The organism is Pedobacter psychrophilus (assembly GCF_001652725.1).
Classification (GTDB): domain Bacteria; phylum Bacteroidota; class Bacteroidia; order Sphingobacteriales; family Sphingobacteriaceae; genus Pseudopedobacter; species Pseudopedobacter psychrophilus.
In genome coordinates, this window is record NZ_LWHJ01000032.1 from 115343 (window position 1) to 156157 (window position 40815).

The 40815-nt window shown below is 32.7% G+C and carries 32 protein-coding genes, 2 tRNA genes and 1 pseudogene (1 of these 35 running past the window's edge); 20 read left to right on the forward strand and 15 right to left on the reverse strand.

What is annotated here, in order from left to right; translation table 11 throughout:
- A protein-coding gene (locus A5893_RS17140) for a M20/M25/M40 family metallo-hydrolase (protein ID WP_068823822.1) crosses the window boundary here: on the forward strand, window positions 1–716 show its 3' portion. The gene continues 634 nt to the left of window position 1, outside the view; 716 of the gene's 1350 nt are visible here — the last part of the coding sequence; its start codon lies off the left edge, out of view; its stop codon occupies window positions 714–716.
- A 15-nt stretch (window positions 717–731) separates the two neighbouring features.
- Window positions 732–1535, forward strand: a complete 804-nt coding sequence (gene truA, locus A5893_RS17145; protein WP_068823823.1) for a tRNA pseudouridine(38-40) synthase TruA — start codon at window positions 732–734, stop codon at window positions 1533–1535.
- 121 nt (window positions 1536–1656) lie between these two features.
- On the opposite strand, the gene A5893_RS17150 is transcribed toward truA, so the two are convergent.
- The 4 genes from A5893_RS17150 to A5893_RS17165 all read right to left on the reverse strand — a co-directional run bounded on the left by A5893_RS17150 (window position 1657) and on the right by A5893_RS17165 (window position 7167).
- Window positions 1657–4404 (reverse strand): outer membrane beta-barrel protein, encoded by a 2748-nt coding sequence (locus tag A5893_RS17150; RefSeq protein ID WP_082911481.1) that lies wholly within the window; start codon window positions 4402–4404, stop codon window positions 1657–1659.
- 81 nt (window positions 4405–4485) lie between these two features.
- A complete protein-coding gene (locus A5893_RS17155; protein WP_157687592.1) occupies window positions 4486–5328 on the reverse strand; it encodes a hypothetical protein in 843 nt (280 codons plus the stop codon).
- A 107-nt stretch (window positions 5329–5435) separates the two neighbouring features.
- Window positions 5436–6149: a LytR/AlgR family response regulator transcription factor gene (locus tag A5893_RS17160; protein WP_068823853.1), complete on the reverse strand. Its 714-nt coding sequence runs from the start codon at window positions 6147–6149 to the stop codon at window positions 5436–5438.
- On the reverse strand, window positions 6142–7167 hold the full coding sequence (locus tag A5893_RS17165) for a sensor histidine kinase (RefSeq protein WP_068823826.1): 1026 nt from the start codon (window positions 7165–7167) through the stop codon (window positions 6142–6144). Before A5893_RS17165 ends, A5893_RS17160 begins: the two co-directional genes overlap by 8 nt.
- Before the next feature lie 399 nt (window positions 7168–7566).
- Here A5893_RS17165 and A5893_RS17170 point away from each other — a divergent pair, with 399 nt between their 5' ends.
- Window positions 7567–7947 carry an Hpt domain-containing protein gene (locus A5893_RS17170; protein ID WP_068823827.1) on the forward strand — a complete coding sequence of 127 codons (381 nt, stop codon included), beginning with the start codon at window positions 7567–7569 and terminating at the stop codon, window positions 7945–7947.
- Between the two features lie 99 nt (window positions 7948–8046).
- Entirely contained in the window at window positions 8047–11598 is a 3552-nt protein-coding gene (locus A5893_RS17175) for a response regulator (RefSeq protein WP_068823828.1), read from the forward strand.
- Window positions 11599–11633: 35 nt separating this feature from the next.
- Here the strand turns inward: A5893_RS17175 and era are convergent, their stop codons facing one another.
- Window positions 11634–12512, reverse strand: a complete 879-nt coding sequence (era, locus tag A5893_RS17180) for a GTPase Era (RefSeq protein WP_068823854.1) — start codon at window positions 12510–12512, stop codon at window positions 11634–11636.
- A 152-nt stretch (window positions 12513–12664) separates the two neighbouring features.
- On the opposite strand from era, the gene A5893_RS17185 reads away from it, so the two are divergent.
- The 3 genes from A5893_RS17185 (at window position 12665) to A5893_RS17195 (ending at window position 14312) form a co-directional block, all read left to right on the forward strand.
- A tRNA-Met gene (locus A5893_RS17185) sits at window positions 12665–12737 on the forward strand.
- A 34-nt stretch (window positions 12738–12771) separates the two neighbouring features.
- Window positions 12772–12843 (forward strand) — tRNA-Glu (locus A5893_RS17190).
- Between the two features lie 251 nt (window positions 12844–13094).
- Window positions 13095–14312 (forward strand): site-specific integrase, encoded by a 1218-nt coding sequence (locus A5893_RS17195; RefSeq protein ID WP_068823829.1) that lies wholly within the window; start codon window positions 13095–13097, stop codon window positions 14310–14312.
- Between the two features lie 146 nt (window positions 14313–14458).
- On the opposite strand, the gene A5893_RS17200 is transcribed toward A5893_RS17195, so the two are convergent.
- From A5893_RS17200 to A5893_RS17535, 6 genes are all read right to left on the reverse strand, one after another.
- Window positions 14459–14950 carry a nucleotidyltransferase gene (locus A5893_RS17200; RefSeq protein ID WP_068823830.1) on the reverse strand — a complete coding sequence of 164 codons (492 nt, stop codon included), beginning with the start codon at window positions 14948–14950 and terminating at the stop codon, window positions 14459–14461.
- Entirely contained in the window at window positions 14947–15147 is a 201-nt protein-coding gene (locus A5893_RS17960) for a hypothetical protein (protein WP_198342351.1), read from the reverse strand. Before A5893_RS17960 ends, A5893_RS17200 begins: the two co-directional genes overlap by 4 nt.
- Window positions 15148–15297: 150 nt before the next feature.
- Complete coding sequence (locus A5893_RS17965; protein WP_068823831.1) at window positions 15298–15642, reverse strand: hypothetical protein; 345 nt, start codon at window positions 15640–15642, stop codon at window positions 15298–15300.
- Window positions 15623–16306, reverse strand: a complete 684-nt coding sequence (locus A5893_RS17215; protein WP_068823832.1) for a relaxase/mobilization nuclease domain-containing protein — start codon at window positions 16304–16306, stop codon at window positions 15623–15625. The genes A5893_RS17965 and A5893_RS17215 overlap by 20 nt, the downstream gene beginning before the upstream one ends.
- Entirely contained in the window at window positions 16303–16674 is a 372-nt protein-coding gene (locus tag A5893_RS17220; protein WP_068823833.1) for a plasmid mobilization protein, read from the reverse strand. Before A5893_RS17220 ends, A5893_RS17215 begins: the two co-directional genes overlap by 4 nt.
- Window positions 16675–17114: 440 nt before the next feature.
- Window positions 17115–17330 carry a helix-turn-helix domain-containing protein gene (locus A5893_RS17535; RefSeq protein ID WP_232456887.1) on the reverse strand — a complete coding sequence of 72 codons (216 nt, stop codon included), beginning with the start codon at window positions 17328–17330 and terminating at the stop codon, window positions 17115–17117.
- On the opposite strand from A5893_RS17535, the gene A5893_RS18140 reads away from it, so the two are divergent.
- Window positions 17239–17436 carry a hypothetical protein gene (locus tag A5893_RS18140; RefSeq protein WP_232456888.1) on the forward strand — a complete coding sequence of 66 codons (198 nt, stop codon included), beginning with the start codon at window positions 17239–17241 and terminating at the stop codon, window positions 17434–17436. The genes A5893_RS17535 and A5893_RS18140 overlap by 92 nt on opposite strands.
- A gap of 119 nt (window positions 17437–17555) precedes the next feature.
- Here A5893_RS18140 and A5893_RS17225 read toward each other — a convergent pair whose 3' ends face one another.
- The 4 genes from A5893_RS17225 to A5893_RS17235 all read right to left on the reverse strand — a co-directional run bounded on the left by A5893_RS17225 (window position 17556) and on the right by A5893_RS17235 (window position 19930).
- Window positions 17556–18080 (reverse strand): hypothetical protein, encoded by a 525-nt coding sequence (locus A5893_RS17225; protein WP_157687593.1) that lies wholly within the window; start codon window positions 18078–18080, stop codon window positions 17556–17558.
- Complete coding sequence (locus A5893_RS17760) at window positions 18067–18306, reverse strand: hypothetical protein (protein ID WP_157687594.1); 240 nt, start codon at window positions 18304–18306, stop codon at window positions 18067–18069. Before A5893_RS17760 ends, A5893_RS17225 begins: the two co-directional genes overlap by 14 nt.
- A gap of 105 nt (window positions 18307–18411) precedes the next feature.
- On the reverse strand, window positions 18412–19179 hold the full coding sequence (locus A5893_RS17230; RefSeq protein WP_068823835.1) for a rhamnogalacturonan acetylesterase: 768 nt from the start codon (window positions 19177–19179) through the stop codon (window positions 18412–18414).
- 4 nt (window positions 19180–19183) lie between these two features.
- Window positions 19184–19930, reverse strand: a complete 747-nt coding sequence (locus A5893_RS17235; RefSeq protein WP_068823836.1) for a rhamnogalacturonan acetylesterase — start codon at window positions 19928–19930, stop codon at window positions 19184–19186.
- A 282-nt stretch (window positions 19931–20212) separates the two neighbouring features.
- Here A5893_RS17235 and A5893_RS17240 point away from each other — a divergent pair, with 282 nt between their 5' ends.
- The 12 genes and pseudogenes from A5893_RS17240 to A5893_RS17295 all read left to right on the forward strand — a co-directional run.
- Window positions 20213–23461, forward strand: coding sequence for a SusC/RagA family TonB-linked outer membrane protein (locus A5893_RS17240; RefSeq protein WP_068823837.1), 3249 nt, complete (start codon window positions 20213–20215; stop codon window positions 23459–23461).
- Window positions 23462–23472: 11 nt separating this feature from the next.
- Window positions 23473–25233, forward strand: coding sequence for a RagB/SusD family nutrient uptake outer membrane protein (locus A5893_RS17245; RefSeq protein WP_068823838.1), 1761 nt, complete (start codon window positions 23473–23475; stop codon window positions 25231–25233).
- A gap of 97 nt (window positions 25234–25330) precedes the next feature.
- Window positions 25331–28594 (forward strand): T9SS type A sorting domain-containing protein, encoded by a 3264-nt coding sequence (locus A5893_RS17250; RefSeq protein ID WP_068823839.1) that lies wholly within the window; start codon window positions 25331–25333, stop codon window positions 28592–28594.
- A 2-nt stretch (window positions 28595–28596) separates the two neighbouring features.
- Entirely contained in the window at window positions 28597–29169 is a 573-nt protein-coding gene (locus A5893_RS17255; RefSeq protein WP_068823840.1) for a hypothetical protein, read from the forward strand.
- A gap of 11 nt (window positions 29170–29180) precedes the next feature.
- Window positions 29181–31079 carry a T9SS type A sorting domain-containing protein gene (locus A5893_RS17260; protein ID WP_068823841.1) on the forward strand — a complete coding sequence of 633 codons (1899 nt, stop codon included), beginning with the start codon at window positions 29181–29183 and terminating at the stop codon, window positions 31077–31079.
- A 378-nt stretch (window positions 31080–31457) separates the two neighbouring features.
- A complete protein-coding gene (locus A5893_RS17265; protein ID WP_068823842.1) occupies window positions 31458–32645 on the forward strand; it encodes a putative glycoside hydrolase in 1188 nt (395 codons plus the stop codon).
- A 3-nt stretch (window positions 32646–32648) separates the two neighbouring features.
- Window positions 32649–34724, forward strand: coding sequence for an alpha-amylase family protein (locus tag A5893_RS17270; RefSeq protein WP_068823843.1), 2076 nt, complete (start codon window positions 32649–32651; stop codon window positions 34722–34724).
- A gap of 262 nt (window positions 34725–34986) precedes the next feature.
- Window positions 34987–36309, forward strand: a complete 1323-nt coding sequence (locus A5893_RS17275) for a sugar MFS transporter (protein ID WP_068823844.1) — start codon at window positions 34987–34989, stop codon at window positions 36307–36309.
- Window positions 36310–36332: 23 nt separating this feature from the next.
- Entirely contained in the window at window positions 36333–37535 is a 1203-nt protein-coding gene (nagA, locus tag A5893_RS17280) for an N-acetylglucosamine-6-phosphate deacetylase (protein WP_068823845.1), read from the forward strand.
- Window positions 37536–37905: 370 nt separating this feature from the next.
- Window positions 37906–38922: a LacI family DNA-binding transcriptional regulator gene (locus tag A5893_RS17285; protein ID WP_068823846.1), complete on the forward strand. Its 1017-nt coding sequence runs from the start codon at window positions 37906–37908 to the stop codon at window positions 38920–38922.
- A 475-nt stretch (window positions 38923–39397) separates the two neighbouring features.
- Complete coding sequence (locus tag A5893_RS17290; RefSeq protein WP_068823847.1) at window positions 39398–40153, forward strand: glucosamine-6-phosphate deaminase; 756 nt, start codon at window positions 39398–39400, stop codon at window positions 40151–40153.
- A 230-nt stretch (window positions 40154–40383) separates the two neighbouring features.
- Window positions 40384–40815, forward strand: a pseudogene (locus A5893_RS17295) (tagaturonate reductase); the annotation flags it as partial.

The window sequence follows — 40815 nt, forward strand, 5'->3', positions numbered from 1 at the left end:
CTAATGACATTGTAGGTAATACTTATGGCGAACAAACTGATTTAAAAGATAACCGATCTGTAAGAGTTTTTAGCGAAGGTGTACCAGTAACTGAAACAAAACAAGAAGGTGGATTAAGGATTGCAGTTGGTGGCGAAAATGATAGCCCGGCGAGGGAATTTGCTAGGTATGTAAAAGAGGTTGCAGAAAGATACGTAGATCAATTAGAGGTTAAATTGATTTACAGAAGAGACCGCTATTTACGCGGTGGCGACCATACCGCTTTTTCTCAAGAAGGTTTTGCCGCAGTGAGGTTTACAGAAATGAATGAGAATTTTAATAGACAACATCAGGATGTAAGGGTAGAAAAAGGCGTTGATTATGGAGATATGCCAGATTTTGCAGATTATAATTATATCCAAAAAGTTTGTCGAATGAATTTATCTGTATTGGCAAATATTGCCAAAGCACCTGCTGCTCCGGTAAATGTGGGAATTGTAACTTCAGATTTAACAAATAATACTACGTTAAAATGGGAAGCTCCAAAAAGTGCTAAACCGGCTGGTTATTATATTTTAATGAGAGAAACAACATCACCTTATTGGGAGAAGAAAATTTATGTAACAGAAAACCAAGTTACTTTACCTTATTCTAAGGATAATTACTTTTTCGCGGTTCAATCTGTAGATGCAGAAGGACATGAGAGTTCAATTGTTTTTCCTAAACCGGTGAGATAGAATCAATTATTTTTAATGAGATATTTTTTCCACATCGCATACGTTGGTGCAAATTATAATGGTTGGCAAAAAAATGGAAAAACAAATAGCGTTCAAAAAGTTATTGAAGAATGCTTAAAGCAGATTTTAAAAATTGATGTTAATATAAATGGTTGTGGCAGAACTGATGCAAAAGTTAGCGCCAGTCAGTTTTTTTTCCATTTGGATGTTGATGTTATTTTAGATGAGGTTTTCTTTTTTAGATTGAACAAACTTTTACCATCTGATATTTCTGTATTTGATATTATTAAAATGGATGGTTTGCCTCATGCCCGGTTTGATGCCATACAAAGGAAATATGATTATTTTATCCATACCTATAAAGACCCTTTTTTAAATCCGTCCAGTTCGCTTTATTTAGGATTAAATGTTGATGTGGAAAAACTTAAATCCGCAACTGCTTTGTTGCTCAATTATAACGATTACCGCCCGTTTTGTACCGCTCCAGATAAAAACGAACACACTATTTGTCACATTTCTGAAGCCAAATGGTTGATGAGTAAAAGCGGAGACAGATTGAGGTTCCAGATTTCTGCCAACCGTTTTTTAGGTAAGATGATCAGGATAATTGTAGGACAATTATTGAAAGTTGGAGAACACAAATTAACAGTAGAAGAATTTGAAAGTTATTTAATCAATTTAGAAACACCCAAAATTTTATCTCCGGCGCATCCTCAAGGCTTATATCTATCAAAAGTTACTTATCCATATTTAGATTTAAAACCAAAAACATCTTTCTTTAACCTCAATTTTGAGGAAGATTATTGGAGAGAAATATGAGTTTTTTGCGTTAGGGATTACAGCGGTATACTTTTTTTCTTTTTCTGAAAAAGAGATTTAGCGGAAAGCCCGACATCATTTGCCCAATTAGGCAAATGATGTAACGCCCAAATATTATTTTTTAATCTCTTCTAAATTCTCTTCTTTCGCCACCAATATTATCTGGTACCGTTGTGTTGCCGCCAGCAAATTTTGATATATTGAAAGTAAAGCTTAGCATAAAATATCTTGATAATCTGTTGCTTTGAGATAAAATGGTTGAAGTACTTGTAGCCGTATAAGAAAGACTGGTGCTTTGGTCTAATAAATCAAATGCTTGTAATTTTAAGCTCCCCTTTTTACCCTTAAAAAATTGCTTTTCTAAATAAGTATTGATAATAAATGGGTTAGTGCTAATGCTATTAAAACCGCTATTAAATGTTTTATCTAAAGTAGTTCCCCAAATCCAACTCTTTAAGAAATATATTTTAGAATCTAAACTGGTTGAATAAGAATTAACTTCAGAATTGGCTCTAGTATTAATGGTATTATTGTTTCTATTATAAGTATAGGTTGCAGAAGGTTCAACATCAAACCATTCTGTAGGGTTAATTTGAATTCCTAATCTTTGGCTTATAATTAAGTTTTTACCTGTATTAGAGACATTATCTACAAATGATATGTTATTGTTATAAAAAGCAGATCCTCTTAATCTAACAACATATTTTTTATCTGAAAAAGGCTTAGAAAACGCGTAAAAACCATTTAAGGTATAATAACCATCGGCATTTACATAAGTGGTATTTTGTAATACGGTACGATCATTAGCTACAGGATAATTGGTAACGCTTGTTACAATTTTATCGTTAGTGAAATTATAAGATAAATTAGTGAATAATACATTGCCACTGGCAAAATCAAAATTGTTGTAACGAATGCTTGCGCTATTGGTAAATTCTGGCAATAAGTTGCTGTTACCGGTTACATAATATTGTGCGTTAGATTTATCGATAATTGGTTGTAGCTGATTATAGCTAGGCTGATTTGACCTTCCGTTATAATTGAAACTTAACTCCCTGGTTCTGGAAAATTTATAACTAAATCTTGCATTTGGAAAAATATTGGTAACTATCCTATCAGGATTATTTGTGCCCGTTAATGTTGCAGGTTGTACCGCAAAACCTAAACTGTAATTATATTTTTTTTCGTTTACACGATAATTTGCTCCAAATCGGTTAGTAATATAATCAGAAACATATTGATTACTTTGGTTTGTATCAAATATTGGATCTTGTCCAAATATGTTACTATTAAATACTCGTCTATCATTATCTGCCCTCGCAAAACCATAAGCATAGTTAAATTCTAAATTTTTAGTCTTGGTTAAAGGCTCTGTATATGACAAGCGCAATCTTACGTTATCATTTTTATTATCGCCATTGATGATTTGATTTTGATATTTTTCTAACTGAGTTGTTTGAGTATTGTATACATTATATAAATAATCCTGGTCTAGGTTAGTGCTAGTAGAATTGAAAGATCCCTCAAAAGATAAATTTCTCGCCTGTGCACCAAATCTATGGTTGTATAAAAATTCCACCCCGTAATTAGGATTAGAATTTTCAGAATTATTTAAAGAATTTCCGTAGGTGTTTGTATTAGGACTTTGGTTAGTAAAATTTGAAATGTAACCAGAATTATTTGTTCCAAATGAAAGATTTGGTGTTAATTTTAAATAATTTAAACTATCAATTTTGTATTCTAGGTTAAAGTTGAACCTGTGTGTATTATTTTTAGTTTCTGAATTATCTAAAGTATTGTTATTTAAAACCACACCACCACCTAGTAAAGTATTTAGATTGGTACTATTTGTATTGTTATCTCTATTCGCAAAGCTATAACTGCCATAAGCTGTAATTTTTGGTCCCCATACGTCCCGGTAGTTAAAACCTATTGAATTTACATTGGTTAAACCATCATTACCTCCGCCGCCGCCTCCAAAATTACCTCCGCCTCTTCTGCCACTGCCACCGCCACCTGTTGCTCCTTGTGTTAAGCTGAAAACATTTGCATTGGTATTATTAAAATTCCCTAAAACGGCTAATTGTTGATCATTATCAAAAGAAGCTGCAAAAACAGAACCTTGATAACGTTCTTTATCTCCGCCACCAACAACTCCCCTTGCTAAATATCCTTTGTTTTTATCTTTTCTGATGGTAAAGTTTAATATTTTATCAGGATCACCATCTTTAACACCGGTAATATTTGCCTGATCACCGTAATCATCTATAATTTGAACTTTTTCAATCACGTCTGCAGGTAATTGTTGAGTTGCAGTTTTTACATCACCACCAAAAAAATCTTTTCCGTTAATACGGATTTTTGTAATTGCTTTACCTTGTGCAGTTACATTGCCATCTCTATCTACTTCAATTCCAGGTAATTTTTTTAATAAATCTTCTGCTAAAGCATTCTCTTTAAGTTTATATGCTCCTGCTCGGTATTCTAAAGTATCTTCTTTTACGGTTACGTCTGGCGTTCCGTTTACTACAACCTCATTTAAAACCCTGCTATCATTCTTTAGAATAATTGGGTCTAAAACAATTCTTGTAGCTTTTGCATCATTTAAATATCTTCTTTTTATGGGTTGATATCCCAATGCAGTTATCGTTATTACAAACTCAGATGATTTTATGTTATTGAAAACGAAAATCCCATCTAAATTGGTTATTGCAGATGTAGTGTCTTTTACGGAAACTAATTTAACAGCTGCGCTAATAACAGGATTATCCAAAGAATCTTTAACAACTCCGCTAACTTCTAATTTTGTTTGTGCCTTTAATCCTTGTAAAGCCAAAAGGCAAATTAGAAGTAAGTATATTTTTTTCATTATTATTTTTTTAAATATTTTATGATTGATTATTGCAAAACTGAATATTTGTTTTAACATAATATTCAGTTAGCCAAAATGTTACTTAACTAATTTAGCTTTAACCCAGAAATCAGTTGGAGAAAATAAGGACATGTAATCAGAACCACCCTGAGCCCCAGTTCTAGCTCCACCACCAAAATTACCGCTACCACCACTGCTGCTTCTAACTCCATCTCCACCCATTCCTCCGCCAAAGCCACCGCCTCCGCCACCCATTTCGGGCATTTCAATTCCATTGAGTTTAATATTAATCGCAAATTCATTTGCATTAGCAGCATCTAAGCCAACTAATTTTAATGGAACGGCTAACTCATAAATCAATGCGTTCTTATCATTATAATTAATACCTGTTTTAATACCATAAGTATTATAGATAGAAATACTTTCTACTGTAATATCGCTAAAACCAGTAACCTTAATTTCTTTTAAACCAGTCAGAGTTTTTTGTCTAATTTCGGTTCTTTCTTTCGCTCTTTCTTCAGGTGTTTTTTGAGTAGTATTTTCGCTATTTCTATTACCGCGGTTTCTCATTTCAGCCATCATAGCTGTGCGGTCTACAATTGGAAAGGTAATAGCTGAAACGGCTTTTTTCTTCCCTGTTGCATTTACAGAAACGCTTACACCACCCGCCATAATTTTATTTCCTTCCATTTGCTTATTCGCTTTCAAAAAAACATAAAGATTGTTTTGATCATGAGTAAAGGCGTAATTAAGTTTAGTTGTTTTATCGTAATTGACTAAGGAATCTGAGAACTCTAAAAGTTTACCATCAATTTTTATGGTTGCATTAGAGGTTGGTATTTCAATAACATCTTGTGCCATTAGATTGGTAGTAAACAATAAAACAGATAGAAGTGAAATATAAAAGGATAAAATTTTCATTTTGTATTAATTTAGAATGTAATGATAGCGTGTTTATTGATTAATTAAGATTGTTTTATACCTAACCATCATATTTGTAGCTGAAAGGCTTTTATATAGAGATTAGATTATAGATTTTTATTATTGATATGTTGTATTAATGAATCTCTATAATGATCAGAAACAGAAATTTCTTTGTTGGGAAGTATAACATGATTTCGTTTAAAAGCAATCATGTGGTTTAGGGATACAATAAAAGATTTATGAATTCTTAAAAAATCATTTACAGGCAATTTCTCTTCTAGATATCGCATACTTAAGCGGGTAATAATTGGCTTATCATTTCCTAATAAATAAATTTTTATATAATCCTTTAAAGCTTCAATGTATTCTATATCTTCTATTTTTATCTTGATATTGGCATAATCTTCATTAACAAAAAGATAATCATTTTTGATGTTTTGAGAATTTTCATTCTGATAGGTTAAGTTATAAAGATCATATGCCTTATTTGCCGCTTTTAGAAACCTATCAAAAGGGACAGGTTTTAATAAATAATCTAGAACATCTAAATCAAAACCATCTAATGCATATTTTTCATAAGCTGTAACCAAAATTACCATTGGTGGTTTAGCCAATGTTTTTAATAATTGTAAACCGCTTATTCCCGGCATTTGTATGTCTAAAAATATCAGGTCGATTTTTTCATTTTTGATGATTTCTAATGCTCCAATACCGTTTTTGCACAAGCCTTTTAAATTTAAAAAAGGAACCTGATTTATATTGTCCTCCATTAACTCACGAGCCAGTTTCTCGTCGTCAATTACTAAGCAATTAATCATTTGCATCTAATTTAAGATTAACAATATATTTACCATCTTGGTTTGATATGGTTAACTTATAATTGTTTTCATAAAGTAAGTCTAATCTTCGCTTTACATTAATTAAACCAATCCCAGAACTATCGTCTTTACTTTCGCTGATGTCTGCAATATCATTCTCAACTAAAAAATTTAATGTTTTATCTACCGCTGTAAGTTTGATTTTGATAGTTGGGTTTTCTAAAGATCCCATGCCATGTTTAAAAGCATTTTCTACAAACGGAATCAATAACATAGGTTCTAAATCAAAATTCTCAATGTTGCCTTCTACCGTAAATATAATGATTACATCATCTCCAAATCTTAATTTTTGAAGATCTATATAACCGTTTAAATATTTTAATTCTTGAGATAAGTTAATTTTACCTTGATTTCCCTCATACAGCATATATCTCAATAAATTACTTAATTGTATCAATGCCGGCTCCATTTTATCACTTTTTTTACGAGCCAAAGAAACCAGGTTATTAAGCACATTAAACATAAAATGAGGACTTATCTGCGATCTTAAAAAGCTCAACTCAGTTTTAAGGTTTTCTGTTTCCTTATCCTTGTTTAACTTTCTGGATTTTAAATTATCGATAATAATCCGGTAGCTACAACTGGTAACTATAATAAAAATATAAGATATAAAATTGGCGAAAAACGGTCTTCCCCATTTCCTTTTAATTGGAAACAGTTGTTGATCTACATATTTTGATAAGAACCAAACTATTATTAATGATAATGCAATCACCAATAGATAAATTAGAACACCTTTCTTTTTTAGAATTGAAGGGAAAAAATAATATGCATTAGCATAGAATATAATCGCCAGTATGGTATTATTAATTAGCGACCTGTAAATATAATAATCAGAAAAATTACTTGATGGGCCATTATACCTAAACAAAAAAGAAGGAAGGATTAATAATACCCAAAATACAGTGTTAATTACTATCAACTGAAAGCTATACCCTTTATTATTTATGCTGTTCATTTATAAATTTATCTTTTTATGTAGGATAACACATTAGCAAATGAAAACATTATCATTTTTAAAACGATAAAATTTAGCTAAGCTTGGTATATAAATATACAAAAGAGGAATTGAGTGCTATAAGGTAAAAATAAAAATGCCCGTTCTCACGTTCTGAGATCGGGCATTTTACACAATAAAACTTAGAAAAGATTAATAAACCCAATTTTACAATTTAAGTTAAAATCTTCCTTTTGGCAATCAGCACAACTGCCATGAAATCTTGTACGGAAAACTTTTAATTAGGTTATATTTTCTTTAATAAATTATTAAAAATTTTATTACGATAGAATTTTTAATTTAATATTTAGGTAACCAAACATTTACTTTATCGTATGAGCATTAATAAATTGTGAAGATATGATTTCAACCAGCTTAGATAGTCTCAATAAAAAAAAGCATTTCAATACAGACCGTATGTTTCGATATCTAGGTCAGGATATAGAAACAGCCAAAGAAATACTAAATATGGTTTTAATAGAACTAGAAGTTTCTCTAAAAACATTTGAAGATTATATTTTTACAAATAATTTAAATGGAATAAAATCAACCGCACATAAATTAATTGGTACATCATCTTCTGTTGGCCTAATAGAATTAAGTAATATTGCCAGAAAGTTTGAAAGTGAACCAGAGTTTGATCCAATTTTAATAAATATTTATTTTTCGAAAATAAAAAAGGAAGTTAATTTTGTGGTTCAGTTAATCAATAATTTTTTAAGATATCCTTCGTTTTCATAATTAAAGTTTCTAAATATGTAATTTTTAGGTTTCCCATATTTAAGCAGCTATTATTGTTTTAAGCTTTAAATATCGGTTAATTCCTCATTATTTATTAAGATGCAGACAGGTCCAGAATCTTCTTTAGAAGAAAAAAGATTAGCAGCTTTAAAAAGCTATCAAATTTTAGATACCCTCCCAAAAGAAACATTTGATAGATTTACTAAACTCGCATCCATCATTTGTAACACCCCAATTTCTTTAGTTTCTTTAATTGATGAGGATAGGCAATGGTTTAAATCTAAAGTAGGTTTAGATGTAAATCAAACCCCAAGAGACATCGCTTTTTGCCATCATTCTATTTTAGGGCAAGATATTATGGAGGTGCAAGATGCCACTAAAGATTTTCGTTTTAAAAACAATCCCTTAGTTACTTCAGACCCTAATATTAAATTTTATGCAGGTTATCCTTTAAAAGATTCTAATGGTTATAATTTAGGGACAATTTGCGTTATTGATAGGGTTCCTCGGAAACTAGATGATCATCAAAAAGAAGCTTTAAAAATCTTGGGAGATGCGGTAGTAGATTTAATTGCCCAGCAAAGAAAAGTTCAAGAAACAGAAAATTTTAACGAACTTTTTAAAATATCTAAAGATATTATATGTGTTTTTGATTATGATGGCATTTTCCGAAATGTTAATCCTGCTTTTGGGAAGCTATTATCATATCAAGAAGATTATATTTTAAATCGTTCTATCTATGATTTTATTCATCCAGATGATTTATCAGCAACCAAAAATAAATTACAAAGTTTAGCTAAAGGAAATAAGACCGTTGTTTTTACTAACAGATTAAAAGGTAAAGACGATAGTTATAAAATATTACAATGGGCAGCAACGCCAGAACCTTCTAGTCAATTGTTTTTTGCAATTGCCCGCGATATTACCACAGAAAAAGAAAAAGAGATTTTAATAGAACGTTCTGAAGCTAGACTTAGGGCATTTTTTGAAAATTCATCCGGATTTATGTGCACCCATAACTTAGCCGGTAAAATTTTGACCATTAATTCTGCAGGAGCAAAAAGCCTGGGTTATGAGACTGAAGAATTAGTTGGCCATTTTTTACATGAAGTTGTTCCTGAATCAAGGAAGCAAGCTTTGCAAATGTATCTTGAAGGTATTGTAACGCAAGGTAAAATGCAAGGTTTAATGTACACTAAACATAAAAAAGGGAATGTATTAACATGGTTATTTAATAATGTTTTAGAAACGGATGCTAATGGCGATAAATATGTAATTGGCAACGCTGTTGATATTACAGAAAGACACCAGTTAGAAGCAGATTTAAAGCGAACAAAAGAGATGTTGGAGACAACAAATGAGGTAGCAAAAATTGGAGCGTGGGAAGCAGATATGGTCAGCCAAAATATTTATTGGTCTAACGTTACAAAAGAAATTCATGAGGTTGAGGAAGATTTTATTCCTTCCCTGGAGTCTGGAATTTCATTTTACACTAAAGAACATCAAGAAATTATATTAAATGCTTTTAATGAAGCTAAAGATTTGGGAATCCCTTTTGATCTAGAATTACAGATTAAAACTAAAAAAGGAAAGTATATTTGGATACGTTCTATTGGGAAAACAGAATTCATAAAAGGAAAATGTGTGCGAATTTATGGTACTTTCCAGGATATTAATGAAAATTATTTACATAGAAGCGATTTAAAAAAGGCCAAATTAATAGCCGATCAAGCAAATAGCGCTAAGTCAGAATTTTTAGCCAGTATGAGCCATGAAATACGGACACCGTTAAATGGCGTTATCGGTTTTACTGATTTGGTTTTAAAAACCACGCTTAATCAAACTCAGCAGCAATACCTTAATATTGTAAACCAATCTGCAAATTCTTTGCTGGTTATTATTAACGATATTTTAGATTTCTCTAAAATTGAAGCAGGCAAACTAGAGTTAGACATAGAAAAGTCTGATCTTTTTGAATTGAGTAGTCAAGCTTCAGATATCATTACTTACCAAGCTCAAAATAAAGGATTAGAAGTTCTCTTAAACATAGATCCAAAGCTGCCCAGGTTTGTTTTTATAGACAATATCCGTTTAAAGCAAGTTTTGGTAAACTTATTAGGCAATGCTGTCAAGTTTACTGAATCTGGAGAGATTGAACTTAAAATATATGCAGATAGTAATATAAATGATAGCGAGATAGACTTTCATTTTGAAGTAAGAGATACAGGTATCGGAATACAATCTGATAAACAAAATAAAATATTTGAGGCTTTCTCTCAAGAAGACGCCTCAACCACCAAAAAATATGGAGGTACAGGCTTAGGCCTCACTATTTCTAATAAGCTTTTGGGCTTAATGGGCAGTAAGCTTCAATTAAAAAGCAGAGTAGGGCAGGGAAGCACTTTTTATTTCAAGATTAGGCTTAAAGCCGAGGAAGGGAATTCACTTTCAACCAGCGATCTTTCGCATATCAAAAATGTTTTAGTTGTTGATGATAATGAAAATAACCGGATCATTCTAAGACAAATGTTATTATTAAAAAACATTAAAGTTACAGAAGCAAAAAACGGATTAGAAGCTTTGCAGTTATTAACCGAAGGGAAAGGTTATGATGTGATTTTAATGGATTATCATATGCCATTTATGGATGGTTTAGAAACCATAGAAAAAATCAGAAATAATTTTAACATCAATGCAGAAGAACAACCCATTATGTTACTGCATAGTTCTTCTGATGATGAAAAAATAATTAATATCTGTGAAAAAAATGGGGTAAGGATTAGGATGGTTAAACCGATAAAAATGCAGGATTTGTTTAACAAATTAACAAAGATCAACAAACCACATGAACCTGAAATTAAACAAGGTGAAACTTCTAATAATTTAAACAATCAATTATATAAAATTTTAGTTGCCGAGGATAATATAGTAAATAAGCTTTTAGCAAAAACAGTAATAGAAAGGATTTTACCTAATGCTATAGTATATGAGGTTAATAATGGCTTAGAAGCAGTTAATCAATATAAATTGATAAAGTTTGATTTGATTTTAATGGATTTGCAAATGCCGGAAATGAATGGCTATGAAGCAACTCAAAATATCCGTATCATAGAAGAAAAACAAACCCGAACACCTATTATCGCCTTAACAGCAGGGAACATTTTAGGAGAAAAAGAAAAATGCCTGGCAATTGGTATGGACGATTTTGTGGCAAAGCCCTTTGTAGAAAAAGATTTAAATGATTTATTCTCTAAATGGTTAATTAATAAAGAAGCTATACCATCTTCCCCAATTCAAAAAGAAATACCAGTTCGCTTTAATAGAGATAAGGTAAGAGATTTTATGGGTAATGATACAGACACCATAAAAATTGTTTTAAATCTTACCATTAAAGAAATACAAAGTGCAGATGACAACTTTAAAAAGCTAATTTCAGATCCCAATCCTAATTTAATGGCTATTAAAGCATTAGGTCATAAATTGTATGGTACTGCAGCTGGTACCGGATTAGAGATATTATCAGCAATGGCTAGACAAATAGAATGGTTAGAAAAGGCAGATAATAATGAGCTTAAAAAATTATATAAAGAAGTGAGTAAAGAGATTGAGCTTTGTAAAGATTTAATTCATAGCGAATTAGCTAGTTTTTAAGTAACTATCTTTTTACCCACTTAACCAACTTATAATTACTCGCTGTACCCAAAATTCTTTAAATAATTATCACGGTTTCTCCAATCAGGAATGACCTTTACAAACATCTCTAGAAAAACCTTTTTCTGTAAAAAAGTCTCCATGTCTTCGCGGGCGTAAGTACCAACTTTTTTCAACATAATACCACCAGCTCCAATAATTATATTCTTTTGAGAATCACGCTCTACAATAATTTCGGCGGAGATTTTAATAATTTTTTTATCTTCTTTAAAAGCAGTAACAATAATTTCTGTGCTATATGGAATTTCCTTTTTATAAAATTTAAAAATCTTCTCTCTAATCATTTCAGAAACAAAAAACCTTTGGCTTCTATCAGTCAGTTCGTCTTTTTCATAATAAGCAGGGTGCTCTGGCAAATTTTCTAATATGAAAGACATGATGGGTTGTAAGTTATAATCATGCAGAGCAGATACGCCAACTATACCTTCAGGATTTAATTTTTCTTTCCAATAGATTATCTTTTCTTCAATTAAATTATTTTGCGATTCGTCTATTTTATTAATTACCACTAAAACTTTTGCAGTAGTCTTTTTAAGCTTTTCCAATACATCCTCTTCATCTTGCTTTTCATTAATATCAGTAACAAAAATCAATATGTCTGCATCAACTAAAGAGCTATCCACAAAACTCATCATGTTTTCTTGTAATTTGTAGGCTGGTTTGATGATTCCAGGAGTATCAGAGAAAACAATTTGGTAATTTTCTTCATTCACGATACCCAAAATGCGGTGACGTGTAGTTTGAGCTTTTGGAGTAATGATGGCCATTTTTTCGCCAACTAACTGATTCATAAGGGTTGATTTCCCTGCGTTTGGCTTACCAATAATACTTACAAAACCTGCTTTATGTGCCATTAAATTTTTTTTAAATTTTATTTGGAGTACAAAGAAACGAATTATATCTTTGCAGTCCAATTCAGGGAAATCATTTATTTCTGAAAAGGCAACAAAAGATGAATTCAGCAAGTGTTTTCTTCTTAAAATTGAAAAACAATAACAAAATATAGTGCGGGGTGGAGCAGTTGGTAGCTCGTCGGGCTCATAACCCGAAGGTCATAGGTTCGAGTCCTGTCCCCGCTACCTAAAGGAGTTTGAAAGACAACTCTTTTTTTATGGCCCGTTCGTCTAGGGGTTAGGACGTTAGATTTTCATTCTAGAAACAGGGGTTCGATTCCCCTACGGGCTACTTAGAACAATATCAAAAATGCTTAAAAGCCTGCAAATCAAATGATTGCAGGCTTTTTTCGTTTAATGAATATGCCAAAATATTCAACTTTTACCACTATTCTGGTGAGTAATCAGTGAGTCATCGGCATTGAAAATAAGTACTCACCAGAAGCATAGCAACATACTGATTTACAGCATGTTCGTTCACTAAACATCTTGATTGGAAATGGCTACAAATGTATATTTGTTAACCTTTAAAATTGAGTTATTATGCTAACTAGTTTTCAAGTGCTTTTTTATCTTAAAAAGCCAAAATCTTATTTGTCTGGTCCAATGCCTATTTATTTAAGAATTAGTGTTGATGGCAAGAGGTCAGAAATTTCTATAGGACGTACCTGTTTACCTTCACACTGGAATTCTCATAGCGGAAGAAGTAAAGGCAATAAAGAGGACGTTAGACTATTGAATGCCTATTTGGATAGTTTGCACACCAAATTGAACATCGCCCATCAAGTGCTTGTTGAAAGCGGAAAAGATGTTACTGTTGAGTTTTTAAGATGTGCCATTTCTGGGAAAAGAGAAAAATCTAAAATGCTGTTGGAGATTTTTGAAGAACATAATAGAAAAGTGGAAGCACTTTTGGGAAATGGTTTTGAACCCAACACTTTAAAAGGGTACAAAACCACTGTCAAACATCTATGCTCATTTATTAAACTCAATTACAATAATGATGACCTTCCTATTAGCAAATTGGATCACGAATTTATTGTGGATTTTGAATTTTATTTAAGAAGTTCCTGTAGAATAAGTTTGGTTTCAGCGGCAAAATATATTAAGAATCTTAAAAAGATAGTTAACAGTTGTATTGCTCATGACTGGATACCTAAAAATCCATTTGCCAATTATAAATCCAAAGCAAAAGCCGGTGAGAGAGTTTATTTAAGTCAGAATGAACTTACCAATATTTATGAAAAACAGTTCACCATTGAAAGATTGGCTCAGGTCAAGGATATTTTTTTATTCTGCTGTTATACTGGCTTAGCTTATGCCGACATTAAAAAATTGAGGAGACAGGAAATTGGATTAGGTATAGATGGAGGTTTTTGGATTTTCACAAAAAGAAAAAAGACGGATACTTCAACAAGAGTTCCTTTATTAGAGATTGCCGTTGAAATCTTAAATAAATATAAGAATCATCCGCATTGCGAAACGGAAGGCACATTGTTACCTGTATTGAGCAATCAAAAAATGAATGCTTATTTAAAAGAGATAGCCGACCTTTGTGGTATAACTAAGATATTAACATTTCACATTGCCAGACATACTTTTGCTACAACCGTAACCCTGAGCAATGGAGTGCCAATAGAAACGGTTTCAAAAATGCTAGGTCATACCAATATTAAGACTACTCAGCATTATGCTAAAATCTTAGATATCAAAGTGAGTAACGATATGTTGGCATTAAGAGGGAAGCTCGCCAGTAAATAGTGACAAATCATTCCTCAATTCGCGATTCGCGAATTGAGGAATTTTACACTTACCTCTGGAACCAGAACTATTCTTTCTAAATTATATAACTAGTTGATTTAAAAAATACCCTAACGTGATTTAAACCACCTTTGAGCTGGTGGTTATCAAAGTCCACCAAGCTTTCGTGACCGTTTCTTCGCAGTTTTTTCTTCCTTCTTTTGCAAGCTTTCAATATCTCCTAAATCTTTTGCCCTGCCAGTGGCTTGCTTGTTCTTGATAAAATCATTGGCGCTAATGAAAGCAATTTTCAAATCATCCACCTCGGTTTCCAGTTTTTGTAAATAAGCTTCGTCAAAATCTACTCCCGATATCGAATTGAGTATATCAATACGTAAAGGTGCGTAACCGAGTTGTGTTACATAATTTTCCTGTAGAAAATCTTCCTTTTTAAGTCCAAGTGCGCCAAATCCAAAATCGTTGATCACCTTGACCATTTTTGAAGCATTCTCTTCATCTGGTTTTATCCATATATCCAAGTCACCCGTATGCCTAGGTCTTCCATGCAGGGAAAGGGCGTGAGCTCCCACAACCATATATTTAACGTTATGGTCATTCAACAACTGCACAAAATCTACAAAATCCTGTTCGAAAATCATATTTTTCTCCGCATGACTGTTTTCTCCATCTGGCTTGGAAATTCGCCAATAAGCCAAATATAATACTCATGCCTCAATCTCGTCAATTCAGCTATTCTAGCTGAGGCAGGTTGACTCAACCAAAATTGCACATCTAAGGAATCCTCATCTTCCATTTTCACTTTATTGGCGACCATCTGCATTTTACGCTCTTTCATTGGGCTTGTCTATCTCCTTAATTCGTATTAATAAAGATAACAAATTCGTTTATCTTTATTTAGTTTGTAACAGATTAGGAAATAGAAGAAGTTATAATTTCTAACTATTTCACGAGCTTTTAAAAACAATCCTTTTCTTCCACTCAAAATTTAACGTGACCATCCCTTACGTTTATACTTTTTCTTACGCTTGATTTTGAATTCATTATTTATTCCGTTTGATCTATATTCCACTCTTGTTAAATCAAATAATAAAGTTTGAATTTGTTCTTTAATGTTTCCGATTAGATGTATTTGGTCCTCAGTTTTATGTTGATGTCCAGGCTTTTCAAATTCATGGAAATTAATTCTATCTTTCTGTGTTTTCCATGTTCCCGATTGCTCTTGAATTAGCTGTCTTTTCAGTTCCAGTACCTTTTCAATCTTTGCCAATGAGAATCCCACCTCGCTTCCTTTTGTTTTCACTTTCTTATCATCAACAAAAGAAAATTCCACGTCCCTTGATAATCTGATAACCCAGAGCATTCATCTGCTTCTCAAATTCTGGGTAACTCACTGATTTCTCCAACGAATTTCTGATGTTACTTTTTAAACTTTCCTTTCTGCTGTCATTCCTTGGAATTCTTCTTTCGCTAGGTGGGAGAAAAGCCCTCGGACTCAACACTTCCTGTAAACCATATTGTTTCTCCAGCTTTCTACACAAAGCCGACATCCTTTTGTAGCTGTTCCCATCTTTTGCTGCCTTGCCATCAAAGCCGACCCGGTTGGCTGCGATATGGATATGTTTTTCTTTCGTGTCCTTGTGGAGGACGCAGATGTATTGATGGTCGCCTACTCCAAACTCCTCGGCGACTGCTCTTCCAATCTCGGAAAGTTGAGTTTTGCTCAGGTTTTCTCCGGGAGCTAAACGGAGCGAAAGATGCAACACCGGCTTCTCGCACCTCCTGCTCAGTTTCTGAACATCCCTAAACTGGCTCGCCAATTCCTTTTTGTTGCCAAAGCACTGGTTGTAAAAAAGCACCTCCGCCCGATTCTGATGCTGGAGTTTTTCCTCCTCTGACAGCTTCTCTTTCTGCTCCTTGGTCAGTTCCCTTTTATCTTCCAGACAATAACTGATACAATGGTAAGCTGATTTCCCTTTGGAGACATGACCTATCATTTCAGTTTATTTTTAATCAAGATTGCCAGTCCGTTTAATTCGCGGGACTGAACATTCAGGAATGCTCTTTCTACCGGATTGAGCTGTTCCTCACTGTTCCTTTTTTTTGCTATCTGGTTCAGGTTTGCCGCCAAGTGATTGAGCGTCCCTGTCATGGATAGTATTTCTTTACTTAGGGCTTTGTTCTGTTGATTGATTTTTCCCGTAAGTCCCAGTTCCCTTAAATATTCCGAAGTGTTCAATTGGATAGATTTTGCCTTGCCTTCGATTACCTTTTTTTCATACAAAGTGCATTTGATAGTGATATAGCATTCCTTTTTAATTTTCTTTCTCGGACGTCCTCCCTTATTTCTTTTATCCTCTTCCATAAGCTTATCATTGTCTTAAAATTTTTGAATGCGATAGCATGAGAAAATCTTTTCCTTCATCCCTAAAATGCAATTAAGGGATGAAGGAAAACCGGCGTTTTGGTGCAACCAAAACATAGCTGGCTACCTGTAAACCGGCAAAAAAGATTTCTTAAAAATCAGTGTTTAAAAGACTATCATTAATTACAATCTGACTTCCTTTAAAATGGTCATAAGAAGGTTCATAATCTATATAGCCAAAGGACACCAGTTCACGAATGCATTTGTGGTACGTGGCTGTTGATTTGATTTTGCTGAGTTTCATTAGTTGCCTTCGAGATACCCGAAAAGGGGTACTGAACCTGCTCCGCTCCCAAAGGGAGAACATGGAGATGTAAAGACAAAGGTGGGAAGGCTGAAGACGGTTGTCCTGAGTAATAGGAATCAGAAATTGAGTTAAACTATGCATTGTTGCCTCCTTCCAAAAGTGAATCAATATCTGCCGATTTGTAATACATCGTTCCTCCGATTTTTGTGTATCGGAGTGTTCCGTTTATTCGAAGATTCTGTAAAGTTCCGGGGGAGATGTTCAGAAGCTTTCTTACTTCTGTACTCTTGAGCCATTGCTTAGATTGGGACGGGCTATTAGATTTGACCAATTTAGCGATCTCTGAGATGAGTTCGGATTTGAACAAAACTAAATCTTCTTTGGTGATGATTTCTACTGACATAGGTAATATGTTTTTAGATGAACAGATACCAGAAGAAAGTAATGAAGCTTAATATATGCTAAACCTTTCTTCTGGATAACGATACAAAAGTCAATAGGAAAGAAGGGTTTTGAATGACCAACGGAGGCGTTTGGTCATGTGTGGTGAGTGAACAGGGGATGTTTCTGTTTTTTATTTCTTGTTTGGAATGATTTGGAAAATCTTATCATCATCAGCAACCTCTGAACCTTTGATGAGTTTGGTGTTTTTGGTAGCAGGAAAATAATTTCTGGCTGTATTTATTGGGATTTCTTTCTCTCCATGTAGGAAATATTTCGAGAGCATTTTATACCATGAGCTCTGTGTTTGTGAGCGGAAAAGCTTTTTGTTATCAGGTAAAGTCAGTTCCTGTAGTTGCTTGAAAAGGTCGATAACAGTGGCTAATTTCCCTTCCGTGATACTGATTTTTTCAGCAGATTCATATTGGTTCAACTCCTTGATTTGAGATTCCAACGCTTCTATTTTTATCCTTAAATTTTGAACCTGTTCTTCTTTTTCAGCTAGTAGAATCTCTAAGGATTTAGAGTGGTTCCATCGGTCTATAGTGTGAAGGAATCCCAAAAATTGATTACATTTTCTTAATGATTCTTTGTTTAAAACATGCCGTGAACCAAAAGGAGTTTGGTGTTTATAATAGTTGATTCTAATGGTTGTCATCGTAAACATAGCTGAAAAAATCTTTTTCTTCACCTGCATTTTCTTTTAAAAAGTATTCTAAATGATATTGATAGAATGCTGGATATTCATTTTCATTCAGTTCATAAAGTTTTAGAAAGAAGAAGTTGTCAGCATGTGATTTATAAAAAGTAAACGGCCTTCCTAGTTCAAATCTATGAGGCGAAAAGTTGAAGGGGTTGCGGAGTTTGAAGTAAACTAGTTTCATAAGAAATAGATATTAACTACCTATTTTCTTATGAAAATTTTCAAATGCGAATGCGGTAGCTTGGAAACTAATTTATAGAAAATCTGTGGTAAAATAAAATGATCTTTACTTGAAATAATTAGCAATAGCTAATTTCTGTTCTTTGATTCCTTCTGCAGCTAATTGTGCTACTTTTCTAGCCCCTTCTACACATAAGTGACTGTCATCTTTCTTTCCATCTGGCAATTTTGTAAACTTACCCGGTTCTATATACAAAAATAGTTTTTTCGATTCTTCTGGACCAGAATCTTCTACCAATTTCCAAGTTTTTGCATAAAGATCTATTAAAGGAATATTCATTTCTTTGGCAACTTCCCTTGCTACTACAACATAGTCGCCATAGGTGTCAATTAATTTACCCTGTTTGTCAAATTTCCTTTTCACTATAGAAGTAAATAAAATAGGAATAGCTCCTTTTTCTTGAGATTCTTTGATATATCGTATTAAATTTTCTCTATAAGAACTTCTTGGTGCCGCAAATCTTACTGAGTCTGTTTTCTGATCGTTTCCACCAAACATAATAAATACATAATCTCCAGGGTTAATTTTGTTCAAAACCTCTACCCAAAACCCATCATCTCTAAAACTTTTTGTACTTCTCCCGCTCCTTGCTGCATTATCGATAATGACATCATTAGTAACAAATTCTCCCATCATTTGCATCCATCCTCTAATTGGATAATTGGGTCCTCCAAATTTAGAGAGGTAACTTTCCGGAAAATCACACATGGTAGAATCTCCTATAGAATGAATAGTTATTTTCTTGTTATTTAATGTAAAAGCACTTATAAGTGTGGCAATTGAAAACAAAAAAAATATTTTAAATCGAGTCATAATTTTATTTTAATAGATTTTTGACAAGCGGAGAATTGATTTCCTTTAAACCTTCAACTGCCAATTCTGCGACTTTAGTAGCACCAAACTCACATAGATGAGTGTCGTCTTTCTTTCCATCTGGTAATTTTGATGTTACACCAGGTTGCACATATAAAAATAATTTTTTAGATTCTTCTGGACCATATTTCTCAATCATTTGAGTTGTAGTTTTATTTAAATCAACTAATGGTATATTCATCTCTTTAGCCAAATCTCTAATGACAGAAACATATTCAGAATGGGTATCTTTTAATTTCCCATTTGAATCAAAAGTTCTTCTTGCAATCGAAGTAAACAAAATTGGATGAGCTCCTTTTGATAATACCTCACTCACATAATTTTTAATATTTTCTTTAAAAGATGTTTGCGGGTCTGTATGCCTTAAAGAATCAGGTTTTTCGTCATTATGGCCAAATTGTATAAATACATAATCATCAGCTTTAATACGAGTTATCGCTTTATTCCATAAACCTTCATCTCTATAAGATTTAGAACTTCTTCCGCTAGCTGCTAGATTATTTATTACGGTTTGGTCATTGAAAAAAATATTAATCATTTGCATCCATCCTCTTCCTGGATAATTATTTTCAGTAGACGCATTATACATAGTAGAATCTCCAATTGAATAGATGGTTTTTTTATCACTATTTTTAAAAGCCATTATTATAACTATAATGGGAATAATGAATAGAATCTTTCTTTTTGTCATTAGTTTAAATAATTAAGGTTTAAAAATGTAAGTACTAAAATACTTTTTAAAAGCTTTTAAATCAGCTTTTGTAGTGTTTTTTTTAATGGTAGCGTTCTCGATAAAAGTTTCGAGAACGCTACCATTAATTTTTCATAGCAATTAAATCATTTCGTCGTCAGAAAAATGTAACCTTGTTTTAGCGAATTAGTGAAATTAAATCATTTTTCAAATGTATTAATGATTGTTAGGTCTCATAAAATGAATATTAAACTCTTAAGTACTAAAAATTAACATACTATTATGATGAGAAAATTACTTAAACTATTTATCCTGTTTTTATTGTTTAATCATTCTAATCTTTTAGCTCAAAATATAATCATAAAAGGAAGTGTAATTAGCAATCTTGATAAACAACCATTAATTGGAGCAAGTGTAGGTATAAAAGGGACTACAAAAGGTACGATAACTGATGATAAAGGTAATTATACTTTAAGTATCCCAACTAAAGATGTTTCTAAAACCATTTTAATCGCTAGATATATAGGTTTTATAGCAGCAGAAATTAGCGTAGCTAATAAAACTATTGTGAATTTCAGTTTAATTGAAGATGCACTGCAATTGAAAGAGGTAGTTGCTATCGGTTACGCTACCATTGGTCGTAAAGATTTAACAGGGGCTGTATCTTCCATAAATGCTAAGCAGTTGAAAGATATTCCATTAAGCTCTGCAGCTGAAGCGTTGACAGGTAGACTGGCGGGTGTGCAAGTTACAAGTTCTGAGGGAGCTCCTGGAGCAGAAGTACAAATAAAGATTAGGGGTGGCGGTTCTATTACTCAAGATAATTCGCCTTTGTATATCATTGATGGAATTCAAGTAGAAGATGGATTGAATAATATTTCTCCACAAGATATTGAGTCAATTGATGTTCTAAAAGACGCCTCTTCAACCTCAATTTATGGAGCAAGGGGAGCAAATGGTGTTATTATCATAACTACTAAAGGAGGTAAAGATGCAAAGCCTCAGGTTACTTACAGTAATATCTTAGGGATAAAAAGTCTTTCAAAAAAGCTTGATGTAATGAATCCTTATGAATACGTGGTAAGACAATATGAAAAATCTAGAGGATTAACAAATACAGAATCTAGTTTTCAGACCCGATATGGAACCTGGGCAGATATAGAACAATATAAAAATGTTCCTTTTATTGATTGGCAAGAGCAAACTTTTGGTAATGATGCCTTTATGCAAACCCATAATTTTGGTATTAACGGAGGGAATAAGATAAGTCAATATAATTTAAGTTTAACAAGTAACAATGAAGACGGAATAATGATAAATTCTAGTTTAAAGCGCAAACTAGTAAATTTTAGATTCGATACACAAGTAAGTGAGGGTTTGAAGGCGGGTTTTAATGTTCGATTTAGTGATCAAGATATTGGTGGTTCAGGAACCTCAAATGATGGTTCATCTACATTAAACACACTTAGGCACACTATTAAATTTAGACCGCTTGAGGCAGGAGGAATAAGTTTGGATGAGGATGATGAGCAATATTATTCAGATACTAATACAGGTAATGCAATTGGGATTATAAATCCTATCCAATTAAGTAATGCCTTATTTAGAAACAGGTCTGCTAGGGTCATTAATTTGAATGGCTATGCAAATTACAAATTTGACAAGCATTTTTCTTTTAGAAGTACTTTAGGTATAAATTATAACAATCAACTTCTAGAAAACTTTGAAGACGGTATTACCTCTAGAGCAAGAATAGTGGGAGCAAATTTACCAATTGTGGGAGTGTTGCAAACAGATTTAAACACATTATTGAACTCAAATGTACTAACCTATAATTTTACTAAATCTAAGAAACATAAACTAGATATTTTACTGGGAAATGAGCTATATAATATAACTAGCAATACAGAAGATAACCAACTAAGATATTTTCCAGCAAATATTTCCTCTGAGAAAGCTTTAGGTCAGTTGAATTTAGGAACCATATTCCCTGGCTATCCTATAACGAATAAAGCAGAGTCTAAGACAGTATCTTTCTTTGGAAGATCAAATTATTCATTTAATCAGAAGTACCTTGCCAGCCTAAGTTTAAGAGCAGATGCTTCTTCAAGGTTTTCTGAGGAAAATAGATGGGGTTATTTTCCATCTGGTGCCTTTGCCTGGCGAATCTCTGAAGAAAAATTTCTAGAAGATATTCCTATTATTTCTGATTTAAAATTGAGACTCAGTTATGGCTCTGCAGGAAATGACAGAATATCAGACTATTTATATCAAAACATCTATACAGCAAGCGCTCGTTATGCATTAAATGAACAAATAATCCCGGCTTATGCAGCAGCAAATTTGGCGAATAAAAATTTAGTTTGGGAAACCACTATTTCTAAAAACATCGGATTAGATATTTCATTATGGAAAGATAAAGTTCAGTTAACTGTTGATGCCTATAAAAACAAGGTAAATAACTTATTGATTAACGTTCCAATTCCATCTACTACAGGTTATAATACTCAACTTCAAAATATTGGAAATACATCGAATAAAGGTTTAGAGTTTCAATTAAGTGCAGTAACTATAAATAAGAAAAATTTTAGTTGGAATAATACATTTAACATCTCATTTAATAGAAATAAGATTGAGAAATTGGCTAATAATCAATCTTCTTATTTTGAGAATTCTGGATTTGGAATTTCAGGACAACCTGCAGATTATATTGTAAAAGTAGGAGAGCCTGTAGGTACAATGTATGGTTATGTTAATGATGGCTTTTATAAAACAGATGATTTTAACTATGACCCCGCTACTTCTATATATACTCTTAAAGCTAATGTGCCCAATGCCGCAGGAGTGATTGGCACCCCTCAACCAGGATGGATGAAATTAAAAGATTTAGATGGAAATAATATTATAAATGAAAACGATAAAACAATAATAGGTAATGCTAATCCTAAATTTATTGGTGGTCTAAATCAGCAGTTTGTATATAAAAATTTTGATATGAGTGTTTTCGTAAATTTTGTTTTTGGAAATGATGTTTACAATGCAAATAAAATTGAATTTACTAACGGATATAGTAGTTACACAAATTCTTTAAGTATTGTAAATAATAGATGGAAAACTATCGATCAAAATGGAAACCTTGTTCAACAACTAATAACTGTTGGGGGACAACAGGTTGTTACAGGTGCAGCACCAGATGTATTAAATTCAATTAATAAAGATGCTTCAACCTGGATTCCAATTAGCGGAGTAGGTGCATGGTTTCCAACATCTTGGGCTATAGAAGATGGATCTTTTTTAAGGATTAACAACATCACTTTTGGTTATACACTACCAACCAAAATAGTGAAGCATATAGGGATTAACAAGATGCGTCTTTATGGAACAGTAAATAATCTTGCAGTAATCACCGGATATTCTGGTTATGATCCAGAAGTTAATACTAGAAGAAGTGTTCCAGTTACTCCAGGCGTAGATTATTCCGCTTATCCAAGAAATAAAACTTTTATTGTTGGACTTAATTTATCATTATAAAACTTATTATCATGAAAAAAAGATTGCTATATATAATTATTGCTTTGAGTGGTATTTTAGGAATTGCTTCGTGTGAGAAATACTTGAATTTAGCACCTCCTTCAGCTTTTGATGAAAACTATGTTTTTAGTAACGTTCCTAACGCAACAAGCGCAGTTTTAGGTGCTTACGATCGTCTAGCTGGCCTTCAAGCATATGGAAGCAGATTAAGTTTAATTTATCCTTACGATTCGGACGAAATGGTAGGAGTTTTAAATGGGACTAGTCCAGATAATAGTTCTAGAGATTTTTCGAGGTATAACCTTCAACCCTCAAATGCACAATTAACCTTACCCTTTGAGCAACTTTATGCTGGTGTTGAACGGGCAAATATTTGCATTAAAAATATTCCTTCTATGGAATTATATAAGAATGGAACCACTCAACAACAAACAAGCCTAAAAAGACTTTATGGAGAGTCATTGACCCTAAGAGCTCAATTTTACTTAGAATTAGTTAGAAACTGGGGAGATATTCCAGCTCCTTTTAAACCAGCAATAGATTTAGATAATGTTTTCCTTGAAAAAACTGATAGAGATAGTATTTATGATAAAATATTAGATGATTTAGCTGTTGCTTCTGAATTATTACCTTGGAGAACAACTGTCCCATCTGATGAAAGAATAACAAAAGGTGCTGCTAAAGCTTTAAGGGCAAGGATTGCATTATATAGAGCCGGTTATTCTTTAAGAAGAGATTCTCGAATAATGGAACGCAGACCAGATTCTTTAAAGTACTATAAAATTGTAAGAGATGAATGTGCGGACTTGATGGACCACAGGGATCAACATACACTTAATCCTAATATTCAGGCCGTTTTCAAGGAAGGTATAGATTCTTATAAAATTGATCCTTACGGAGAAGTAATGTTTGAAGTAGCAATGGCAAGAGAAACAGATAGTAATATTGGATATTACGATGGTCCACGGTTTTATGTACCTGGTAATACAGCTTTACTCGGAAACGGACAGATTAGAATAGTTCCAACATATTTTTATGCTTTTGATTCGCTTGACACAAGAAGGGATGTTACTACAGCCCCCTATTATAATTCCCCAGAATATTATAAAAATGTTCAAACTTTAGTTAACATGACTAGTGGCAAGTTTAGATCTGATTGGATCACGCCACGCTTAAGTTCTTCCATACAAGCTACGGGTATTAACTGGCCATTAATTAGGTTTTCAGATGTATTATTAATGTTTGCCGAGGCAGAGAATGTAATTAATAATGGTCCAACAGCTAAAGCAATAACTGCATTTGAGGAAATCAGGAAAAGAGCTTTTGGTGGAAATGTATCTTTAATTGGGGTTACGCCAACAACTAAAGATGGCTTTTTTAAAGCTTTAGTAAATGAGAGATTTTTTGAGTTTGGAGGAGAAGGGATTAGAAAATATGATTTAATCAGATGGAATTTAATAAATCAAAAGATTTTAGAAACTAGGGCCAATCTTACAAAAATGAGGTTGAGACAGGCACCATATAATAATCTTCCCCAATATATTTATTATAAACCATCCTTATCAACGGTAGTTATCGCGGGTTCTTTATACAAACCCACCCCTATTGTTGCCCCGGTTGGTTTTACTAGGGTAAATTGGATAATATCTCTTACTGATGTCTTTATTACCAATGTAGCTCAATTATTTCAACCTAACAAAAACGAATTATTACCATTACCGCAATCAGCCATTGATTCAAATCCAAAATTAAAACAAGATTATGGATACTAGAGAAAAGGTCAAAAAATATAAAATCAGAATATAAACTCTTGAAAGTTTAAATAATTACTTCCTTAAAAATAGAATATAAATATTTTAAATAGCAATTATGATTAAAAAACTACTCGTATTTACAGTTTGGTGTTGCTTCATAACAAAATTTTTATCAGCACAAACTGTTGCAGAAGCCAATTGGGCATTAACAGCTAATCAGAATGCTTCGGTAAGTGGGAATATAACTGCTTTAAGCCAGGCTTTGGCGGGATTAAATATTCAGGATTATATTTCTGGAGGTATCAGAACAATACCTACAAGCGGTTCTTGGCCAGCCCAAAGCAATTTAGATGCTAGCAGGTATTTGCAATATACTGTAAAACCTACCAGTGGCAATGTGCTTAATATCAGTTCAATAAATGCATCTCTTAGTTTTAATGGCTCTGGTACAGGAAGGGCGATTTTATCTTGGTCAACAGATAAAGTAAATTTCACCCAAATTAGTAGCACCATTACGCTTAATTCATCATCTACACCAACTGTTTATACGTTTAATAGTCTTAATATAAACGTTCAAGAAGCTGATACCCTTTATTTAAGAATCTATCCCTGGACAACGGGACTAGTTGCTGGTAAATATTTGATAACTAAAGCCATTAAAATTTCAGGCAAAACATTCCCCGCTGCCAATGTAACTTGGCCCCTAATAGCAAATCAAATGGCTACAACAGTTGGTAATATTTATGCCAGTTCACAGTTTCTAAAAAATTTAACAATAAATAACTATCTCTCTAGTAATGGCGGTCAGCGTATAATTGCTACAGGCAATACCTGGCCAAACGAGTCTGTACCAAATATTAACAGATATATACAGTATAAGGTTTCACCAACCGCCCCTAATCAAATGCGGGTGAGTGAAATTAATGTTCCGCTAAGTTTTAATTCTGCGTCTAATGCCAAAGCAAAAATTGCTTACGCAGTTGATACAACCAGCTTTACCTCCTTAGTTAATGAGCTTGCTTTGGCATCAGGCACTGTACCAGTTAACCATAAATTCAGTAATTTAAATATTACAGTGCCTATTGGGCAGTCGCTTTATATTCGGATCTATCCATGGACAAATGGTGAAATAGCAAATAAGTATTTAGTATCTAAAAATGTTTCTATTAAAATGGATACTGAAGTTTCACAACAAATAGCTTTTCCAAGTGCAGAAGGGGGTGGAAAAAATGCATTAGGAGGCAGAGGTGGGAGTATTTATTATGTAACTAATTTAAATAATTCTGGAGCGGGAAGTTTAAGAGATGCGGTAAGCGCTGGAAATCGCACCGTTCTTTTTAAAGTATCAGGCACTATATATTTAGATAGTACTATTAGCATTCAGCATGATAATATTACTATAGCTGGGCAAACTGCTCCAGGAGATGGAATTTGTTTGGCAAATTATGGTTTAGGAATACGAGCTAATCATGTGATTGTAAGATTTCTTAGGTCAAGACCTGGAGATGTAATAACTGACCCCCGCGATTCATCTAAATTGGTGGATGCGATGTATAATAATTTTGGCTCGCCAATAACTAATCCTTATAAAAACATTATTGTTGATCATTGTTCATTAAGTTGGTCTACAGATGAAACAGGCTCTTTTTATGCCATTTCTAATTTCACATTACAATGGAGTATTTTAAGTGAAAGTCTTTATTTAGCGACACATCCAAAACCTACACCACATGGTTATGGAGGAATATGGGGCGGCCAAAATGCCTCTTTCCACCATAATCTGATAGCTAGTCATTATAACAGAAATCCGCGTTTTTCAGGAAGTCAAAATAGCGGGCAGCCAGAGCTAGAATACGTTGATTTTAGAAATAATGTGGTTTTTAACTGGTATGGTAGTACTTATGGTGGTATTGGCGGACATCAGAATATGGTGAACAATTATTACAAAAGTGGTCCTGCCACAGCTGCTACTTTTAGAAAAAAGAAGATATTAGATTATAGTAACAATACCACTATTCAGCATGGGAAGTTTTTTATTACTGGTAATTATGTGAATGGTTTTGCTGACGTAACTGCGAATAATTGGTTAGGTGTTGAAATAGATGCTCCAATACCAATTGATTCCATTAAAGTAACCAGTCCATTTTACATTACTCCAATAATTACCCAAACTGCAACAGATGCTTACAATTCTGTATTAAATAATGGGGGTGCCACATTACCAAGAAGAGATACTGTTGATAGAAGAATTATTAAAGAAACTACTACTGGCATAGCAACTTATGCAGATGCGAGTTTTAATGTATCGGGTATGGTTAGTCCATCTGGAATCATAAATAGTCAAACAACTGTTGGAGGTTGGCCAACATTAAGCAGTACTACTTATGCCAAAGATACGGATGGTGATGGACTACCAGATTGGTGGGAAGCTATGAGAAATGGAGGGGGCGTTGATTCTACCTCTTTAAATAGAAATTCTTTTGATTTAGATGGATATACTTTATTAGAAAATTATATCAATAACATTCCTTCTCCAGATACGCAGGTCTCTTTTACCAATCTGTCAGGTATTCGAGTAAACACAGATTCTGCTAGTATCTCTTTTAATATTAATTGGGCTAAAGATCAGTTTAATCTAGGTCTTTATAGATCATATGACAATGTTACTTTCACAAAGATTAAGAATGTAGATGCCAATATTAATAGCACCAATTATTCTTTTTTAGATGATAATGCTACAACATCAGCAGTATATTATAAAATTGGGAGCAAAAGAATTGATAATTCTGGAGTTGTTTTTTACAGTAATGTAGTTGAAGTTCCTAGTACAGAGCAATCTGTTTTATTTCAAGAATTAATTTCATTTAGTGCTTCAAAACCAAGCATTTCTACTGGTATGGTTATATTGAGTTGGGAGATAGGAGAAACCAATACTATTAAATGGTTTGATTTAGAAAGGAAATCAGATAGTGGGGATTTTAATTATATAAAAGGAATTTATTCTGGCGATAGTAAAAAATACAGCATTACAGATTATCCAAACTTATCAGAACCTAATTATTACAGGTTAAAAATCAATAAAACTAACGGCGAAAAATTATATAGCAATATTTTAGCTGTTAATAAATTGCATATAGAGGAATTAAAAGTTTTTCCTAATCCGGCTCAAAATATCCTCTGGATAAATTATCCCAAAGTTGTTTCTACATCTATTATATTTATTTATAGCATAGATGGAAAGCTATTAAACCAGTCGATTTTAGAGACTGGGAGTACTCAAACTACTTTTAATATTACAAATCTTGCAACAGGAACCTATACACTCGTCTATTTAAATTCTTCCAAAAAATTAACTACAAACTTTATTAAAACAAACTAAATATGAAACATAAGCTCAAATTTTTCACTTGTATAATTATTAATTCGCTTTTCATTATACAGCTTTCATCGGCACAAGAAAAAGTAAAAGCCATTTGGAATTTATCTAAAAATCAGGAAGTAATTACAGAGGGCAATATTAAAGCAAGTAATCAAACATTATCTAATTTAATGGTTGCTGGTTATATTTCTAGTTCTTCCCAAAGGTTATTGCCTCTAGATTCAAATTGGCCAAAAGAAAATATTCAAAATTCTGAAAGATATACAGAATATACTGTTAAAGCAGAAAAAGGGGATCTAAAAATATCTAGTGTTGGGATGTATTTAAGTTTCAATTCATCTTCAGCCGGAAGAGTGAATGTTTCTTATTCTGTAGACGGAAAGCACTTTAAACCCTTGCAAGAAACCATAGAGCTTGTTACAGGTGCATTACCAAAAGAATACAAGTTCGAAAATTTGGAGATTAAAATACCAAAAGATAAAACCTTTTATTTAAGGGTTTACCCATGGACTACAAATGTAATAACATCTAAATATCTGGTAACTAAAGAAGTATTAATAATAGGAACACTTTAAAAAATATAAATATGAAAAAGATCATTAAAAAAATATCTGCAATCGCATTTTTCTTAGTATTGGTGAATTTTACTTATGCTCAAGTAACAGGAGATTATCGCTCTAATGGCTCAGGAGAGTGGAACACAGTTACCAATTGGCAAACCTATTCATCTAGTACCGAATTATGGACTACGGCCACAGTTAAACCAGGAAGTAATAGAAATGTAACAATAAGAAATGGACATAATATTACATTATCTTCTACAAATACATGCAGTAATCTTACCATTGAAAGCGGAGGAACTTTAGATGCTACAGCAAGTGCATCAATTAGGGTAGGTGGTATTGCGGGTATGAATGCCATTCTCCAAAATAATGGAACGCTCGGTAATACAATTTCAAATTCCTTATTAATAGTAGAGGTACCTACAACAGCAGCAAGTTTAACTATACAAGGTAGTGGAACAACTCAGGTTGCCAGATTAAGAATTCTTGGAGGAAATACACAGGCTTGTACGCTAACTGTTAATCAAAATGTAAACATTGTAGCCGAAAGCTCAGCTGCTTTTTCTGCATTTGTAAATAGTGGAAATCTTATTACAGATGACTATACCATTACAGTAAATGCTGATAAAACGGTAAAATTACTAAACCCAAATACTTATTTCCATTCTTCTAGTAGTACAAACGCTGTCACAGGTGGAAATTATACTTATAACATAAACGGTACATTAGATTTATCAAGTACAACTGTTAATGCTAATTTAATTCCTAACTCTTCAAATAGTTTATCTAATGTTAATTTAAATATTTCTGGTTTAGTAAAATTAGGTTCAGGACTTAATTTGGTGAATTCTGCCTCAACGGTTAATGACGGAAAGGTGAATATAAACGTAGCAAGTGGAGGATTGATAGATGCTACCAATACAACTACAATTAATTACGGTACTAACTATTTTAAATTAGCAGGAACAGGAAAAGTTAAACGAAAAGTAGATAATACAGATGTTATATTTCCAATTGGTTTAGCATCATCTACCGAACCTAATTTTGTTACGCTTAATAATTCTGGTACGCTAAGTAATTTCACAGTAGGGTTATCACCAACATTTACAGTTACACCAACAGAAACAAAAGTTGTAAATAGACAATGGGACATACAGCCAGAAACTGCTGGAGCAACAGCAATAATTAAATTAGGTTGGGGAACTACCGCTCAAGCTGCAGGTTTTAATCCAAATAGTCCAGTTTCAATTATTCGTTTAAATGGTGCCACTTGGGATGAGAATGCGGCTAATATTAGTGGGCCAATAGCCAATATATATTCAGCAACCTTAAACACAGGTATATCTAATTTTGGCGCTTTTTCAGTCCAAAATACTTCTACATTACCATTAAAGCTTATCAGTTTTGCGGCAAAATTAAATTCTAGTTTAACAAATCAAGTTGATCTCCGTTGGCAAACACAAAACGAAGTTAATACAGAAAAATTTTTAATTGAAAGATCGAGAGATGGAAAAGATTTTAAGGAAATTGCATTTGTGAAATCATATAATACAAGTGGTAATCACAATTATAATTATTTAGATGTAAATCCTCTAATTGGACTATCATACTACAGATTAAAACAAATAGATTTAGATGGGAAGTTAGATTATAGTACGATTAAGGTAATTGAAAATTACAGTCAAAATTTTGCGATTTATCCAAATCCTATTACGAGTTTAATGCAAATTACTCATCCAGAATCAAGTAAGGGTGACGTAATTCAAATTGTCAATACTTTAGGTGTCGTTGTTAAAAAAGTATTTCCAATTTATCTAAGCAATATTACAAGCATTAATCTATCAGAATTAAAATCAGGAACCTACATTGTTTATTCACAAAATAATGGGAAAATTTCTACCTCTAAATTTTTGAAAGAATAGTACTAGATATTATTATTAAAAATGTTCAGCTCTTTTTTAGACTAAGCTTTATCTTGGTTTAAAAAAGAGTTTTTTACATATAGCTTTCTTTCATAAAAGTATCCCCCTTCTCACTAATATATAGCTCAATTTTTATTGCTTTTTTAGTTAATGATTATTATAGATTTTTAAATGAAACTATATGCTATGATATGTTTATCTTTTTAATGAATAGCAGTTTAATAAATTTACATTCCTATTCGCGTGGCGATAACGCTGTCGGAAACGTTCTCGCTATTTATAGCAGTTAAACCATTAATATTATTGGATAATTCATAAATTTAGACATCAAGCAAGCATTGATATGGGAGCATGCGTTAACATTATTTTAAATAGCTTATGAAAATTTTAAAGTTTCTCTTTTTAACTGTAATTAGTTTACAAGTATTTGCTCAGGAAAAGGACACGAGTAAACAGGTTTTTATCGAGATACCCTCCGGAGGTATTCCTTTAGCGCAAATATTTGATTCTAAAGTTTCTGACCCAGAGCAATATGTTACTAATGCATCAAAAGTATATTACATCTGGGGTGCCTCTAAACCCAAAGTGCAAGCGGGTGTAATATCAAGTAAATATTTTCCATCAATACGTAACCCTGACAAAAAATTAACTATAGAATGGTACAAACAAAACCATCCAGATTGGATAATGTATCAGGAAGATAAGGTAACACCTGCCTACGGCTATATTTACGATTACGGGGGTCTAACTCCGTTAGATGTTTCAAATCCAGAAGTTCAAGAATTTTATTTGAATGAGTTTATTCTACCAGCAGTTAAAAGTGGTTATAAAATGGTTGCAATGGATAATGTAGATTTAGGTAATTGGCCAAAAAGTATTGGACACTTTAAAGGGGATACTTGGATACAATTGTATACTGGTAAAAAAGATGATCCAGCTTTTCATAAATCTATGATTGATTGGATGCAGTTTTTGAGTAATAAATTAAATCCCTTAGGTATACGTGTTTCTGCAAATATTAAGGCAACAACTGCTTCGCCAAAAGTTATTTTGAAGGTTATTAATGCGGTAGATATGTGGGTTGATGAAACTGGTTTCTCACACCGGGGCGAAAATATTACTGATGAAGTTTGGAAAAAATCCTTTGCATTTTTGCGTACGATAACGCCAACAAAATCGTATGTTTCTATTAACCAAGTGAAGGGTAAAGTCGCAACAACATCTCAACAGCAAATAGAATGGATAATGGCTAACTTTTTATTATCAAGGGGGCCAAAAAGTCTTTTAGCATTAAGTGGATACGAAAAAACGACCTTGTATCATACGTTTGATTATCGAAAAGAGTTAGATATAATAATTGGCGAACCGTTAGAGAATCCAGAAGAAATTACAAAAGGTGTTTGGAGCAGAAAATATACTAAAGGTATGACACTTGTTAATCCATCATCTAAAGATTCAATTACAGTTCGATTACCTCCCGGCAAGTTTAGAATGCTTAATGGCGAATTAATAGAAAAAGAAATTACACTTAATCCAGCTTCTGGAGCAGTACTAGCCTCAAAATAAATCATGATAAGATCAGTTAAATTACTTTTTTTCATTCAGCTTTTTTTAACCACAACATTATGTTTTTCTCAAGAATATAGTGAAACATTAAAGCGTCCATCATGGATTAAAGATTTTCCAATATTAATGGTGGGTAACTGGGATATTAAACCAACATTTAGAACCCGTGTTGGTGGAAATCCATTATGGCAACCCGCTGAGTATGCGGCAGAACATACTGAAGAACGTGTTAAGCAATTTAAAGCGATGGGAGCTACAATCATAATGCTACACTTTTACAAAGGTTTTGGCTTAGAGGCAGAGAGAGAAGAACGGGAAAATGCTATTAAGTTAGCCGCTTTGTGCAAAAAAAACGGACTTAAAGTTGGTGTTTATATTGGAAGCACTTTAGCCTATGAGACCTTTTTATTAGAAACACCAAATGCTAAAGAGTGGATTGCGCCTGATTTTATGGGTTTGCCTGTAACTTACGGTAGCCAAACTTTTCGTAAATTGGTTTACTTTCAGCATGAAGAATATAAGGCCTACATGAAACGTGTGCTCAAAATTGCTGTGGAAGATTTGAAAACGGACTTGGTGCATTTTGATAATTCATCAATTCATGGTATCCCACCGGTTTTTTATCATCCACTGGCAGCAGAAAACTTCAGAATATTTCTGAGAAAAAAATATACTCCAGAAATGCTTAAGAAAAGGTTTGGATTTAGTGATGTTACTTATGTAGAACCTCCAAAATATGTTAAAGCACCAAGTCGTGTGGATGATCCTTTGATGCAAGAATGGATGGATTTTAGATGCCAACAGCTTGCAGATTATTATGGTGAAATGGAAAAATATATTAGAGGACTAAATCCTGAAGTAGCAGTTGAATGCAATCCGCATGGTTTATCAGGTAATAATACCATGATGGAGTATAGCGTAGATTTTCCACGGCTGTTATCGCATACAGATTTTTTCTGGACTGAAGGTGAGCAAACAGGTATGAACGAAAACGGTGCTTTACAATCTAAAATACGTACATTTAAAATGGCAAGGACTTTGAATAACCGAGTCTTTACTAATGTAAGTGCCAGTAAAATTAAAATGGCTGAATCTATGGCTTATAATCGCCAAGGTTTTGGTTTGATTTCCGGTACTGAAGAAATGGAAGGCGCTTTACCGGAAAAATCATATGTTCTTACTAAAGATGAACAGGAATACATTAAATTTTTCAAAAAGAACTTTAATGATTATCGTGACGTAAATAACATAGCCGATGTTGCTGTATTGCATTCTTACAACAGTATGGCTAATAATAGTGAACGCCCTTACGTTAGCACATTTCTTTATGAGCAAAGCCTTATCCAAGGTAAAGTTCCATTTGATGTTATTTTTGATGAACAGCTTAAAAATCTATCTAAATACAAGGTTCTTGTACTGGCAGACCAAGAGAGTTTAAGCGATGATAAATTAGAGTTAGTTCGAAACTTTGTAAAGAATGGCGGCGGTTTAGTGGCTACAGAGCACACGTCTTTATACAATGAATGGCATTTAAGAAAAATAGCTTTTGGATTAAATGATTTGTTTAAAATCGATCCACCAGAATGGCAAAAAAGATCTTTACCCGAAGATATTTTAAAAATCAATGTTCTAAAACATCAAGCAGGAAAAGGAAGGGTAGTTTACATTCCTGAGGTAAAACCGTCGGTTAAAAAGCCGCTATTAATTCCTGTTGCTGGGGAATATTTAAAGCTTGCATTAAATCACAATGAGTTGATTGATGCAGTAGAGTGGGCATCAGGAAATAAGCTTTCGTTACATATTGATGCACCGCAAACGGTAACTATGGAGCTAACGGAGAAAACAGATAAAAGTAAATTGATATTACATTTAGTAAATTTTGATTATCAAAAAACATCTCCTGCAGATATAAAAGTTGATGTTTTGATTACCGATAGGAAAAAGATACAACAAATAATTATGATGTCACCAGACGGAGCCCCAGATGAGAAGATGGCTTTTAAAGAAAGTGATGGACACTTAGCTTTTACTGTGCCAAAACTTGATGTTTATACGATGATAGTGATACAGCTTAAATAATAAATTGGAAATGCCCTCTTATGAAAAATCATAAATCATCTAAAAAAATAAACTACACAACATCATGGGTTTTAATCGCACCTCAATGTGTAATAAAAAAATAGCTTGTTAAAAGTAGAAAGACTTCAATTTATTCTTTAATTATCTTTTGTAAATTAATTAGAACGCTATTGCATTTTTAAGAGCAGACCATTCTATATCTCTAAAAATTAAACAGATTAATTGTATTAATCATAAAACAAAATAAACAATACAGATAAACATGAATAAAGAAATCACAAAGGTAGATGTTACATCCTTAAACAGAAGAGACACCAATATTTCTATTTTGATAATTGGAGTATTGTTTTTTATTTTCGGATTCGTCTCTTGGGTAAACTCAATACTAATCCCATATTTTAAGATAGCTTGCGAACTTAGTAATTTTCAATCTTATTTAGTTGCCTTTGCTTTCTATATTTCTTATTTAGTAATGTCTGTTCCTTCTTCTTACTTATTAAAGAATGTGGGTTTTAAAAAAGGAATGATGATTGGTTTTTGGGTAATGGCTTTAGGTGCATTTATGTTTTTACCTGCTGCGTACACCAGAACTTATGAGATTTTCTTAATAGGGCTATTTACACTAGGGGCGGGTTTGGCTATTTTACAAACTGCCGCAAATCCATATATCACAGTTTTAGGACCAAAGGAACGAGCTGCGCAACGTATCAGTATTATGGGGATTTGTAATAAAGGAGCAGGAATTTTAGCTCCCTTATTATTTGCTGCTGTGATATTAAGGTCAACAGATGGTGAATTGTTTAAGCAAATACCTTTGATGTCTCCATCAGAAAGAGAAATTGTACTTGATGAATTAATAAGGAGAGTGATTATCCCTTATGCTGTTGTAGGTGTAGTATTGTTTGGATTAGGTTTAATGGTGATTTTTTCTCCATTACCAGAGATCAATACCGAGGCTGAAAGTGAGGTTGAAGCTCAAGCAAATTCAGACAAAAAAAGTATATTTCAATTTCCTCATTTAATTTTAGGTGCAATAGCAATATTCCTACATGTGGGGACTCAGGTAATAGCTATAGATACAATTATAGGCTATGCAGATTCTATGGGAATTCCTTTAATGGAAGCTAAAGTTTTCCCTTCTTATACTTTAGCATTAACCATATTGGGTTATACATTAGGAATCATTTGTATTCCTAGATTTATTAGTCAAAAAAACGCTTTACGTATATGTACGTTATTAGGTTCTTTTTTTACGATAATGATTATTTTTAGTAATGGGGAAATTAATTTATTAGGGCATAGAGCCGATATATCTATTTGGTTTGTAGTTTTATTAGGTTTTGCTAATTCATTAGTTTGGGCAGGTATATGGCCTTTAGCACTAGATGGATTAGGTAGATTTACCAAATTAGGTGCATCATTAATGATTATGGGTCTGTGTGGTAATGCAATTATGCCTTTGTTATATGGCTATTTCGCTGATATATTTAATCATAGAGAAGCCTATTGGGTACTTTTTCCTTGTTATATGTTTTTGGTTTTTTATGCTTTTAAAGGGCATTTATTGAGAAAATGGGTAGCATAATAGATTAAACTAAATAGAAATCGATGAGCAATCAAATTAAAATCTATAATGCAAATATCATTACTCCCTTTAGATTGATTAAAGGAGGTTCTATTTTAATAAAGGATGGTAAAATAGAGGCAGTAAATGCTGGGAATTTAGAAGTGCCTAATGCTAAAGAAATTAATGCAAATGGAGCTTATGTATCACCTGGATTTATAGACATACATGTACACGGAGGTGGTGGTTTTGATTTTATGGATGGAAGTGTTGATGCATTTTTAAAAATTGCAGAATGTCATGCTAAATATGGGACAACTTCCTTAACACCAACAACCTTAACCAGCGAAAAAGAAGACCTTTTAAAAACTTTAGACGATTTCGAAACTGCTCATAAAATAAATAAAAATGGTGCTCAATTTATTGGGATGCATTTAGAAGGACCTTATTTTGCCATGAGTCAGCGTGGTGCGCAAGACCCTAGATTTATTCGAAATCCAGACCCTAAAGAGTACGAAGAAGTATTGGCTTACTCAAAATCAATTGCCAGATGGAGTGCAGCTCCTGAACTAAAAGGCGCTATTGAATTTGGACGTTATTTACGATCTAAAGGTGTTTTAGCGGCTATTGCCCATACTGATGCAATTTATGAAGAAGCATTAGAAGCGTTTGAGAATGGTTATACCTTAGCCACACATTTTTACTCTTCAATGTCGGGTGTAAGTAGAAAAAATGCACATAGATTTGCCGGAGTAATAGAAGCGGGCTATTTGATTGATGAAATGGATGTAGAGATTATTGCCGACGGAGTTCATTTACCTGCGCCTTTATTAAAACTAATTTATAAAATTAAAGGATCGGATAAAATTGCATTGATTACAGATGCGATGCGTGGTGCAGGTATGCCTCCTGGAGATAGTGTATTAGGTAATATTAATACTGGTTTAAAGGTAATTGTTGAAGATGGTGTAGCTAAATTACCAGATAGAAGTTCTTTTGCAGGAAGTGTTGCAACTGCCGATAGATTATTGAGAACAATGATAAAAGAGGCAGATATTCCATTGATTGAAGCGATTAAAATGGCTACAGCAACTCCAGCAAGAATTATGGGGGTAGATCATAAAATAGGGTCGTTAGTTGTAGGTAAAGATGCTGATGTCATTATTTTTGATGATAATATCAATATTCAAACTACCATTATTAAAGGCAATATTGTATATCAAAACGGAGAGCAAGAAATAAATTAAATGTAAAAGAGAATAAACAAATATTCAGTAAATAATTTTAGTGCCCCTTATTTGTATTCAAATCTTGAAATTGGAAATTGCCATGTCCAGTAAACCCCAGTATTAAGATAGTTTTAAAAACAATGAATATAGATTAACTTCTTTACCAATAAAATCTTATTTGATTCCTCTGAATCTTAAGTTAAATATATTTCTATTAATTCTAAAAGTCTTAAATGTCATAAAATGAGACTACTAAATCTTATAAAGATATAACGTTTTATTAGTTAACGCTGGAAACAATTTATACATTAAATCTAATAAAGATCTTAAGGTTGTAAATCACAATGATATTTGATACATTCACAAACTAACATATTATTAATTTTAAATGAAGCACTTCATTACCATTAAGGATATTGCTAAAGAACTTGACATTTCTGTTTCTACAGTTTCTAGAGCATTAAGGGATACCTATGATGTTAATAAAGAAACAAGAGAAAAGGTGCTAGAAATGGCTATTAAACTTAAATATAAACCAAACTTTAATGCAACTGGTTTAGCTAAAGGTAGTAGTCATAACATTGCTGTAATATTACCTTTTATTACCAATTATTATTTCTCAACTGTGATAACAGGAATACAAGAAGTAGCTTATCAAAGCGGATATAATATTGTATTATACGTTACTAATGATTCTCCTGAAAGAGAAATAGACATTATCAGCAATTTACCTATAACAAGTTTAGATGGTTTATTAGTTTCTATAGCATCAAATTCGGATTATTTTGATCATTTCGTAGAAGTAATGGCTAACGAAATACCTATTGTTTTTTTTGACCGTGTTGCCAATAATTTAGAAACCTCAAAAGTTTTGCAAGATGATTATAATGGAGCTTTTGAAGGTGTAGAGCATCTAATTGAAAATGGTTATAAAAAGATTGCCCATATTGCTGGTCCTGATACCCTTACTTTTACTCAAAATCGTTTAAGGGGTTATTTAGATGCACTTCATAAACATCAATTATCTACTAAAGAAGAGTGGATTGTTCATTCTGGTTTTTCTCAGGAAGATGGTAAAAAAGATGCTGAATTATTGATGAGTTTAGCTGATAGGCCGGATTCCATTTTTGCCGCTAATGATAGAAAAGCCATTGGGGCTATACTTTATTTGAAAAGTAAAGGAATTAAAGTTGGTGAAGAAATGGGTGTAGTAGGGTTCACAAATGATCCGTCTTCAGAAATTATTTCACCAGCTCTCACCACTATTGCCGAGCCTGCTTTTGAAATTGGTAAGAAAAGTTGCGAACTTTTGTTAAAACATATTGAAAGAAAAAACTTTCATCCTCAAGAGATTGTTTTTCCTGGGAAACTTATTGTCAGAGAATCCAGCTCTAAAACTATATAATCAATATAATCCTCTATCCATTTTTACGTTATGTGGCGTTATTTTAATTAACTAATCCCCTCTTTAGTTAATCTACTATTTCGATAACGGTATCGATAACGTTCTCGCTTTTTAATAATTGAGAAGGTATAAAACGTATAATCCTATTTGATACATTTGACTTACGAGCTTGTTAGGGATCTTTGATGTTCAATATTATTGGATTTCAAAAAACTACCAATTTATATAAAATTCGATTTTGCTAAAGTATTTGTTTAGAATTAATTAATCATTAATTATAGCAGCTTAAAGCGAAAGTTATGTAAAATAACAATTAGAATTTTTCGGGCTTAAAACATTAAAAGTGAAATCATTTGAGATAGATAAATCAAAATAATATATCTTTTTAAGTGAGTATTTCAGATGGTTTAGTACAAAATTTATTCTAAATAAAGATTAATTAATTATAGTTTAAAATTTAACTCAAATATATTTTATGAAAATTATTATTTCAGAGAATCCGCTCCAATTAGGCGAGGTTGCAGGAAAAGCTGCTGGGATCCTTATTAGGGATGCTATAGAAAAAAAAGGACAAGCTAATGTAATTCTGGCAACTGGAACAAGTCAGTTTGAAACCATTAATCAATTGATAAAAGAAGACATTGACTGGAGCAAAGTGGTGATGTTTCATCTTGATGAATATATAAACTTACCAGTTACAGAACCTGCTAGTTTTAGAAAGTATTTAAAAGAGCGTTTTCTACAAAAAGTAAAATCATTAAAAGAAGTTTATTTAATTAATGGTGAAAATAATGCTATTGAAGAAATAAAAAAATTACAGGCGGCCATTTCACAATATCCTATTGATGTAGCTCTAGTGGGCGTAGGAGAAAATGGTCATCTTGCTTTTAATGATCCCCCTGCAGATTTTGATATAGAGGATGCTTATCTAGTTGTAGATTTAGATGATAAATGTCGTATGCAACAGTTTGGAGAAGGATGGTTTAAATCATTTTCTGATGTACCTAATCAAGCAATAAGTATGTCAGTAAAACAGATTATGAAGTCATCTCATATTATATGCTCTGTACCTGATGAAAGAAAGGCTCAAGCAATTAAAGACAGCATAGAGCAGGAAGTAAGCAACATTTATCCCGCTAGTATTTTACAACTGCATCCAAATTGCACTTATTACCTAGACAAAGAATCATCAAGCTTATTAGCAAAAACATACAATTCTCAGATCGTATAGTTCCTAGCAGGTCTTAGGTTTTATAGTATTAATTGTTTCATTAATTTGAGATTTTTCTCTCATAATGAGACTATGTAGCTCAATGTCCCGCTATAGCTCAGAAATTTTTAAAAAATATTTTACTCAATTTTTATTAAGTGCATTAAAATGCAAAGTTATGGGTTGGTAAACCATAAGTTAAAAAGAATTAATGTATTGGCTTTTAAAGCAGGCACCAAATAAATAAGACCATGATTTTAAATAAGAAAAACTTAAGCCTGGTTTCATCAGAAAGCTTGATAAAGCCAAAACCCAAACTATTTGATCTGCCCGAAAAAGTATTACAGTTCGGCACAGGAGTTTTACTACGTGGTTTACCAGATTTTTTCATCGATAAAGCGAACAGACAAGGAATATTTAATGGACGTATTGTGGTAGTAAAATCTACCGATCATGGCAGTACCGATGAGTTTGATCATCAGGATAACCTGTACACCATTTGTATCAAAGGGATAGAAAACGGTAATACCATTGAGCAAAATATAGTTTCATCAGCGATAAGCAGGGTATTAACAGCAAGTAAACAATGGAACGAGGTCTTAGATTTCGCTGCTTCAGATTCTTTAGAGATAATCATCAGCAATACCACAGAAGTAGGTATACAATTGGTTGAAGAAGGTATC

Bases quoted from the DNA above. Each gene is read 5' to 3' on its own strand.
- truA (WP_068823823.1), top strand. From the start codon at position 732: ATGAGATATTTTTTCCACATCGCATACGTTGGTGCAAATTATAATGGT.
- A5893_RS17150 (WP_082911481.1), bottom strand. From the start codon at position 4,404: ATGAAAAAAATATACTTACTTCTAATTTGCCTTTTGGCTTTACAAGGA.
- A5893_RS17155 (WP_157687592.1), bottom strand. From the start codon at position 5,328: ATGAAAATTTTATCCTTTTATATTTCACTTCTATCTGTTTTATTGTTT.
- A5893_RS17160 (WP_068823853.1), bottom strand. From the start codon at position 6,149: ATGATTAATTGCTTAGTAATTGACGACGAGAAACTGGCTCGTGAGTTA.
- A5893_RS17165 (WP_068823826.1), bottom strand. From the start codon at position 7,167: ATGAACAGCATAAATAATAAAGGGTATAGCTTTCAGTTGATAGTAATT.
- A5893_RS17170 (WP_068823827.1), top strand. From the start codon at position 7,567: ATGATTTCAACCAGCTTAGATAGTCTCAATAAAAAAAAGCATTTCAAT.
- A5893_RS17175 (WP_068823828.1), top strand. From the start codon at position 8,047: ATGCAGACAGGTCCAGAATCTTCTTTAGAAGAAAAAAGATTAGCAGCT.
- era (WP_068823854.1), bottom strand. From the start codon at position 12,512: ATGGCACATAAAGCAGGTTTTGTAAGTATTATTGGTAAGCCAAACGCA.
- A5893_RS17195 (WP_068823829.1), top strand. From the start codon at position 13,095: ATGCTAACTAGTTTTCAAGTGCTTTTTTATCTTAAAAAGCCAAAATCT.
- A5893_RS17200 (WP_068823830.1), bottom strand. From the start codon at position 14,950: ATGATTTTCGAACAGGATTTTGTAGATTTTGTGCAGTTGTTGAATGAC.
- A5893_RS17960 (WP_198342351.1), bottom strand. From the start codon at position 15,147: ATGAAAGAGCGTAAAATGCAGATGGTCGCCAATAAAGTGAAAATGGAA.
- A5893_RS17215 (WP_068823832.1), bottom strand. From the start codon at position 16,306: ATGATAGGTCATGTCTCCAAAGGGAAATCAGCTTACCATTGTATCAGT.
- A5893_RS17220 (WP_068823833.1), bottom strand. From the start codon at position 16,674: ATGGAAGAGGATAAAAGAAATAAGGGAGGACGTCCGAGAAAGAAAATT.
- A5893_RS18140 (WP_232456888.1), top strand. From the start codon at position 17,239: ATGTTCAGAAGCTTTCTTACTTCTGTACTCTTGAGCCATTGCTTAGAT.
- A5893_RS17225 (WP_157687593.1), bottom strand. From the start codon at position 18,080: ATGACAACCATTAGAATCAACTATTATAAACACCAAACTCCTTTTGGT.
- A5893_RS17760 (WP_157687594.1), bottom strand. From the start codon at position 18,306: ATGAAACTAGTTTACTTCAAACTCCGCAACCCCTTCAACTTTTCGCCT.
- A5893_RS17230 (WP_068823835.1), bottom strand. From the start codon at position 19,179: ATGACTCGATTTAAAATATTTTTTTTGTTTTCAATTGCCACACTTATA.
- A5893_RS17235 (WP_068823836.1), bottom strand. From the start codon at position 19,930: ATGACAAAAAGAAAGATTCTATTCATTATTCCCATTATAGTTATAATA.
- A5893_RS17240 (WP_068823837.1), top strand. From the start codon at position 20,213: ATGATGAGAAAATTACTTAAACTATTTATCCTGTTTTTATTGTTTAAT.
- A5893_RS17245 (WP_068823838.1), top strand. From the start codon at position 23,473: ATGAAAAAAAGATTGCTATATATAATTATTGCTTTGAGTGGTATTTTA.
- A5893_RS17250 (WP_068823839.1), top strand. From the start codon at position 25,331: ATGATTAAAAAACTACTCGTATTTACAGTTTGGTGTTGCTTCATAACA.
- A5893_RS17255 (WP_068823840.1), top strand. From the start codon at position 28,597: ATGAAACATAAGCTCAAATTTTTCACTTGTATAATTATTAATTCGCTT.
- A5893_RS17260 (WP_068823841.1), top strand. From the start codon at position 29,181: ATGAAAAAGATCATTAAAAAAATATCTGCAATCGCATTTTTCTTAGTA.
- A5893_RS17265 (WP_068823842.1), top strand. From the start codon at position 31,458: ATGAAAATTTTAAAGTTTCTCTTTTTAACTGTAATTAGTTTACAAGTA.
- A5893_RS17270 (WP_068823843.1), top strand. From the start codon at position 32,649: ATGATAAGATCAGTTAAATTACTTTTTTTCATTCAGCTTTTTTTAACC.
- A5893_RS17275 (WP_068823844.1), top strand. From the start codon at position 34,987: ATGAATAAAGAAATCACAAAGGTAGATGTTACATCCTTAAACAGAAGA.
- nagA (WP_068823845.1), top strand. From the start codon at position 36,333: ATGAGCAATCAAATTAAAATCTATAATGCAAATATCATTACTCCCTTT.
- A5893_RS17285 (WP_068823846.1), top strand. From the start codon at position 37,906: ATGAAGCACTTCATTACCATTAAGGATATTGCTAAAGAACTTGACATT.
- A5893_RS17290 (WP_068823847.1), top strand. From the start codon at position 39,398: ATGAAAATTATTATTTCAGAGAATCCGCTCCAATTAGGCGAGGTTGCA.